Genomic DNA, 55747 nt, shown 5'->3' with positions numbered 1-55747 from the left:
AGTGGCCTCAAGCAAATTGAACAAGGTTGCCTTCTCCGTGTGGTCCGGGCACGCCGGGTAGCCGGGTGCCGGACGTATTCCGCGGTACCTTTCCTTGATCAGGTCATCGTTGGCCAGCTTTTCATCAGCGGCATAGCCCCAGAACTCCTGGCGAACCCGCTCGTGCATCCGCTCGGCGAAAGCTTCTGCCAGGCGGTCGGCCAACGCCTTCACCATAATCGCGTTATAGTCGTCGTTGGCATCTTTGAACTCTACCGAGAATTCTTCTGCACCAATGCCGGTGGTGACCGCGAAACCGCCCACGTAGTCCACCGTCCCGGAGCCTTCAGGCGCGACAAAATCCGACAGCGCCATCATGGGTTTGCCCGGTGCCTTTTCATCCTGCTGACGGAGGTGGTGCAGAGTAGTCAGCTCCTCGGTGCAGGATTCGTCCGTGTAAAGCACAACATCGTCACCGCGGCGGTTGGCTGGCCAGAAACCGATGACGCCACGGGCAGAGACCCGCTTTTCATCAATCATCCGGTGCAGAATCTTCTGGGCATCGTCAAAGAGGTGGCGGGCAGCCTCGCCACGCTTCGGGTCATCAAAAATGGCCGGGTACTTGCCAGAAATATCCCAGGACATGAAGAACGGCGTCCAGTCGATGTAGTCCACCAGCTCGTTGAGGTCATATTCCTCGAACACCCGGATGCCGGTGAAAGCCGGCTTTGGAGGCTGGTAGCCTTCGAAGGAGATGTCGGGGGCGCGATCACGAGCTTCCTTCAGGGAAACCAGCTTGGTGCGGTCACCCCGGTTCTTGCGGCGCTCGCGGATTTCGTCATATTCAGTTCGGGCGGCTTCCACAAACTCGGGCTTCGCATTCTTGCTCAGAAGCTGGGATGCGACGTTCACGCAGCGGGATGCGTCCGACACGTACAGCGCGATGTCGTTCTTGTACTGGGGCTCGATTTTTACCGCGGTATGCGCCTTGGAAGTTGTTGCGCCACCGATCATCAGCGGAATGTTGAAATCGAGTCGTTGCATCTCGCGAGCCACGTGGACCATTTCGTCCAGAGACGGTGTAATCAGACCGCTCAGACCAATAAGGTCGACATCGTGTTCTTTTGCAGCAGCGAGGATCTTGTCGCAGGGCACCATCACACCCAGGTCAATCACCTCATAGTTGTTGCATTGCAGGACCACTCCCACGATGTTCTTGCCGATATCATGGACATCGCCCTTTACCGTGGCCATCAGGATCTTGCCCTTGGCTTTCTGGTCTTCCGTTTTCTCCGCTTCGATGTAGGGAATCAGGTGTGCAACAGCCTGTTTCATGACGCGGGCGCTTTTGACCACCTGGGGCAGGAACATCTTGCCATCGCCGAAGAGGTCTCCGACCACGTTCATGCCATCCATCAATGGGCCTTCAATGACCTCAATGGGATGTGTGGCTCTCTGGCGGCAGGCTTCGGTATCGTCCACGATATAGGTGGTAATGCCTTTGACCAGTGCATGTTCCAGGCGCTTCTCCACCGGCCATTCACGCCAGGCCAGGTCTTCCTCCTGGGTTTTGCCGCCTTTGCCTTTGTAGCGTTCGGCGATCTCAAGGAGCCGGTCGGTGGAATCATCACGGCGGTTCAGGACAACATCTTCCACCAGCTCTTTGAGCTCCGGATCGATTTCATCGTAGATCACCAGTTGGCCGGGGTTCACGATGCCCATGTTCATCCCCGCCTTGATGGCGTGGTAGAGGAACACCGAGTGGATGGCTTCACGGACTACATCATTGCCGCGGAACGAGAAGGACACGTTGCTCACGCCGCCGGAAATTGAGGCGTGGGGCAGGTTTTCCCGAATCCAGCGGGTGGCGTTGATGAAATCCACCGCGTAGTTGTTGTGTTCCTCGATGCCTGTGGCAATGGCAAAGATGTTCGGATCAAAAATGATATCCGCCGGGTTGAAGCCGATGCCGGTCAACACGTCGTAAGAGCGCTTGCAGATCTCGGTCTTGCGCTCGTAGGTGTCTGCCTGGCCCTGTTCGTCAAAGGCCATTACCACCACGGCGGCGCCATAGCGCATGCAATCTCTGGCGCGCTTGACGAACTCCTCTTCGCCTTCCTTGAGACTGATGGAGTTCACAACCGCCTTGCCCTGGATGCAGCGCAATCCTGCTTCGATCACATCCCACTTGGAGGAGTCGATCATGATCGGCACCCGGGAGATATCCGGCTCGGAGGCGACGAGGTTCAGGAAGGTGACCATCACCTCTTTCGACTCCAGCATGCCCTCATCCATGTTGATGTCGATGATCTGGGCACCGTTTTCCACCTGATCACGGGCGACGCTGAGGGCCTCTTCGTATTGCTCTTCCTTGATCAGACGCAGGAAGCGCTTGGAGCCGGTGACGTTGGTCCGCTCACCCACGTTGATAAACAGAACATTGTCGTCGCCTGTGAACGGCTCAAGGCCAGAAAGACGCAACGCTTTCGGGCGTTCGGGAATCTTCCGGGGCGGGTACTTGGACACCGCCTGGGCGATGGCTTCGATGTGATCCGGCCGGGAGCCACAGCAGCCACCGATGATGTTCAGAAAACCGTCACGGGCGAAGCCTTCGATGATCTCGGCCATTTCCTCGGGTGTCTGATCGTATTCACCAAACTCGTTGGGAAGGCCGGCATTCGGGTGGGCGCTGACATAGGTTTCCGCCTTTGCAGACAGCTCTTCCACATAAGGTCGCAGGGCGTCGGCCCCCAGTGCGCAGTTCAGGCCAACGGATATGGGTTTGGCGTGGGCCACCGAATTCCAGAAAGCCTCGGTGGTCTGACCGGAAAGGGTTCGGCCGGAGGCATCGGTAATGGTGCCGGAAATCATGATCGGCAGGGTGATGCCGCTGTCCTCAAAATACTGCTGAGTGGCGTAGATCGCCGCTTTCGCGTTCAGCGTATCGAAAATGGTTTCAATCAGGATCAGGTCGCAGCCGCCTTCGACCAGGCCTCCTACCGCTTCGTAGTAGTTATCGACCAGGGTCTGGAAATCGACATTGCGGTAGCCCGGGTTATTGACATCCGGTGAGATGGAGGCGGTCCGCGATGTCGGCCCGACGGCACCGGCAACAAATCGCGGCTTTTCCGGGTTTTTCGCGGTGTACTCATCCGCGATCTGCCGGGCCAGTTCGGCTGCGGCCACGTTCAGTTCCCTGGCAATCGCTTCCAGCCCATAGTCCGCCTGGGAAAGCTGGGTGGAGTTAAAGGTGTTGGTCTCGATAATGTCTGCGCCGGCGTCCAGGTAGTCCGCGTGGATGTTGCGGAGCAGGGCGGGCTGGGTCAGGTTCAGCAGGTCATTATTGCCCTGAACTTCCCGCTCGTAGTCGGCAAACCGATCGCCACGGAACGCCTTCTCGTCCAGCTTGAGATTCTGGATCATGGTGCCCATGCCGCCATCAAGGATCACGATGCGTTCCTGCAGGGCCTTGTGGAGCTGGTCGAGACGGGTGGTGCGATCGGTCATAGGTTTACTTCCGGATGTCGTTAAAAACGCGGTATTAAAATCAATGGCGCGGGATCATAGCAAAATTGCCCGAGCCCGTCTTAGTACGAATGACGATTATCAATTGCCTACTGCAAATACCTGCCAATACGGGAAATTCATTACCTTCGTAAAGCCCGACTATTTTACTTGGTCTTTCATGTTCCCGCGAACTCCCTTAAAATGAATCCAAACTTTCAAACGGGTTGAAAACATGGCTCAGGTTACTGTGACAGATCCCGCTCGGGATTATCTTGCACAACTTATCGAAAAACAGGACGTGGAAGGCATGGGCGTACGTATCTTCGTGACCCAGCCCGGCACCAAAAACGCCGAAACCTGTCTGGCCTACTGCCCGCCTAACGAAGTAGTACCGACGGACGAGCAGGTAGATCTGGACAAGTTCATCCTGTATCTGGACCACAATTCCGTGCCCTTCCTCGAAGAGGCCTACGTGGATTACTCCAAGGACCAGATGGGTGGGCAGCTCACCATCAAGGCACCAAACGCAAAAGTGCCCAAGATTGATGACGACGCACCTCTGCCGGATCGGGTGAACTACATACTCGCTTCCGAGATCAATCCGAATCTGGCCGCCCATGGCGGCGAGGTGTCCCTTGTGGAGATCGTCGACGAATCCGTGGCCGTGCTGCGTTTCGGTGGCGGTTGCCAGGGTTGCTCGGCAGTCAGCCTGACCCTGAAGCAGGGCGTGGAATCAACCTTGAAAGAGCGGGTTCCGGAAATCACTGCAGTGCGTGATGTGACCGACCACTCCTACACCGAAAACGCCTACTACCAGTAAGTCCTTCCTGCCCGGTTTGCCGCGCCCTGCGGGGCGCGGCATCTATTCGGCCTGCCGCATTACCGCTTTCGCCATGGCTGCTCGGCCAATGTTGTGACATTTCAATTACTTCATCATTTGTCGCATACACAGCAACTGCAGGCAGGTACTATCCTGTCTGTCCGTTAACGGCATTATCACCGCCTAAAAACGGATTACACTCTTCTACCGGGGTCAAACTTGTTCGACGTTGCGCTTCTGTCAGTGCCTCTTATGGCGGCTGTTGTTGGTTGGCTGACCAACTGGCTGGCCATCCAGATGTCCTTCTATCCGGTGCAGTTCATCGGGGTGGGGCTGATAGGGTGGCAGGGCGTTATTCCCCGCAAAGCGGAAAAGATGGCGCATATCTGCATCGACAGGACGCTTCGGCAGTTCGGCGACCTCAACGCTGTCTACCAGAAGCTTGAACCGCAGCGCATCGTTGAGCAGGTGATTTCCCAGGTGACCCCGCGGATGGATGAGTACATCGATGAGGTTATGTACGAAATCCAGCCGGTCCTTTGGGACAACCTTCCGTTATTTGTCAGAAACCGGATTTATCAGTGGGCCCGTGAACAGCTGCCCTCCAGGGTAGAGGAGCTGGTGGAGGACTTTGGTGACGATCTGGACGAGTTGGTCGACCTCAAGGCTCTGCTCAGCCGCGAACTCGAAAAACATCCGGACATGATGAACCGGATTTTCCAGCAAGCCGGTGCGGTGGAGCTTCAGTCTGTGATCAACCGAGGTGCGGTTATCGGAGGCATTCTTGGCGCTCTCCTTGTGCCCTTATGGACCCGCTATCCGGAGCCCTGGCTGCTGCCGCTGGGCGGCTTCGTGGTCGGTTTCGTGACCAACTGGATTGCCATCAACCTGATTTTCGCGCCGCTCAAGCCCCGACGAATCCTGTTTTGGAAGGTTCAGGGTTTGTTTTTGCGCAGGCAGCCAGAAATCAGTGATGTCTGGGCCAGGCTGGTGGCGGAGGAACTGATTACTGTAGAGAAGGTTGCCGACGCCATGATCAACGGCAGCCACGGTGACAGAACCCGTGCGATTATCCAGAAACACCTTCGCCCCTTACTGGACAACTCTGTCATCATGAAGCTGACGGCGCAGGTCACCGTTGGTATGACGGGTTACACCGAGCTCAAGAAAGCCATGAACCAGAAGGCGGTACTGGCTACGCGTGACGTGTTCAGTGACCCGGCTTTTAACCGTGAGCGGGCACCTGTGGTAGCCGAAGTTCTGTCCGGCCAGATGAAAGCGCTGAAACCCGATGAATTCCAGGACATCCTGCGCCCTGCGTTCCGGGAAGAAGAGGTCCAGTTGATGATTGTGGGCGGTATTTTTGGTGCCCTGGCAGGGTTACTCCAGTTCGTTTCCCTGAACTATCTGAATTTCTAGCCGGAATGAATCCCGTTATCGGGAGTACAAGGAGGAAGGCCATGCCTTTTTGGCTAACACTGACAATCCAGATTCTTGCAACCGTTGGCGCCGTGCTTGTCACTCTCTGGGGGTTCTGGCGTTTCGTGGTCCGTCCATACCTCGATGCCAGGGTGGCGGAACTGATTGAGGCCGGCCGGGAAATCGAACCGGCGGTGACTCGCGGTGTAAAAAAGGGTGTGGCAGATACCATCCGGGAACTGCCAGAAAGCGCCCTTGACGGCACCGTTAAAGAATCGACCCGCCAGTTCCTGAAATTTGGCTCTGGCCTGTTTGAGAACGGCCTGAGCAGCTTCCTTGGCAGTGCAGCGGACCTGGAACGCAACAGGCAGAAGGACGGCGCTGCCTCAAAGGACTCTAAAGACAGTTAGTTGGCCTTGGCAGCCCCGCAATCCTGCAGGCGGTCTTTGCAGGGGTGCCGGGAAACAGCTGCATCAGGTAGATGCTGTTCCCCTTATCCTCGCCGAGCGCTTCTTTGACCGCCTTCACAAACAGGCGATTAGAGGGTGGCGACATTTCATGCTCTTTATAAAAAGATCTAAGAAACTTTATGATTTCCCAGTGTTTTTCTGTGAGATCCACGTCGTCCTCGGCAGCGATGGCCGTCGCGACACCTTCGGTCCACGTCTGGGCGTCTTCAAGAAAGCCTTCGTTGTTTCGTTGTGGCATTGCATTACTGACCATGGTTTACCAACTGATTACCCGTTGTGCCTGCAATGAAAGCGTTACCATCTCCGCAAAGTCCACAGAACTGACGTTGCCGCTCAGATCTCCCAGTCCGCGCGCCTCGACGTCCGGAATGAGCGCAAAGACCTTGCTGGCGCCCGGCAGAAGGTTCCCGCGTGCCAGCAACAGCACGCCGTTGCCGGTCAGAAGAAGGCCGTCTTCTGCAGACATCATTTCAACGCACCGCGCGGCCCGGGGATGATCGGGGGATTTGTTCAATATGTGCAATGTCTGGATGTCAGTCATCTGAGCTAACCTGCAAATGCGGTGTGGTCATAGTCAGTGAGGAGATCGGCATCAGCATCTACCAGGGTGACGCCTTCAATCAGCGAATGCTCATCGAGGCCGTAGGCAATACAGGCAGCCCGATCAGCCAGGATCGCGTCCATGCCGAATATCGGTGCTGCAGCGAGATTCTTCTCCACAGACTTCTGTTCAATGCCTCCGGCGTGCTGAGTCTGTCTCAGCCAGTTAACGCCAGGCCCGGTGAATAGCAGGGATGCCGACTGGTCGAAGGCTGCCAGCGAAAACGCCATATCCAGTGCTTCCCGTCCGGTCCACGCGCCGTAGGGAGGCTGGTCAATCATGATCAGTGTGGTCATGGTCAGTCTCCAGCGTGGAAATAAAGCGTGCGCGTGGATTTGATTCGCCCCTCGACCCATTCTCCGAGGCCAGCGATTTCAAACGGGGCCCGAAGATTGGCCGAAGGCAATTCATAGCGTTTCTGTTCGGTTTCGTTGACGAGGCCACGACGCAGCGCGGAGGCAATGCATGCCACACCGGGAATCTTGTGCTGAGTCAGAAACCGGGACCATTCGTCTGGCCAGTGGGTTTCGTCAGACGGCGGCGCGCAGAGCGCAGAGGCCAAATGGACCCCGTCACCGTAGAGGAACACCCGGTCAATCTGATGGCCAGCATCTACCGCTGCCTTCGCAAAGCCGAGAGCAGTCTGGGGCGCCTGAGACGAGTAGGGCGCGCCAGTAATTACCAGGGTAAAGGTTTCGGACATGGTTCCTGTTCGTTATAAGTCTGCAAGACAATGACTTTCAGTTTACCGAAAGCAAAAACCCCGGCAACTGCCGGGGTTTCGAAGCGGCTGATTCAGCCTGGTATCAATCTTCGCCACTGAACGCAGACAGCAGGTGCAGCAGGCTGACGAACAGGTTGTAGATGGATACATACAGACCAACAGTGGCGATGACGTAGTTACGCTCACCACCCTTGATGATCTGGCTGGTCTCGAACAGGATCATGATCGAAGCAAAGATCGTGAAGCCGGCGGACACTGCCAGATGCAGAACAGAGCTCTCCATCAGGAAGGCCAGAAGCATGGCACCGATCAGTACAAACGCACCAGCGGTCAGGAAGCTGGACATGAAGCTGAAGTCTTTCTTGGTGATGATGGCCGTGGCAGACAGACCAACAAACGCAACTGCGGTCAGTGTCAGCGCCTGGGCGACAATCGAGGAAGCGCCGGCAGCTACGAAGGCGCCAATGATCGGACCCAGGGTGTATCCCATGAACCCGGTCAGGGCGAAGGTAGTCACGATGCCCCAGGGGCTGTTTTTCAACTTATAGGTTGCGAACAGCAGCCCAATGTATCCCACGATGGTGATCAGGAAGCCCGGGTGGGTTCCGTTCATGTTCAGGAATGCTGTCAGCGCCGAAAAGGCGAGTGTCATGCCAAGCAGCATATAGGTGTTGCGCAACACCTTCATCGCATCATCGCTGATGCCTGTGGTCGCGCGCTCCGTCTGGGGAGTCGAATAGGCTCCCTGAGAGTTCTGAACGCCGAATCGTCTGTCTTCCATTGTCATCTCCGTTTATAACGACTGGATACTGGTTCCCATAATAGTGTCAGATACGCAACTTTCAATCATTTACGACAGGAAAACGTCTTCCGGATTCCATTAAAAACCGTTAATGTTGAAAAATGCGGCGGGTTTTATGCAGAGCGTTGACAGCACAGGCAATTCCGGTATCATGCTCACCGCTGTCGCAATGACGGCGAATGGAAAAACCGGTGGGCTGGCAGAGTGGCTGAATGCAGCGGTCTTGAAAACCGCCGAAGGTTAGTAGCCTTCCCGGGGTTCGAATCCCTGGCCCACCGCCATTTTTCCTCTTACCTTTCTTTCTTCCGAATCTCCTGTTCCCCACGTGATATTTCCCGTCATAACGACGTGGTTATCCCTACTTGGTTTGAAGCCAGTTAACCCTCATTATCCTTGCACAGAGACTATGAGAGGGTGTTATGGGCGAATTTCAGAATCATCAAACATCTGATACCGGTTCGGCCGAACGCCGGAACCGCAAGTTTTCCGTGTCCGCAAATCGGGGCAGGGCGAGCCATAAGGTGCGTTATGTGGAGGCTGGCGGCGCCGCCGTTGATACGGGCGAATGCACGTTCTGTCAGTCTGTACCGGATCTTTCAGAGGGCTTTGAAGGCAAGGAGGGAAACCGGGGCAGCTGACGCAGCCCCGGCTATAACTCGGGGGCGGATCAGAGATCCCGGCCCGGATAGATTGCTTCTTTCTGCTCGGCTGCCCGCTGCTGGCGAGCTGCCAGAGCCTCTGGCTCGTTCTTTGGCACCTGCCAGCCTTCCAGATTTTCCTCGATCAGTTTTACCAGGGCTTCGATGTGCCCGGGTGTGGCGTTCAGCGCTGTGATGTAGCTGAACCCTTCACCGCCGGCCTCCATGAAGTACTCACGGTTTTCTTCGTCGATTTCCTCAATGGTTTCGAGGCAATCGGATGAAAAGCCGGGGCAGAATACGTCGATGGATTTGACGCCTTTGCCTGGCAGGGACTTCAGGGTTTCATCCGTGTAGGGCTTGAGCCACTCTTCCTTGCCAAAGCGGGATTGGAACGTGGTCATGTAGTCCTCTTTGCTCAGGCCCAGCCGCTCAGCCAGCAGGCGAGACGTTTTGTGGCACTCGCAGTGATAAGGATCGCCCTTGGTCAGGTACTTGAGCGGCACGCCATGGTAGGAAAATACCAGCTTCTGGTTGCGTCCATGGTTGGCCCAGTGCGCCTCGATATGGCGCGCCATGGCTTCAATGTACGGAGGATAATCCGGGTAGTGAGAAATGAAACGGAAATCGGGCAGCCAGCGCCGTTTCGAGAAATCCTTGGCAATGGCATCGAAGGTGGAGGCCGAGGTCGACGCGGAGTATTGGGGGTAAAGTGGCAGAACCAGCAGTTTCCGTACGCCCTGTTCCTGCATCTCATCAAGAACCCGGGAAATTGAGGGGTTGCCGTAGCGCATCGCAAAGCCGACGACCACGTTAGGGCCGTACTTGCGCTTGAGTGCCTCTCGGATACCCTCAGCCTGCTTTGCAGTGTGCAGCAGCAGGGGAGAGCCCTCCGGCTGCCAGACGCTGGAGTAAGCCTCTGCGCTTCGCTTGGGACGAATTCTCAGGATCACACCGTGAAGGATCAGCCACCAGAGCGGCCGCGGCAATTCGACCACCCGGGGGTCCGAGAGAAATTCAGCCAGGTAGCGACGGAGGGCCGAGGTTGTTGGCGCATCCGGTGTCCCCAGGTTGGTAACCAGCACTCCCAATCGGTCAGACTGGTTGTGGCTGAAATTCTCTGAACCTTTGTATTGCATGCGGTAGATCCTGAACGTTGGTTAGGCGGTGGCAGTGTCAGCCTTTGTCGGCGGCCTGCTGCGCCATTCTTGGTGCAAGGCCGGAAATGTCGTAACCGGCGTTGCGTGCTTTGGTAAAAATCTCATCGGCTGATGTGTTTCTGGCCGCGCTCAGAGCCCAGAGCACGGTGCAGCGGGTCCCGGAACGACAGAATGCCAGTACGGGTTTTTCGGCGTCCCGGATCATCGGCGCGAAGCGGTTTACGTCGTCGTCAGTGATGTTTCCCGACTCCACCGGCATGTATACCCACTCAAGGCCCTGTTCCCTGGCGGCGGCTTCAATATCCGCCATGGCAGGCTGGCCCGGCTCTTCGTGGTCAGGGCGATTTGCTACGAGAGTCTTGAACCCCAGCTTCGCGGCTTCTGCCACGTCTTCAATGGAAATCTGCGGGGCTACCGAAATGTTGTCGTCGATTTTTCTGATATCCATGGATGTCGTTCTCCGAATCGGGTGGTGGAGCTGCCGCCATGATCGCACAGCCCCCGGGCTGTGTCAGAATGGCGGCGGGTAAATTTACAGAAAATACTTACACTTTCGCACGGTTGCGCTCAATTACTTCGAAAATGCCCATGCCCGCAACCATGGCCGCAACAAACACCGCCGCCTTGGTTTCACCGGCACCGAGCGCGACCAGTCCCGGCCCGGGGCAGAAGCCGGCGATACCCCAGCCAACGCCGAACATAAGACCCCCGAGTACCAATCGTTTATCGATATGGGCACTGGTGGGCATTTTCATGTGGAACCCGAGGAAGGAAAGGGTGCGCTTGCGGGCAACAGCAAACGCGACCACACCCACCATGATGGCGCCGCCCATCACAAACGCCAGTGAAGGATCCCAAAGGCCTGCGATATCAAGGAAGCCGAGCACCTTTTCAGGATTGGCCATGCCGGAAACGATAAGCCCCATTCCGAAGACAAGGCCAGCAAACAGAGAAGCAAGAGAAAATTTCATGGCGTCACACCCCCATCAGGTGACGAATCACGTACACGGTGACAAATCCGGCAGCCATGAAGCTCATCGTGACTGCCAGCGAGCGCAGCGATAGGCGGGACAGACCGCAAACCCCGTGTCCACTGGTACAGCCGGAACCATATCGGGTGCCGATCCCCACCAACAGCCCCGCAACAATGAGCGCGGGATAGCCGGCCTCGATTTCGATAGGGGGAAGCTCTGTAGCCAGTACCCAGACTGCCGGTGCACCAATCAGTCCGGCAAGGAACGCCACGCGCCAGGCAATATCGCCTTTTGCCGGTGAAAGAAGTCCGCCAAGAATGCCACTGATGCCTGCAATCCGCCCGTTGAGAAGCAGAAAGCTGGCGGCAGCTATGCCCACCAGTATGCCACCCGCCAACGCTGACCAGGGGGTGAAGTTACTCCACGCAATTTCAATCATCTGATACTCCGAATTTTATAGACTTTCATTTTGGAATAAGCATATATCTTGGGGCAATAATAACAAAAAAAAGCCCGGCAAAGGATGCCGGGCAGAGGCGTGCGAGTAGTATCCATGAAAGACTTCCAGACAAACCGGCATCAGCAGGGACGCCGGTATTGGGAAGTATTGACTATATTTTGAACACTTCAAGCGAGACTCACTTTCGTTTGAAAACATTTTTTCATATCGGATGCGTCTTTATACTGCCGCCTTTCGTTGCGCGGGTTCCAGGCCGACTGAAATCCGGGCCAAGCTGTAATACAATGGCGGTTAGAAAGAACTATCCGCACTCCCGAGGTTGTACATGTCTGACGAGAACGACAATAAGCCGGAGAATGATCCGCAACTGGCGGCAAAAATCAAGGGTTCAGCCCGCCAGATCTGGCTGGCCGGGTTGGGCGCCTATACCAAAGCCGAGGAAGATACTGGCCGTTTCTTCGAGCGTCTTGTGCAGGAAGGTGAGCAGCTCGAGAACAAAACCCGGGGCGTCGTCGAAAAGCAGATCAAGTCCGTGGAAGATCGGGTTGAAGGGGTTCGGGAGCGAGCCACTGGCACCTGGGATCGGCTTGAGCACATGTTTGATGAACGGGTGTCCGGTGCCCTGAGACGTCTGGGCATACATCGCCGTGAAGAAATCGAATCTATGGAGCGGCGTATTGAAGCCCTTGAATCAGAACTTGCCCGCCTGCGGAAACGTGCCGGTGACGACGAAGAATAACGTTACGGCTCAGAGATAATCCCGGCTCATCAGCCGGGCTTCCTCCCGGTCGGCCGGCGCAAGGTAGGGCAGCACCAGGTGCATCATCTGGTAAACACCCCGCCCCGGATCCACTGCCTCCCGGTCATCCAGGTGAGAGAGCGTATCGAAAGCACTCCAATAACAGGCGGTTAGCGTCAACTGCTCACAAAGAGAATCAAGCTCTTCCTGCTCAATCGCCATAATGCCCTGGCGTCGAAAGCTCTCGCAAATCGTCTTGAAAGCCAGTCTTTTCTTTTTCTGGATGCGCTTGAATCGTACCTGCAGCTGATCGTACCGGGACAACACGTTCACCAGATCCTGATAGAGGAACCGGTAGCGGGCTACGGTCTCGAACAGCAGGTGCAGAAAGAACCCCTGCTGGTCGAGGCTGATGTCGGCGTCTTCCGGAACCGCCAACAAGTCGACCATGTCGTGTTCGTACTGGTCGAAGATTTCCTCGACAATATCGCCTTTGCTCTTGAAGTGGTAATAGAGGTTACCCGGGCTGATATCCATCTCATCAGAGATCAGCAGGGTGGTGACATTGGGTTCGCCGACGGTGTTAAACAGCGCCAGGCTGGTCTGGAGTATACGGTCGCGGGTTTTGATTTTTTTCATATCGCGCCGGGCCAGCCCCTAGAGCTCGAAGCTCGCCCAGACCGGACAGTGGTCGGACGGCCTTTCCATGGCTCGAATGTCGTAGGAAACACCCGCTTTCCGGGCTTTGGGCAGCAGGCTGTCACTGGCCATGATCAGATCAATCCGCAGACCACGCTTGGGGTCTCGCTCGAAACCCTTGCTGCGGTAGTCAAACCAGCTGAAAGTGTCCGCTTCATCAGGATGAAGGTGCCGGAACACATCGGTATAACCGCGAGACTCGACCTGGCCCAGCCATTCCCGTTCCTCCGGGAGGAAAGAGCATTTACCGGTTCGTAGCCAGCGTTTGGCGTTGTCGGCGCCAATGCCAATGTCTTTATCGGTTGGAGAGATGTTCATATCCCCCATCACCACCACGTAGCCGCCCGCTTTCTTGAGCTCGTCCAGGTAACGCATCAGATCCCCGTAGAACTTCTCCTTGGCAGGAAACTTCACCGGATGGTCACGGCTTTCACCCTGGGGAAAATAGCCGTTGATCACCGTCAGCTTTTCGCCATTGACCGTGAAATGGCCGGTAATCAGCCTGCGCTGGGAATCCTCACCATCCCACGGGTAGCCTTTGACAACCTCCTCCGGCTCCGCTTTTGAGAGCAGGGCAACGCCATAGTGGGTTTTTTGCCCGTGGAAATGCACGTGGTAGCCAAGGTCCCGGATTGCTTCTACCGGAAAGTCGTCGTCCTGAACCTTGGTTTCCTGAAGGCCGATAAAATCCGGTGCGAGGGCGTCTATTACGGCTTCAAGCTGGTGCAGGCGGGTGCGGATACTGTTGACGTTGAAAGAGACGAACATCATTTCAAAATACTCTCCGGCGTTGATTCCCGTCGGAGTTTACCATACTGACCCCCGGGGTCTGCCTTGGCAGGGGCGACAGTTTCAGGGGGTCAGTTCACAATCCGGGGTGGTATTCACTTTATAGCGGATATGGGCGGTGTAGTTTTCATCCTGGTTTTTCCGGATATTGGTGAGGCCCAGATAGTCGGAAAGGGCACCCGAGTTGCTGTAACCCAGCACGATGGGGTCGACCAGGAAACGCAGCACCATGCCGGTAGGGCGTATCTGTACGACATGGTCAGCATTCACCCGGTCGTTCTCGACCCGTTCCAGAACGAAACCATAATGCTCGCCCCGGGTAGGTCCAAGAAACCGGAATTCAACCGGCTCGCCAGCCACAACACTCTGCCAATTCTGACGTACGAAGTTATCGAACCCGGCATCCACAACGGTAGTTTCCGGGTATGTCACCTCGAATTGCTCTGAATCGCCGCCTGGCGTCTGCCAGTCGATCACCAAAGTGTCGGGTGCAGGGTAGGTGATCTGCATTTCTTCACTGAATGTCGGCTGAACGAAGTCTACGGACGGACGCAGTACTGAAACCTCGTATTCAAGGTCTTTGCGGGCGAATGACTCGTCCGCGTCCGGTTTGAAGTAGGTCACCTCGTGTTGCCGGGGCCGGAATACGCCTTCCTCACAGGTACCATCAACGGAATGGCGCTCTTCGTAAATGACGTTGCCGTCTCCCGTGCTTGCGGTACCGATGAAACTGAAATCTGCGGCCGCGGCCGGCCCTGCGACTGCCAACAGCGCCACGTAAACTGACCAGGTAGCGCGTTTCATCGAACCAGCTCCGGGTAAAGCGTTTTGCGGGCGAAAAGCAGCAGCGGGAAGACAACCAGCCAGCCAAACCCGAGTGCAATCAGCGATGGCAGCAAGTCTGGCAGCTGCACTGCACCGAGCTGGCTCGCCGACCAATAGGCGAAGGGGCCGGCAAAGGGCGCAAGTACGAAGGGCAGCCAGGCTTTCTTGCTGATCCAGTCGAGGGAATGGCTCAGAGTCGTCATGAAGATGGCCCAGATGGCGACAAGCCAAGGGGGAGTGAGCATCACTTGTCCGGAGCCGTCGTCCAGAATGCCGGTCCGGAACCAGATGCCGTCCAGAACTGAGCCGACGACGGTTCCCAGGCCGATGAACTGAAGCTCGGTCATCCGGTTCTGGCTGACCAGGACAAAATGCAGCACCAGAAATATCACCACGATCCCGGCGCCGATCAGCCCGGGATAAAACACGCAGGCAAACCAGCCTGCCTGGAACAGCAGGAAATTAAGAACGTTACGGGCAGTTTCGGAGGCGATCATACGCTCAAGATGTTCTCGCGTTTGTTGCCGGGCTTGGCGAACACCAGCTGCGCAACGCCAATGGCCCGCTCGCTGAAGCCCGCTTCACAATAGGCAAAGTAAAAGTGCCACAGGCGCCGGAATCCTTCGTCGTAACCCATCGACTCCAGCTTGTCCCGCTGGGCCATGAACCGGTCGCACCAGTCGTGAAGGGTCCTGGCATAGTGGAAGCCGGTATCCTCGGCATGGGTGAGTACCAGCTTGCTTTCTTTTCGAACCGATTCGAGGATGGCTCCGAAAGAGGGAATAAAGCTCCCCGGGAAGATAAATCGCTGGATAAAATCAACGTTTTTCAAAGCTCTCTGGTACCGCTGCTCCGGCATGTTAATGGCCTGCACCAGAGCCAACCCGTCGGGCTTCAACAGGGCGTTAATTTGGGAGAAATAGCTGTTGAGAAACTGAGGGCCAACGGCTTCAATCATCTCGATGGAAACAAGTTTGTCGAATTGCCCCTCGAGGTCCCGGTAATCGTCAAACAGTAGGGTAATCTGGTCCTCCAGCCCCACTTTCTGGACCCGTTCTTTCGCGAGCTCCAGCTGCTCTCTGGAAATGGTCGTCGTGGTGACATGACAGCCATAGTGTTTGGCGGCATGGATCGCAAAGCCGCCCCAGCCGGTGCCGATTTCAATCACCTTGTCCCCGGGCTGGAGGTCCAGCTTCCGGCAGATGGTGTCCAGTTTGTGCACAGCCGCTTCTTCAAGGCTCGATTCGGCGCTGGGATAGATCGCCGACGAGTACATCATGGTTGGGTCGAGGAAGGTCTCGAACAGGTCGTTACCCAGATCGTAATGGGCGCTGATGTTTTTCCGGGAGCCTTCTTTCGTATTACGGTTCAGCCAGTGCAGGCCTTTCAGGGCAGGTTTGGTAACCCAGCTGAACCGGTCTTCAAACTCATTCATACGGTCGACGTTGCGGGTAAAGAAGCGGAGCAGGGCAACCAGATCGGGCGTCGACCAGTCCCCGGCAACGTACGCTTCTGCTGCGCCAACGCTTCCGCCCGTCAGCAGGTCCCGCCAGGTGCTGTGATCGTGGATAATCAGCTCTGCCGGCTGGTACTGGCTATTGCCGTCTCCGAATACAAGGTCTTCAAACCCGGATTCCTTCACCGTCAACTGGCCTTCGCCCAGTAAGCGGAGCTGCTGAATCACCAGGGTCCTCGCAAACCGGCTGAGCGCCGGAAGGCTGCCAGAGTCGGATGACGTGTTTTCAACCGAAGTATTCAGGTTCTCCATGAGCTTACCCTTCCACGAATCTTGTCATTGGTCTCGGAGCTGGTGACATCCAGCCCGGAATCATCATGCCCACGGCGGTAGGCGGTATCGTCTTCGGAAAGCTTGTCCGGGTGGGTATAGAACGGCGCACCTTTGAGCTTGAGGCGCAGGGCGTGCCAGTAAATACCTGCCACAACCTTGAATGCCTCGAGCGGAAACTTTCGAAGACTTCTGTGCACATCTTTACGAGTGAGAGGGGTACGTTGGACTACCAGAGTGGCATCAAAATGCTTGCGGCCCTCTTCCAGAACATTCATGTGAATTCTCAGATCAGGGCCCCGGAAACTGAATGTCCACTCGTAGTGCTGGTTCATGCCGTTGAACGGCGACACGTGAAAGCGTTTGCTAAAACCAAACTGTTCGGTGCGCCAGCCCGCCTGGTTCGGCTCTGCGCCGGTCGTCTCCAGGCAATAGGCATGACGGTCATGCCACGGGGTGTTGGTAATCTGGGCAACGATGACCTTTGGAACCACGCCATCCGCCGGGCACTCGCCGGCGCGGTAGCAGAAATAGAAGCTGACCGGATTGAACACGTAACCAAAGTAGCGCGGATGAGTAATCAGCTCGACTTCTCCATCCGGACGCCAGCCGGTGGCCCGTTCCACGTGGTCACGCACAGCCCCGGACAGGTCGCCTGTCTCCGGACGGAAGTAGTCCCTGCGCTTCAGAGACATCCAGTTGAAACGTTCCAGGGAAAATAGCGGGCTGATATCGGAAACCTGGTTCCACTCGTCGGTGTCCAGGGCCAGCATGCCGGTGCTGTAGCTGAATTCGTGTTGCACCGGGTACTTCCGCCTGTGCCGGACAGTACCCTCCAGCCATTGGCTGTTCACGGTCAAAGCTCCACCCCGAACGCTTCGGTGACCCGCAACGCGCTGCGAACGCCATCTTCGTGGAATCCGTTGAACCAGTAAGCACCACAGAAATGGGTTCGATTTTGGTTACCGATTTCGTCGTAGCGTTCCTGGGCTGCCACCGCGTCCAGTGTGAATACCGGATGGGCGTATTCGAAGCGCTTGATCACCTTTTCGGGGTCGATATCTCGGCTGCGATTGAGGGTCACACAGAAGGTTTCCGGGGCATCATGGAAGTTCTGTAGTATGTTCATGTTGTAGGTGACAGAAACCGGTTCAGTACTGTGGGTCGGAATAAAGTAGTTCCAGGCAGCCCATGCCCGGCGATTGTCCGGCAACACGCTGCTGTCTGTATGGAGCACGACATCGTTGTTCTGATAGGCCATGGCTCCGAGTATGTCCCGTTCCTTGTCGGTCGCGTCAGCGAGCATGGCAAGGGCCTGGTCGCTGTGGCAGCCAAAAATCACCTGGTCAAAGTGGTGTTCTTCGCCCCTGACAGTCACGGTTACACCGTCCTCATGGCGGACAACCCTGTCGACAGGGCTGTTCAGGTGCATGCCATCACCCAGCCGTTCCATCATCTTCTTCACGTACTGGGCAGACCCACCGGAAATCACCCGCCAGGTCGGGCGGTCATCCACAGACAGCATGCCGTGATTGTTGAAAAACTGCAGGAAGAACCGGATTGGAAACTGTTCCAGCACGATTTCCGGTGCTGACCAGATCGCCGCACCCATCGGAACAATGTAGTAGTTCCTGAAATAGCGGGAGTACCCGTTCCGGTTCAGGTATTCCCCCAGTGTTTCTTCGTTATTGATATTGCCGGCTTCAAGGTCTGCACGGGTTTCCTTGTTAAAGCGCAGAATCTCCCTCACCATTTTCAGGAACGGCAGGTTGAAAAGATTCTTTCGCTGGGCAAACAGGGTATTCAGGCTGGTGCCGTTATACTGCAGGCCGGTGCTGCTGCAGTCCACGCTGAAGCTCATGTCGCTGACTTCCGATGGAACTCCCAGCCGCTCCATCAGTTTGATGAAATTCGGGTAGGTCCAGTCGTTGAATACGATGAAGCCGGTATTCACCGGCCAGGTCCGGCCACCGGCTTCGACCTGTTCGGTGTTTGTGTGACCGCCGGCATAGTCACCTGCTTCAAAAACCTGAACATCGTGTTTCTCGGCCAAAAGCCAGGCAGCCGTGAGGCCGGAAACGCCGGCCCCAATGACAGCAATCCGCTGACGCTCACTACTCATCCATTATTTTCCTGTTCGGTGTTGCTTTTACGGGCCATAGAGGCCGACATACGGTCGATCAAGGGCTGGGGAAGGGCGCCCAGCGCTTTCAACATCCAGGTGAAGCGCTTGGGGAATGCAATCTCGTTCTTGCCACGCGCAAGACCACTGACAATGCGCTCCGCCGCATCCTCTGCAGAAACCAGAAAAGGCATTGGAAAATCGTTCCGATCGGTCAATGGTGTCTTGACGAATCCGGGGGAAACCACCACTACGTCGATCCCTTCGGCGTCAAGGTCTGCCCGGAGTGCATGGGCAAAATAGGTCAGCGCCGCCTTGGAAGCGCCGTAGCCTTCAGCCCGGCCGAAAGGGAACCACCAGGCGGAAGAGCTGACGATCACGAGGGTCGCCGGCTGGCCTTTAGCCCGGCTGCGCCTGAGGGCAGGCAGAGCAATATCGAGACATCGCGCCGTGCCAATCACATTGGTGTGAATGTTCTTCTCGATAACGTCACTGTTGTAGTGCGCTGTCTCCAGATATTCACAGGTGCCAGCGTTCAGTATCACCATGTTCAGGTCGCCGTGATTTTCCAGCGTACCTGCGATGGTCTGGAGATCTTCTTTGCTGGTGGTGTCTGCGGCCGCCGGTATAATCCGGTCTGGCGCTGCGGAGGCCAGTTCTTCGAGAGCCCCCTGTCGGCGGCCGGTAATCACAAGCCGGTGACCACCGCGTGCCAGTGCACGGGTAACGGATTCGCCAATGCCTGAACTGGCGCCGGTAATCCAGATATTCGAGGTTTCCTGAAGTCGATCACTCATCCTGCCTGATCCTTGATCCAGCGAATGGCCCTGCCAATCAGCGGCAGGTTTTCGTAGAGCATTTCCCCGGCGTCAAAGTAATCACGGTGGTAGCACACCATCCCGTCCCGGATTTCGAGGTGGCTGATGCCCTGCACCTGGACTTCACGCCCCTTGCGAAGGCGCTTGTGACGAAGGTGCATAACCCAAGGCAAGGCGGCAAACTCACCGTGAACCACGGCTTCACCGAATTCAAAGCGACAGGAGATGACGTTCGCATAAGCCCCGGCGAAATAGTGGGTCAGCTCATCCAGGCCCGATACGGTGCTCAGTGGGTCCTGGAACCGGATATCCTCGCTGTAGACCCGGGAGAGCTTGTTCAGATTACCCTTGTCGAGTTCGTTGAACAGCGCTCTGAAATTATCGAGCGTTGCCGGCACCGCCGAATTACGCGTACCTACTTCGATCTTTGAGGCGGTTGTCATTGCCTGCTCCTCCTCATTTTATCCAGTTCGCGTGTTTCTTCCTGAATGTGCTTGGGTATCGGGTTGAGCTCCCAGATGATGCCAAGCTTCGACATCAGCCATAGCCCATACCAGGTGATGTCAATTTCATACCACCGGAACCCCTGACGAACAGATTGCGGCCAGCGGTGGTGATTGTTGTGCCATCCCTCGCCCAGGGTAAGTAGGGCGAGCCAGAAGTTGTTCCGGCTGTCGTCCGACGTTTCAAATCGGCGCTTGCCCCACACATGGGACAAAGAGTTGATGGATACCGTGGCGTGAAACAGCACGACGGTCGAAATGAAGAATCCCCAGACAAGCATCTGCAGACCGTTGGTCCCCAACCCCGGAGCCCACGCGGCCAACGCCTCGCCCAGCCCGTAAATACCAACGGCGGCGAGAGCCGGTACCAGAGCGTCAAACCGGTTAATCAGCCTGAGTTCCGGGAATTTCAGCCAGTCCCGAATCCGACGTTCGTCGGTCGCAAAGCCGGCGTCACAGGTGAACCACCCCATGTGGGACCACCAGAATCCGCCCTGATGGGGCGAGTGCAGGTCCTGAACATCATCGGAGTGCTGATGATGATGGCGGTGGTGGGCAGCCCACCAGAGCGGGCCGCGTTGGGCCGCACTGGCGCCGAGCACCGCGAATACAAACTGGGCAGGCCGGCTGGTCTTGAACGTCTTGTGGGCAAAATAACGATGGTAGAATCCGGTAATCGCAAACATCCGCACGAGGAAGAAAGCAATCGCGAATCCGATGGCGAATGCGCTTACGCCGGTGTAAAACGCCAGAAGGCAAGCCAGATGGAGCGCAATGAACGGAATAACGCGTAAAAAATTGAATGATCGGGACGTGGTGTCTATGTGATCCGAACCTGCTTCGGAATCGAACCACCTCAGAATGTTTGTAAGCCAATGTTGCATTCGGGTCATACCCTGATTGCCCTTTCTCTTTAATGGAATCTTGATCGCACACTCAGTCTTGATGCCGCTGGTGTTTCATGGAGAGTAGTACGATCTCACTACTGTAATTGGATGCACGATAAATCATGTTTAATCAAACCTTTGATTCGTCACTTATACGCCGTATCGCCATTGTCGGTTCAGGCCTCTCCGGGCTGACCGCCGCTATCCAGCTGCGCGGTCTCGGCCATGACGTTACGGTCTTCGAAAAAAGCCGGGGACCGGGTGGCAGGCTCGCTGCGAAGCGGGTAACCGGCGGGTCAGCAGATATGGGCGCGCAATACTTCACCTCCCGGAACCCGGATTTCCTGCCGTTTCTCCATAAATTTGCCGGCCCTGAAAGCTTCGGACCGTGGGAAGGACGGTTTGGTTTCCAGACGAATGCTGATAAATGGGAGTCCTTCCCTGAGGAGACCCGTTACGTCGGTATTCCCCGCATGACAGCGATTACCCGGGCCCTGTCCGGACACGCTCACGTTGTTACCGAGACACGCGTTGCCAGATTGGCCCGAAACGACCAGTCCTGGTCGCTCTTTTCCACCGCCGGCTCGCACCTCGGCGATTTTGATGCAGTTATCGTTACCGCGCCTCCGGCACAAGCCCGGGAGTTGCTGGCGGACAGTGGCCTCGACGCTCTGGCCTCCCACCTGGACGAGCCGGTGAGCCGGGTTCTGCCATGCTGGGCCGTTGCCGCCCACTTCCCGGTATCGCCCTGGCCGCATCACGAAGGCATGCGCTGCAAGCACCCGGCGCTGTTCTGGGTGGCCAACAACTCCAGCAAGCCCGGTCGAGACGACGAGGGCCAGTGGTGGGTTTTGCACGCCAGCCCAGCCTGGACCGAAGACAATGTGGATACACCAGCCGAGGAAGTGGCCGAAAAACTGTTGGCTGCGTTTCGTGAAACGACCGGCTTCGATACCGGTCCGGACGAAGTGGTTACCCATCGCTGGCTCTACGCGCGTTCTGAAGGCGGAGAACACCCTGGCCATCTATGGTTCCCGGATTACAAGATCGGGCTCGCAGGCGACTGGCTCAGTGGCGGCCGGGTAGAAGGCGCGTTCGACAGTGCCTGCGGACTGGTTGCCGAACTGACGACCGCTCCCACTACTCAGTGAGAGACTCCTGGTTACCGGTGGTCACATCGGGCCGGGTATAGAAATGCGTGATGGTGCCGTCACTGAACTTGCTGAAGAAGGCGCTGACGTCGGTGATCTTCTTCAACGACCGGGTGCGGAGGATAGGTTCGCGCACGAGCACCTTGATGCCGTTAAAGTTGTCCTGAATGTTCGAGAAGCGCGCCCGCATCGAACAGGTCACTACCTGGGCAGGGCTGAGAGAAAGCTCTTCGGCCAACCATGCGCTATGACGTTCGATCCCCCTGGCTGAGAGGTCTTCCCGGGTATCCAGATGGTTCAGTTTCACCCGGTTTACAATGCAGAACGAGAAACTCTTCGGGTGCTTGCGGGCCACTTTCCGAAACGCCTCCCAGAAGAAGTTGTCGGTCAGTTCTGCAAAGTAGGCCATGTCGCTCAGGCAGGTATCCACCCATTCAAAGTTCTCCGGGTCATCGAGCACTTCGTTGATCGCTTCCCGAAGCAGCCAGTCAAAGCCCAGCGCGGTCTTGTGGGCGTAAACCTTGCGGTACATCTGGTGGCGACTGTAGACAAAGTCCTCGAGCGCCCCCAACCCTTTCTGGGTTATGGCCAGCCCCAGCCAGGGTTCGGACACATCCCATCCAAAACGCAGGTTGCTCAGAAGGTGGTCCAGATTGAAACCGCCAATGGTTACCGAAGAGTGAAAGCCGTCCCGCAGCATGTAATCGGCCCGGTCAGCGTCGATTTCGCCGGATACAATCGATGACAGCAGATCCATCACCAGCCCGGGTATGTTTTCGCTGAGCGGTGATCCCGCCGCGGCATCCCCTCCCGCAATAAAGGCCCAGAATGTGCGGGCATGACGACAGAACGTCTCGCTGGGTTTTACGTCCGTCGTTTCCATAATGCCGATAACGTCCCGGGCGAAAAGCCCGGCACTTTCGAGATCCACCGCCATGAGCACATCGTGGGCGACACGCACGGAATAATGTTCGTGTTCCAGCTCATCGGGTTCTTCCGGGTGGTAGGCGGAATAATCCACGCCGCGCCACAGAGCCCGGAAGCGGCCGGGACGGGACATCAGTTCCCGAATGCGCCGGGCCTGGGTGAACTGATGGGAAAAACTTGAATGCCCGCTGTCATGCAGAAGACAGCCCAACCGGATGGTTTTGGCCAGATAGTCGATGGCGTCGAGCTGGCTCAGGCTCAGGTCGGTTTGCTCGCTGAGCTGGCGCTCCCTGAGGTAGGCGTCGATCATCGAGCGGAACATGCGCGTGCCCACATGCATCACACCAATACTGTGCAGAAAGCGGGAATGGGTTGCGCCGGGAAAGACCAGGCTCAGGATGTCGTTCTGGCAGATGTTTCGCAGTCGCTGGAACAGTGGGTGATCAATAACCTGGATCTCGTGCCGGTAAAGCGGAATGCCTCCGTGAACCGGATCCATGATCAGCTTGTCATAGGCTCCGAGTAGATCGTTTACGGCACGTCGCATCAGATGGAATCCTCCGATTTCATGAACTTGGCCTTGTTATATCACAGGGGCGTGCCAGAATAGGCTTAATCAAGCCAATTTATCGTTTATCGCTGGTAGTTTAGGGCAGTCGCCATGACCTCGCGCACCGAGCGCATACTTATAATAGACGCCGATGAAAAGGCCCGTACGGATCTCGCCCGTTACCTTGAAGCGAGGGGGTTCTACGTAACCGGCTACCGGGATCTCGCCAGCGCCAAGGCGCTTTTTGACGATAACATTCCCGATGTCATCTTTGCAGACCTGCCTCCGGAGTCCATCCGGGATCTCGCCAATCGCCTGGAAGAAGCCGAAACATTCACGTCGATCGTCGCCTGTTCGTCCAGCGAGTCCAGCGCCGATGTGGTCAGCGCCCTCAGGGCCGGGGCGGCGGATTTTGTCCTCAAACCCTGCAACGACGACAAGGGCGCACTGGACGACGTTATCGGGAAATTGTTCGACCGGGTCCGGGTCAACCGGCTGAATCAGCTTTACCGGCAGGAGCTTGAAGAGGCAAATCGTGACCTGCGGGACGGCATCGCCGAGCTGCGGGCAGACCAGCGTGCCGGCCGAAAGGTCCAGTTACGGATGCTTCCGGAGCACGAACAGGTGATGAGTGGCCTGCACGTGGACCACATGATCAAGCCATCGCTCTACCTGAGCGGTGATTTTCTGGATTACTTCCGTATTTCCGACGACAAGGTTCTGGTGTACATCGCCGATGTCTCCGGCCATGGCGCCAGTTCCGCGTTTGTAACCGTATTGCTGAAGAACCTGACCAACCGCTTGCAGCGAAACCTTCGCCGGGGGTCCAGTGAAGATATCCTGTACCCGGACCGATTCCTGGAACGCATCAATTCCGAGTTGCTGGATACCGGCCTCGGTAAACACGTAACCGTATTCGTTGGCATTATTTCCCTGAGCGAACGTAAATTGAATTATGCAGTCGGCGCCCATTTCCCGATGCCTATCCTGTCCTTTGAGGGTGGGGAGGCTGCGTTTCTCGAGGGAAGCGGGCTTCCGGTAGGGCTGTTTGAGACGCCGGAATGGGAAGTGTATGAGGTTCCCCTGAACAAACCGTTTCATCTGACCCTGTTTTCGGATGGAATTCTGGAAGTTATCCGGGAAAAGGGACTGGATGAAAAGGAGCGGACACTACTTGAACTCGTATCGGGAGGTCGTCACACTATCGCCTCTCTGAACGAGGCTCTGCATCTGGAACAGATCACAGAGCTGCCGGACGATATCGCTATCGTATCGGTAACTGATACCATGAACGGATCAGATAACACCCCGTCGAATTAGTGGCAGTGTGAAACATGGCTGGTTACAAGATCCTGCAAGCTGAAAAACAGGGCATCTATGTCCTGAAGTTTATTGGGGAAATCCGGCTGAACCTGTGTTCGACGCTGGACAATCTGGTTGAGTCCATCACCCAGGACCCGGAGTTCAAGACCGTGGTGATCGACCTGACCGAGACCGAGATTATCGACAGCACCACACTCGGACTGCTTGCCAAGATCGCGATGGCGGCCCAGAAACAGAGCAACTTCCTGCCCACACTTATTTCGACCAATCCCGATATTACCCGCATTATCACTTCCATGGGTTTCGACAAGATCTTTATTATTGTGCGAGAACCCGCGTCCCGAATTGAAGAGCTTGAAGAGATTCCCTTACTCAGGGCCAGCGAACAACAGGTTCGAGACAAGGTTCTTGATGCCCATAAAGTGCTGATGGGCCTGAACAGCCGAAACAGGGAAGAATTCAAGAATCTGGTGCGCGCTCTGGAATGTGAAGAGCCCGGTTAACTGCGCCGCCCTGGTGCGACATTGCCGGTATCACACCTGATCTGACAGAACGGAAGAACTATGTCTGAACAATCGACGCCCCGGAACACTGAGGCAGCCGCGCCAGTACATGATGTGGCGGTTCTGGGCGGTGGCAGTTTTGGTACTGCCATGGCCAAGGTGCTGGGTGAAAACGGTCACCGTGTTCATTTCTGGATGCGTGGCAAAGCCCAGGCCGAAGAGATCCGCAGCACCCGAATCAATAGCCGCTACATGCCAGGCATTGAGCTGACCGGTGACATTCAGCCCACCACAGACCTGGCGGACGCTGTCAGCAAGGCCGAGATCGTCTTTGTTGCCATTCCGAGCAAAGCCTTTCGGGCCGTTATCCGCGAGAACAGCGACAAATTCCGCGACGAGCAAATTGTCATCAGCCTCACCAAGGGGATTGAAGAGCACGGCTTCAAACTGATGAGCGAGATTCTGCAGGAAGAGATCCCTCGTTGTCGTACTGGCGTGCTCAGTGGCCCCAACCTGGCTGGTGAAATCGTAAACCGGGATCTGACCGCCACTGTTATTGCCGCCAAGGATCCGGATGTACGCCGCTCGGTTCAGGACCTCCTTGGGTGCGAGTATTTTCGCGTTTACGCGAACGTGGATGTGTATGGCGTGGAACTCGCCGGGGCACTGAAGAACATCTATGCGATTGTTGCGGGTCTTGCCTCCGCCCTGGAAATGGGTGAGAACGCCAAGGCCATGCTGATTACCCGCGGTCTTGCAGAGATGAGCCGGTTTGCCGTCAGCCTCGGCGCCAACCCAATGACATTCATGGGGCTGGCGGGTGTCGGTGATCTGATCGTGACCTGCACCTCATCCAAGAGCCGGAACTTTCGAGTGGGTTATGCCGTTGGCCAGGGCCAGAAACTGGACGATGCCGTGGCGGAGCTCGGGCAGGTGGCCGAAGGTATCTATACCCTGAAGCTCGTCAAGCAGAAAGCCGAGGCCATCGGGATCTACATGCCACTGGTTCGTGGGCTTTACGAGATCCTCTATGACAACGCTTCAATCAAGGCGGTCATCAATAGCCTCATGATGTCGGTCCAGAATTCCGACGTAGAATTTATACTGCCGCGGACCATCAGCCAGTAACAGGCCCGCTGAACCGGGACCAGGCCGGAAAGGAGAGAGCCCTTGCAACTGCTCATCATGCGCCATGGGGAAGCTGGCTGGCATACGCTGGATCAGGAACGTGAACTGACAGAGGCCGGCCGGCTTGGCGTGGCTGAGGTTGCCGCTCGCATCGCGGAGTCGCCCTGGCGACCGAAGCTGGTCTGGAGCAGCCCCTATGTGCGGGCCAGGCAAACGGCGGCGATCGTTTCCGAAATTCTCAATTGTCCCGTTGAAGAAAAGATGTTTATCACTCCGGACGACGACCCGGCAGCCTGCCTTGATGCATTGATTGAGCATCACGAATCACCCCTGTTGATCGTTTCCCACATGCCCCTGGTGGGAGGGCTTGCCACGCTTCTGGTTGACGCACACCGCCGGGGCATTCCGTTCATGACCTCCCAGGCCGTCATGCTGGATATGCCAGTAGTCGGTCCCGGTTGCGCTGACTTGAAAGCCCAGTTTCTGCCCTGATATCGCCAGTAAGTAATTTCTGAATCCTCAAATCCGAGCCCGACTATGTACAGCTTTCCAATCGACTACGTGGAGCCGGTCTTCCGGCCTCCCAGTGAAGCCAAGTCACTGATCCTGCCGGTCACCAACGGCTGCTCCTGGAACAAGTGCACGTTTTGCGAGATGTATACGCAGCCGCAAAAGAAATTCCGGGCCCGCAAGCCTGAAGATGTGCTCCAGGACATCCGTAATGCGGCTCGCAGCCTGGGTGGCGTGCGCCGAGTTTTTCTTGCAGACGGTGATGCCATGGTATTGCCGACCCGTCGCCTGTTGGAAATACTGGGTCAGCTCAGGGAGGCTTTTCCGGATCTTCAGCGGGTTTCCAGCTACTGTCTGCCCCGCAACCTCGCGAAAAAGACCGTGGAAGAACTGGCTCAACTGAAGGATGCAGGCCTTGAAATTCTCTATGTCGGTATGGAATCCGGCGATGATGAAATCCTGCGCCGGGTCAACAAGGGCGAAACCTGGGAATCCACCCGCTCGGCACTGCTGAAAATCCGTGAAGCGGGCCTGACGAGCTCTGTCATGGTGCTGAATGGGCTGGGCGGAGAAAACCTTTCGCGCCAGCACGCTATCAATACCGCAACGCTCTGCAACGAGACACAGCCGGATTATCTTTCCACCCTCGTGGTCAGTTTCCCTCAGGGAGAAGAACGTTTCCGGGAGGGCTTCGGAGACGATTTCGTGCCGCTGTCCCAAAAAGGGCTCTTTGAAGAGATACGCCTCTTCCTGAAGCATCTTGAGCTGGATAAGACCATCTTCCGCAGTGATCACGCTTCAAATTACCTCGTGCTGAAAGGCACGCTGGGCCGTGACAAGCAGAAAATGCTGGACCAGGTAAACCTCGCCATTACCAACCCCGGTGCAGCACCGTTGCGCGCGGAGTGGATGCGCGGGTTGTAATTCAGATGGCCGGGAGCCACCGTTATGAGCATGAATCCGGATAATCTTGCAAAGCAGGTGGAGGAAACCGTGAAGAAGGTCGGGAATCCACCCATTGATCAGTGGGACCCCGAGCTTTCCGGGGATATGGATCTTCGCATCAGCCGCGATGGTCAGTGGATCTTCAAAGGCGAGCCGCTGGCCCGAGAAGCAATTGTACGTCTGTTTTCCACCATTCTCCGCCGGGAAAGCGACGGCGAATACTACCTGGTGACGCCCGTTGAAAAGTGGCGCATCCAAGTCGAGGATGCGCCGTTGCTCGCCCATTCCCTGACCGTGACTGGAGAGAGCGACCGTCAGGTCATTTCCCTGACCACCAATGTCGGCGAAACCCTTGAGATCGGCCAGGACCATCCACTGGAAGTGACCACCTATCCGGGCTCCGATGAGCCAAGACCCGTGGTAAAGGTTCGCCATGGGGTCGAAGCGCGACTGGTAACCGCAGCCTATTACGACCTGGCGGAGCATGTTGTGGAACGGAATGAAGACGGACACCCGGTTCTCGGGGTATTCAGCCACGGAATTTTCTACAAAATCGGGCAGGGTGGTTGAAAACCCGTACCGCGGCCCCAGAATTACGGTAGAAAACGCATTAGCTCAGTTGTTAAACTGTGTTTTCATACTTGTTATGAGCCTGGCTCTCTAACGAGGCCCGGTGGTCGTTAGTCCCTCTGTTCAGTCTGGCTGTTCACGATCACTTTCGATTGCCTAAATCAATTAAACAGTCATTGCGGACACGCAAGGAGATCACATGGCCCAACCTCGTGTTGTCACCATCCATTACACGCTCACCAACGATCAGGGAGAGCAGCTTGATTCCTCCCGTGTAGAAGGTCGTGAGCCTCTGTCTTATCTGGAAGGTGCACAGAACATTATCGGTGGACTGGAAAGTGCACTGAACGAAAAGAACGCAGGCGATCAGGTTAAGGTTTCTGTAGAACCTGCTGAAGGCTACGGCGAAGTTAACGAAGAGCTGATCCAGCCGGTTCCGCGTTCTGCATTTGAAGGCGTCGATACCATCGAGCCGGGCATGCAGTTCCAGGCGCAGACCCCGGGCGGCCCCCAGGTCGTTCGTGTGGTAGAAGTTGGCGACGAAACCGTCACCATCGACGCCAACCATCCGCTCGCTGGCCAGACTCTGCACTTCGACGTAGAAGTGGTAGAAGCTCGCGACGCGACTGACGAAGAGCAAGAGCACGGCCACGCTCACTAAGCTTTTCTGAAGCGCAACGAAAAACGGTTCCCTCGGGAGCCGTTTTTTTATGCCAAAAAAAAACGGCCCGCGAGGGGCCGTTTTCTACCGGAATCCGGACTTACATGTTCGGATAATTCGGGCCACCGCCCCCTTCCGGAGTTACCCAGTTAATGTTCTGTGCAGGATCCTTGATGTCGCAGGTCTTGCAGTGAACACAGTTCTGGGCGTTGATCTGGAAGCGCTTTCCGCCGCCATCGTCTTTCTCGACAACTTCATAAACACCAGCCGGGCAGTAGCGCTGCGCAGGCTCATCGTATTTAGGCAGGTTGTCGCGGATCGGAAGTTCCGGATCGGTCAGTTTAAGGTGAACCGGCTGATCTTCCTCGTGGTTGGTGTTTGAAATGAACACCGAGGACAGACGATCGAAGGTCAGGGTGTTATCCGGCTTGGGATAGGTCACCTTCTTGCACTCGGCTGCCGGCTTCATGGTGGCATAATCCGGAGTGGTATCGTGGAAGGTAATCGGCAGGCTGCCGCGCAGGATGTTCTGCTCAAAGTAGGCGATGGCGCCACCGACTATATTGCCGAACTTGTGCATCGCCGGGCCGAAGTTACGCTCTGCGTATAGCTCCTTGAACAGCCAGCTGTCTTCAAATTTCTTCTGGAAGCTGCTGATCTCTTCGCCGCTCTTGCCGTCCTTCAGCGCTTCGAAAACTGCCTCGGCGCCCAACATGCCGGACTTCATGGCGGTGTGGGAGCCCTTGATCTTGGAACCGTTCAGCGTGCCCGCATCACAGCCCAGCAGGAGACCACCCGGGAAGCTCATCTTGGGCAGAGCGTTGTAGCCACCCTTGGTAATTGCACGGGCGCCGTAGGAAACGCGCTTGCCGCCTTCCAGGTGTTTCTTGATTTCCGGATGCAGCTTCAGCCGCTGAAATTCCTCAAACGGGCTCAGATGCGGGTTGCTGTAAGACAGATCGGTGATCAAGCCCACATATACCTGGCCATTCTCGAGGTGATACAGGAAAGAGCCACCGGTGGAGCCAGTTTCTTTCAGGGGCCAGCCGGTGGTATGAACTACGAGGCCCGGCTCGTGTTTGGCCGGATCAATATCCCACAGTTCCTTGATACCGATACCGTAGTGCTGCGGGTCTTTGCCTTCATCAAGCTTGAACTCGTTGACCAGGCGCTTGCCCAGGTGACCACGGCAGCCTTCGGTAAACAGGGTGTACTTGGCGCGCAGTTCCATGCCCGGCATGTAGCCGTCTTTTTCGGAACCGTCACGGGCAACGCCCATATCACCGGTGATAATGCCTTTAACCTGACCGTCTTCAACGATGGTCTCGGCGGCGGCAAAACCGGGATAGACCTCAACGCCCAGGCCTTCCGCCTGCTCGGCGAGCCAGCGGCACAGGTTACCCAGGCTGATAATGTAGTTGCCATGGTTGTGCATGTTCTTGGGCACAAACGCATTGGGGATCTTGGTGGCGCTTTCCTGATTTTTCAGCAGGAAAATGTCGTCACGGGTAACCGGCGTGTTCAGCGGAGCGCCTTTCTCTTTCCAGTCCGGGAAGAGTTCGTTGAGGGCAGTGGGCTCGAATACGGTACCGGCCAGAATGTGCGCGCCGATCTCAGAACCTTTCTCTACCACGCATACGGTGAGTTCCTCGCCAGCTTCCTGTGCCAACTGCATGACACGGCACGCTGCCGACAGGCCCGCCGGGCCGCCGCCGACGATCAGAACATCAAATTCCATCGATTCGCGTTCCACGTTGGTCTCCTCAAACATCTTTAATGGATATTATGTGCCCGCAGGCGAGTTTTTCTGGGCCGCCATCATACCGGTAAAAGTGCCTATAGACGACTGCCTCAAGCCGGTTTACCCGACTTGCATAACCAAAAGGATACCGTATTTGAAGAATCAAACAAACGTTTGTTTGAAATTCGGCCCTTCCTTTGGCATTGTAAGAGCACACTGAAACATGGTGTGTTTTGAGTCGAAATCTAGTATCGTCTCATTGCCTTTCCCGGTCAATACCGGGGAATTGGCTGAAAGTTCAGTCCTGGCGCGTCGTTTGAGGCTATTGATTCTGCTGAGTGTTGCCTCCATTATTAGTGCGCATTGAATTTCGGCAGGCTCTACGCGAGGACTGCAAGTCATAAACCCATCGTAGAAGAACGAGGAATCTATGAAGGTTCTGGTCGCTGTAAAACGAGTAATCGACTACAACGTAAAGGTGCGCGTCAAGCCGGACAACACCGGTGTTGACCTCGCCAACGTCAAGATGGCAATGAACCCGTTCTGCGAAATCGCGGTTGAAGAAGCCGTTCGCCTGAAAGAGAAGGGTGTTGCCAGTGAAATCGTGGTGGTATCCATTGGCCCGAAAGCCTCCCAGGAGCAGATCCGTACTGCACTGGCGCTGGGTGCGGACCGTGGTATCCACGTCGAAACCGACGAGGAGGTTCAGTCTCTCGAAGCGGCCAAGCTGCTCAAGGCTGTTGTTGAGAAAGAAGAGCCGAAGCTGGTCATTCTTGGCAAGCAGTCCATCGATTCCGATAACAACCAGACCGGCCAGATGCTGGCCGCGCTGACCGGCATGGGTCAGGGCACTTTCGCTTCCGAAGTGGTTGTTGAGGGCGATAAGGTTAACGTAACCCGTGAGGTAGACGGTGGTCTGATGACCGTTGCCCTGAACCTGCCTGCGGTTGTCACTACCGACCTGCGTCTGAACGAGCCGCGCTACGCTTCTCTGCCGAACATCATGAAGGCCAAGAAGAAGCCGCTGGACAACATGAGCCCGGCCGATCTGGGTGTCGACATCGCTCCGCGCCTTTCCACCCTGAAGGTTGAAGCGCCTGCTTCCCGTCAGGCGGGTGTGAAAGTGGCCGACGTTGCCGAGCTGGTCGATAAACTGAAGAACGAAGCGAAGGTGATCTAAATGAGCATCCTTGTAATTGCTGAACATGACAACAGCAGCCTGAAACAGGCTACCCTGAATGTTGTAGCGGCTGCCAAGGCCATCGGCGGAGACATCGACGTACTGGTTGCCGGTGAGAACTGTGGTGCCGTTGCTGAAGCAGCTGCCAAGGCCGAAGGCGTTAACAAGGTACTGGTTGCCGATAACGCTGCTTATGGTCACTTCCTGGGCGAGAACCTGGGTGAGCTGGTTGCCGAAGTAGGCAAGGGCTACAGCCACATCCTGGCCGCCGCTGGCACCGTGGGCAAAGACTTCATGCCGCGCGTTGCTGCACTGCTGGACGTTGCCCAGGTTTCCGACATTATGCGTGTTGAGTCCGAAGACACCTTCGTTCGCCCGATCTACGCGGGTAACGCCATTGCCACTGTGAAATCCAGTGACAGCATCAAGGTGGTTACGGTTCGTCCCACGGCCTTTGATCCGGTTGCTGGTGAAGGTGGCTCCGCTGCCGTCGAACAGCTGGACGTTGTTAAAGACGCCGGTTTGTCCCAGTTCGTAAACGAAGAGCTGGCCAAATCCGATCGTCCTGATCTGGCAAGCGCCGGTATCGTTGTTTCCGGTGGTCGCGGCATGCAGAACGGCGACAACTTCAAGATGCTGGAGCAGGTAGCGGATCTGATGGGTGCCGCTGTTGGCGCATCCCGTGCTGCTGTTGACGCCGGTTTCGTACCGAACGACATGCAGGTTGGCCAGACCGGTAAGATTGTTGCTCCGCAGCTGTACATCGCCGTGGGCATTTCCGGTGCCATCCAGCACCTAGCCGGTATGTCTGACTCCAAGGTGATCGTTGCGATCAACAAGGACGAAGAAGCGCCGATCTTCCAGGTTGCCGATTACGGCCTGGTAGCGGACCTGTTCGAAGCAGTTCCGCAACTTGAGGAAGAGCTGAAGAAAGTTATGTAACTTTCTGTCATGCTTGAAAAAAGGCACCGCGAGGGAGTATATAGTGAATTTTGTGTACTTCTGTCGGTGAGTGAGTGAATGCCCCATGAGCAAAGGCTTTTGGGGCATTTTTCATTTTTACACGGTGTGTAATTTGGTGTGTAAAAATAGGAGCGCTTGCTCCAAGGGCTCTGCCCTCTCGCCGCAAGCGGCGATTCACCCGAGGTATTTCACGACCAGCGATGTGATCGAGTGAGAGCACAGATACAGATAACTTCCTCGGGGATGCTTAAAAGTGAGTAATGGTCGTACCACCATACTCATACTGTAGCTGGAGATTGCCACAATAAATTGGCCGCCCGTAGCTCTGATCGCAAAGCGGACATTCTGTTTTGGCAATAATGCAGACAGTATGCGCGGTTTTGGAATGGAGGCGAAGCCGCAACGTAAAGCCGTCGCCGTGCCTGCGATGGTTATGGGACATGCCTATTTTAGCTGGAAATTACAGTCGAAATTCGTAGACCGCGCCTTTACTCCGCTTCTTGGCGCTCCATAGCCGCCGTATGCGTTGACTTGAGACCCAACAACTTTCTGCATTCCAATATGTATTGCATACGTCCAAACCCCCGCGGCATTTCCATTATTTCCGGGGGCTTCTACAACAATTACTAATCCAGGATTTTGCGCAAGGACATAACCCATTTTTTCATCAATACGGATTTGGTCAGGAGGAGTAAACGTGAATTTCCACGTAGACCCAAACTTTTCCGCTGTCGTCCAAACTCCGCCCGATTGGTCTTCACGAAAATCTGTTGCGTCGCGATATCCATGCGTATTCACATCTTTGCATATCGCCTCGAATGCCGGATTTTGGCCTTGCCCGAAAGCAAATGTCCCGGTGGCCGTGAGAACCAGTCCAACGATCAATGTTCTCATACCTATTTCCTCGGCATTGGCCTGTCGTAATCAAATAACGCAAACAGCAGGGGCGCGACGAAAGGAGCGTCCCTTGCCCGTATCTGTTATGCCTAGCTCTCAGGCAGCTCCCGGATAGCTCGCCGAATGTCTGATTCCGCATCATCCAATTCACGGATAGCTCGATCGATATCTGAGCTTCCTTCACCTGACCGGTTCCTCGCGCTCTGAAGAGCAGAAATTGCGTCTTCAACTGCACTCAGGGCTCTTTTCATCCGTCCTTTCGTGTCCATTTACCTCCCCCCTCGTAACAATATGAACTACTTACCGAACTGACAAGGTGTGTTAGGCGACTCCGTAGGCCAAGCTCACCACCAGAAGCGCTGCCTGAATTACTAGCAGAACTAAGCAGCTGTTCTCTGACAAATTCGACAGCCGGTACTGCAACAGAGAATGTTTTATGTCCTTTTCTCGCTGCTCATCAGTGAGCTTTTCCGGATCCCCAGACATTACATTGCCGATACGGAAATACATCTTCTTCATTGCAAGATAGTTATATGTCAACAACGCAATTGATAGTAGAGCAAGCACGACCACAATGACCTTGATCTTCGAAAGATCATCGGCAGAAACCAAGGTGGCCGCTGCGAGAATCAATCCATTCACAGTAAGAAGGGCGTTCCACAAACCATAGCTTGCCTGGAGGTAGCGTTCGATTACTTGTTCTCGTCGAGCTTCGTGCTGATCCTGCATACACGCTTGCCTAACAGCTTGTTTTGTCTGAATTCGCACTAAACCCAGTCGGCTCCTTTATTCTAGATCTGAATCGCAGTGCAAATTTTCAGTCCAGTTCAAAGGGATACTAGCTGCCTTTCCACTATTCTGCGAACCCGGGCTCTGTCAAAAGATTGCACGCGGCTTATCTGTGCACATTTCTGCAATTAAAATCCAGGGGGCTGAAAAAGCTCTTCGCTAAAACAATGAGCCACAAGGATTCCTTGTGAAAAGTGCACAGCACCGTGCAAATTAAACCGCGAGCATTTTGCGGATTTGAGGTGCTTTCATTATATGCCCATAAATTCTACAGGCACCTATGCCGACCAAAAGCCCTCACAGAAACTCAGCTTTAGACCAATTGGTTTGCTCCAGACAGGATGGATTTCTTAGGTTTGAGCCAGGAGAACGGGCGTGAATTGAGAGCAAGGCGAATGTTCGCTTTTGTTTAAGGTATTGCCTGGGATGCGGGACGGTCGCAAAGCGAATGAACTGGACATACTCTTAGCAATTAAGTATGAAGCAGTGGCCAACTCGGCCTCACTTTGCGTAAGGTTATCGTGGAGATTAAATTCATAGAAATGCAGTAGGATCAAAAATGAGAAAAACATTAAGCATGGTAAGCGCACTTTGTCTGGCATCCATTTCAGGGTTGGTCACAGCAGAAGAGATGGGTCAGAAGGCATATGTCGGAGCAAATTATAATTTCGTCACCTATGACGAAGACACTCTGGATGACGAACTGGATTTGGGTGCTCTGTCCGGAAAAGTCGGCGCTAAGATCAATCCGTATGTTTCAGCGGAGCTGCGCGCGGGTTTTGGTGTTGCCGACGAAACAGCCAGTAACGGATCCATATCTGCGAAGCTTGAGCTGGACTACATCGTCGGGGGATATGCCCTGTTTGGTATCCCCAACGAAACTCAAATCTACCCCTACGTGGCACTGGGCTTCACGAAGGGTGAACTGACTGCGACGATCTCCGGCCCTGGTGGCAGCGTCTCGGCATCGGAATCCGAATCAGACCTATCTTACGGCGTCGGTGCCAATGTGGCTTTGACTGACAACGTCGTTTTGAACGCAGAATACATGCAATACATCGATAAAGATGAGTATGAAGTTTCTGGAATATCCATTGGTGGATCATACCTATTCTGATTACTCAGCCCCGGGGGCTCTATCTCCGGGGCTCCGATCTTCTCGCCAGATTTGATTAGAATTACTCACCTAGACGGTCTGCTCGACACTTGGAATCTCAATACGAATGCTCACAATCGCTTTAGAGATCGATTCATTGCAGAACCCCGGCTTGCCCTAAATCCCCTCAGCCGCTCCGGTCACACCAACTGTATAGACCACTTTTTACCTTACTTGTGCGATGGCAACGAAAAGATCTTCTCGTATAGTAAATCGCGGATTTGGTTAAAGTGCCACTGTGACCTGCTCCCCTTAGAACTAACCGTTATTCACTGAGTAATTTTCATCATTAACCCTTATTCCCCGCACTGGGTGCGCCCGTAGTTGCAAAAATCGGGCTTCGGCGGAAAGTAAGTTTGTTTGATTTTCTGGGGCTGGTGCGGGTCGACGCGAATGTTCACTTTTGTTTAACTAAACAACTGAGCTGAACCTGAGGTATTTGACGACCAGCGATGATCGTTTAAGATAAAGTTGCGGTACAGGGAGAGGTCCCGATGGCCGCGACCGGCGATGCGGGGGCGTGCCATTAATGGCTAACCCCCGAATCCCTCTCTTCCAGCAACTCCCTCAAGAAGCTCGCCCGCCTGGTGGCATTGCTTACCGATTTTACGATGGACGCAAAATCACTAGCCTGCCCGACAATGTGTATCTCTGCCTCGGCACGGGTAATCGCCGTGTAGAGCCACGCACGGTCTGAGATTCGCCCCTTCTGGACTGCCACGATGATTCTCGGGAACTGGCTTCCTTGAGCCTTATGGAGCGTGATTCCGTAGCCAAGCTCCATGCAATCGAAGACTTCATCCGTAATTGAAATGTCTTCGCCGGTATCCAGGGTCACGACACCAAAGGTTTCCTGGCCATCCTGAGTGTCGCGCTCTGTTGAGGATAAGGTGCCAAGAGACCCATTCTGAATGCCGATGGTGTAGTTGTTCCTGGTGAAGAGGATCGGGTCGCCCACTCTCATATCGAGGAAGAATTCATCGCCATGCAGTCTAAACTGCAAGCGCTCCCCATCCGGATTGATCAGCCTTTGGCACTGACGGTTCACCTCCCCAACGAGAACCTTGGTGGCTCCGATGATCTGGGTGTTATAGGGTGACTCCGCGTACAAGGATTTGCACTTATCGACCACCTGCTGCGGAGGCGTCTCGTGGAACGTGATTGCGCCAACCGATAGCGATGGAGGCACCTCGCCCCGATTGATGGTCGCCGAGTATTCCGGGATGCCCGTTGAGCCTTCTTGGCGTTTGACGATGTTCAACTCAACTGTAGCGATTGCGCCGGATTCAACGATGTCTGAGAGCACTTTGCCACAGCCGATGGCTGGTAGCTGGTTCGGATCGCCGGTCAGGATGATGCGTACCGAAGGATCGAGGTGCGTTACGATCCGATACATGGTCGGCAGGTCGATCATACTGGCTTCGTCGATGACCAGGAGATGCTGCGCCTGTTCTAGTGACGGCGAGATCGGCTCTTCCCGCAACAGGCGAGCAATTGTCATGGTGAAGAATCCGATGCTTTCGTGCAGTCGCATGGCTGCTCGCCCCGACAGAGCGACGGCATGAACCTTATAGCCTAGTGCGGCATAGGCTTTGAGCACGGTACGAAGGACCGTGGTTTTACCCGTACCGGCACCACCCGTGATGCAGGACACCGAATTTGTCAGGCTCGACTCGATCGCTCGGAGCTGCTGCTCAGTCAGGTCGTAGGGCAACTCCTGAACGGCTTCGGTGAGCGCCTTGAAGACGGATCCATCTTCATCCTTGATGGCGGCCAAGGCCTTGAGCCGCTTGGCAACGACCGACTCCATCATGATTTGTGCGGTAGGATGGTAGGTGCCGGTTTCTGGCCTGAGAATGAACTGGCCGTTGCGATAACCGCTGGCGAACGCCTCTGCGACCAGGGCTTTATCGCCCAGAAGCTTGATCACCTCGGGCCTGAGCGCCTGATGGGAGGCGTAGGTGTGCCCCTTTTCTACCTCTTTTCGTATCGCGCTTTCTAAAGCAGCGGTGAGCCGCACCGGTGCCGATTTCTCCATGCCCATCTGTTCAGCGATGGCATCGATATCGGGAAAAGACATCCCGAATCCGAGCAATGCGTAAGGATTGCTCTTGAGTATCTCAACGGTGCGATTATCGTGGTATTTCAGGATGCGTTGCTGAATGCTCAGCGGCACTCCCAGAGAAGCCAGCCAGTTCGCATGCGCAAGGTTTTTGTACTTGGCGTAGCCCTTGTATAGCGCGGCTACCGAAACCTCGCTGAGAACCTCGCTGAGACGGCCTCTGTGCTCGGAGGTGTCGGACTGGAGCATGGGGTGCAGATCGCTGCCAAAAGCGTCCCAGAGGGCTCGTGCTTTGGCCTCACCGATACCGGTGAACTCCTTTTCATTGGCAATAAAGCGGATCAGCGTCTCACCCGTTTCCGGCAGCGTGCACTCCATCTCAGCTGGGGCGTCATACAAATGCTGCTGAAGCTCATAATCGCCTGCCTGAACGTTCTCCAGCGTCCTCACACCACGCACCCGCCATTGCTGGCCAACGGACGGCTTGATAGGCAGGGACTGGTCTTCGCATCGGATGCTGACGATGTATTTGCCCGAATTGATTTTGTAACTGTCGGCTTTAAGGGGAATGCCCGTGAAGATCGTGTATTTATAGCCGCTATGCTGGCAGCTGGTGACACGGAAATACTCTTCACGCATCGGGCGCGACTCCGAACTCTGTGAGGACTTCGGACAGTTCACCGTAACGTTTTAGCTTGGCTTCGAGGGTTGCCACCCGGGCCTTTAGCTCAATGTTCTCCTGCTCCAGCACTGAGAGCCTTCTCGATTCCCTGGCTCTTTGGTTAACGCTGGGATCATAGCGCTTCGGTTCTGATCGCTGGGCCTGGGCAGTTTCGGTCAGTTCTGGCAGAACACCCCGATCACGCAAGCTCTGCTCCAGATTCTCCAGTGCCGTTTTAATGGCCGGGTTCTGGCGCAACGCGCTCTTTCCGACGCCTATGGCTTTGGCCATTTCGCCACGGTTTAACTGGCCCCGAAAGATGATCTGCTTAAAATCATCATCCGTCTGGGTGGCCGCCCAGCTCTGGAAGGCACTCAGGTTCTGACGTGCTCTTTCCTGACCATTACTCATCCATTTCCCCCAGGATCTTCTTGAGCCCGGTCAGGAAGCCGCGAGGCAGGATTTCCGTACCCAGCTCATCTTTCACTTGGCCCAGTGCGTTCGCTCTAAATCCGAGTTTCTCCAACCATTCCTCGGTGCAGACGGTTTGCAACGCCTTGATCTCGTTTTCCGAACAGATCCCCTTTAACGAGGGCAGCAGCTCCACGCTGGCTTCAGACTGGGGCTCCACATAGGTCGTGGGACGCTTATCAATCACGATCTCGGTTGTGCTCTTGAGCATGTTCGCTTCGCTTCTGTAGCGATCCCGCTCCCGAATGATCTGTCCGAACAGCGCACGCACCGCCGCGTCATCAATGCGCTCCAGCAGTTGGTGGTCCTGGCTCATTCTCTTGGGTGGCCCCACCGGTGGCTTCTTCGTGGTGGTCTTTGCCTTGGCGGCCCACGCTTCGACCAGATCCCGATAATGCTTATTCGCGGTGGCACGAATCGACTGATAGCCCACACCGCCATCTTCCTCGGATACGCGCCCAATGGTGGTGATGGAAAAGTCCCGAGCACCGGAGTCGAAGTAGGCGCTCAACGTTTCGTGGAGCTTATCCAGAGATGCCTTCGTCTTCGCGGTCTTGCGGTCTTTTAGGGTGTCCAGAATCGCATCAACATCGATGTTCATTCGGACACCTCCAAGGCCGGAATCCGCTTCAGAGCGCCTGACGACAGCGTGATCGGGGTGATTTGTTTGACTGCCTCAAATCCGGATTTCAGCAGCCCATCGTTCTCCAGGTACTCTTGCGCTTCGATGTAATTTGTTGCGATTCGGTAGCCTTCCATCCTGTCGTCTGGGTCCGCGATCTTAGCCATCTTTCGAACGAGCGCATTACCCACGATCAACTGTGTGTTTTCGTCCATTTCCAGAAAGACGGGCTTGTACCCGGAGCGGGCCATCATTCGGCTCAAGGCATTGGTGCGCTTGGCAATCGCAGGCGTCTTGCGCAGGTCGTCCTGAAGGTCGGGGTAGAATTCAGCGTCCTCGCAGAGCAAGGACAGGTGAAGCAATTCCGAGTCGGTTTCGATGAATTTCATGCTGACATTGAGGTCTTCCGCAGATCCCACGGCAATCAGCTTTTGACTGTCATCCCCCTCAGTTCGCCCATTCTCGATCTGTACCACTTTGTTGATCAGATTGAAGATGGCGATGTAGTCTTTGGCGTACGCATCTGCCTCCACGCGCTGCTTCTCGTACCGACGCTCCAGCGCCTGAAGTTCGCTGTGCTTGAGAAACGGTTTATCTTCTTCTTCGGCGATGAACATCTCATCCTTCAGAGCCTCTAATTGGCCTTCAATCTCGACGGCCAGTTCAGCCGCCTGGTGCGCTTTGTAGCTGACTTGATTGAACTTGGAATTCAGAGCTGGCAGGTAGGTCGCATCGGTGATGTGCCAGCGACAGCGGGGGCAGTTTTCAGGGCCATGGGGTACCGGGCCATAAACCCTTGAGTGTGCCGACGCAGCATCTTTAATGAGGGGGCCGCCGTTCCAGCAGCCGCCAACGGTGGACAGTTCATCCGAACGCACGGAGTTGCCGCCGACCAGGCATAGACCGGTGGCCCGCTCTTCCCAGCCAATCGGATTCCGGTTCGCCAGCACGGCTTCGACAGAGTTGTATGTATCACCGAGCGACGCAGTGCGAAGCTGGATCTGCCTCATCTCTGCGTCCTCAAGAAAGTTCTTCAGGGACGTTTCCCCGCGTTCAACTAGGGCGGAGTCGGCCTCGCTCATTTTTTCGGCCATCACCGAGGGCGTGATCTTGTTGTAATAGATCGTCATCAACAGCCGGGTATGACCGGCCAGTAGCTTGGAGATCACCGGCAACGGCAGATCGGTGTCCATGGTGTAGCAAGTAATCAACGACACTCGAAGGCTGTGAAGCGGGTATTCCGTTGCCACCTTGGATGATTCTTGACCCTCGTAGTCCTCGTCGTAGTCTTTCACAAACCGGAGACGGTCACCATCCTTCATCCTCAGGCCTGACTGGAACAGTTCTTCTTCCAGTTTCGACAACAGTCGATACCAAGGATTAGCAAAAGAAACGTGGCCAATCGGGAACGCAGAATTTCGGTCCCGAAACAAAAGGGCAAACTCGCCCATTTCTGCTAATTGCTTCTTGGATTTGGTTGCGCCAAGATCGCGACGCGAAAGCTCTGTACCACCGATCAACCGGTTAATCGGGTTGTATTTCTCTTGCCAGTTGCGGAGTTTTTCCAGCCAATACAGCAGTTCTTCGTGCTGCCAGGGGATGGTGTAGCCGCGCTGAGGCTCGTCTTTGTTTTGGTCGGCGGTTTTGTTGGTCGAGACATACAGCCCGGTGGCATAACTCTCCGTCATCGAGTCATAAATGCGCCGGAAGACGCCTTTCTGATAGGGGCGTTTCGGGGTTCCGTACCTGAATGGATGCTTGATGTTCTCGACCCAATGACCGCGCTCGTAGCGCCAGGTATCGCCTTCACCGGAGTCTAGAAGCCGCACCTGGTAAGAACGAAGGGGCAGATGGAGCTTAGTAAATAGAAACATCGCCATCACAGGCGACCAGACCTCATGGATCTCAACTTTCTTATTGTTCCTGTTCACAATCCGTTTACGGGCAATGCAATCCGGATCATCGGGATCAATGACCTCCGGATGTACTTCCATCCACGCCTTATTGCCATCCTGAAGATGATCGATAGCCCACCGCCAGTCCCGGAAATGAAACCCGACCCATGGCGTTTTATTGCCGGGGTCATCGGTTGGATAGGGGCAAAGAATGTGCCTGGCTTGCTGGATATAGCGATACGGTAACGGGCTGTGGGCGGTTTCGGTGTTTGATATATCTCTCTTGATTTTATCGAACGGATTAGAGAACAGGGGCCGCTCGACGCCGTTATCGTCCTCGGCGATCAGATGGTGGTTGAGGATGTAGTCGCAGAATTCGACCGTGCACGAAATGAACTTATAGACCTCTGTATTCACTCCACCGCTAGTCAGAAAGGCCTCAAACTCTTCACTGGATACTTTGTGGCCGCTCGGATGGCCCTTGAACATTGTGGCCACGTCAGCGGCATACGGGGCCTTCGCGTTCAGGTAAAGAAGAAACTTTCTGATACCATCCAAATACACTCTTACGGCTTTGTCTTGCGTTTTTAGCCATTCAACGGCGTACTGCTGCCATTGCAGCCAGTCTTGCCCCAGTTCCTCAGTCACCCACCCCAGCGTCAGATCCGTGGTGTAGCCTTTCCTTCCTGATTTCTTGCTCATGTTATCGTTTCCCTAACCGTGGATTCTTGCCGGTGAAGTGGCCGTTTGGATCGAGGTCTTCAAAGCCGTGTTCTGCCAACGTCTTCCAGTCGAAAGAAGCGGGGGTCTTTTCTTTATCCGATCCCAACTGAAGTTGTTGTGTTGCTTGGGACAGCGCTTCTGAGACTTTCACGCTGGAGGGCATGGTGTAAGGAACCTGAGACTCCAGGCTTGCGTGGTGCAGGCACTTTTTGCGAATTAGCGGATCGACCCCAGCATCCGTCAATCGACGGCCATAGTTGTGGCGATGGCCATGAGGGTCTAACCCTACGGTCTTGTCGGGTTCGAGACCAATTCGTCTTAACCCAGCCGCATAGTTTTGGTTGAAGGAATTGTAGGTATAGGGGTTGCCCAGATACCGAGAATCGAAGTTGATAAACGCATAGGGGTGATGGCACTCCACCGATGCTCGGAAAACCAAATACTGTCGCCACAGCGACATGAATACCCGGGCAAACTCTTGCGGGAAGAAATACGCCTCCAGGTAACCATCCTTGTGGTCTAGGGTTTTGGATTTCCAGCCGAGAACCTGGGTGTTTTGCATCTCCTGGCGCGGTATGCGTGAGTACTTTTCTTGTAGGTACGCCTTGCGGGTTTGTATCCCTTTTCGGGACTTCCATCCTTCAGGTGCCATACCTTCTATCTCGTTGTAGATCCTCACGATTGCCCGATCCGGATCGGAGGGGTCTTCAAAGACATCTGTGACCCAAAGCAACAGTGCTTCGCTACGCCTCAATCCGGCCGCGTGCATCAGGAGCACGATAAGCTTGTCCCGCAGCGCAACTCCCGGGTCTTTGGCTCCTCCCAAGCCTTTCATGTAGAAGTCTTCAAACTTTCCCGTAGGGAAGGCGATGGCATCGTCATTGGTTTTTGCCAGAGGTGTTCTGCCCTTGATGCTGCGGGCTCTCTTTACCGTGGTATTAACCGAGGTGTCTTTAATGTGTCCGAGGAAATCGTTCTGGTTGCGCCTAAACCAAGCGGCATACTGGATGCGCTCCTCATGTCGAGTGGCCGTGCGCAAGGTATTAAGAGGCTTGGCCAGACCTTTGTCTGAGAGCCAATTGGTGAAGTTCGTCAGATTGCCGATGTGACGATTTATCGTGCCAGTGCTGGCCGGTATCCAATAAAGACCAGAGGGGTCTAATCCATCTTCACCGATGGTGCCGCTGTAGAGCCGACGGACAAAGCCCGCGAACAACTCTTCGGGTTCATGGAACATGCCTTCGTTGGCATCCATGAACTCGATGAGGAGTCTAATCGACTGAATATGGTTGGTGATGGTTGAAAGCGAGGTGCCATTTAGGTGAAGGCTAAGCACATAATCTGTGACTGACCCCAGAACCCCTTGGTCGGTCAGAATGACCGGGATCTCTGTGGCCACTCCACTTTTGTCCTGAACTACCTTGGCTGTAACCTTCGTTGCAAACATTCTTGAATCCTACACATATTACACATTATTTACTATACATATAGTGCAGTCTTCAGGAAAAAGAAACCCCCAGTTAAGGGGGTTTTTATCAAAATTACACAGTTCTATGTACTATACAGAACTTCGGGTGCCTTTTTCTTTTGGGTGAAACCAAAATACCTGCCATGATACCCGGCCCCGACTGTTGAAGCGGATACACGAACCATGACCACGATGCCTTTTGACGCGTTAGCCTGCCCACTGGACGGCTGCCCGCTCGCGCCCAGCGAAAAAACCTGGCGGTGCGAGAATGGCCACAGCTTCGATGTTGCCCGGCAGGGCTACGTGCATCTGCTGCCGGTCCAGAAGAAACGCACCCTGGACCCGGGCGACAGCAAGGAAATGGTCGCGGCCAGACAACGGTTCCTGAACGCAGGCTTCTACACACAGATCGCCGAGGCCGTGAGCGATCTTGCGCTGAAGGCGCTGCCGGGTGGGGGGATTGGCTCAGTACTGGATGCCGGTTCCGGAGAGGGCTATTACCTTCGCCACCTTTCGGCCGTGGCCGGCGACACAGGCCTTGCCCTGATTGGCGTTGATATTTCCAAATGGGCGGTCCTGGCAGCGGCGAAACAGGATAAGCAGACTCGATGGGTGGTTGGCAGCAACGCTAACCTGCCAGTACTGCCGGAATCGCTGGATCTGGTGCTTTGCCTGTTTGGTTTTCCGGTTTACAGCGAGTTCGCCCGGGTGCTCAAGCCCGGCGGCCAGGTTATCCAGGTGGATGCCGGTGCGGACCATCTGCGGGAGCTGCGAGAAGTCATCTACCCGGAAGTGAAGCCACCCGGAGATTTCGAGAGCGCGGCCCCGGAAGGCTTCCGGCAACTGGATTCAACCGTGGTACGGTTCCCGCTGACCCTCCCGGACCAGGCCAGCATTGCCGATCTGCTGGCCATGACCCCACACCTTTACCGCGCCAGTGCCGAGGGCCTGGAGAGGGCCGCGGCCCTTGAGTCACTGGAGGTGACTGTCGACGCGACTCTGAAACGCTTCGAAAAGCTCTGACCCGGGAACTCACTGACCGTCGTCTGAGCCGGGGGGCTTTTGTCCTTTGCGTGAAGCGAGCCGTTTTTCGGCCTTGCCGATGATCAGGGTGTCCGCGAGGATGTGGAGCGCCTTGTTGGTGGTGCGCACGGTTCGATAAATCTGCTGACTGGTCTGGTCATGGGTGGCCCGTGCTTTACGGGCCGTCTGCCGGAATTCTTCATCCTTCGAGAACAGATCAATCAGCCCGAATGTGGTGTTGGAGATCGCCTTGTGAAGCTTCTCCACCGCACTGGCACCGCCGGAAACGGAGTCCTCCAGCAGCCGGGCCCGGTTCCGAACCTCAAGAAGGTCCATTCTGCTCTTCTGGATGGCGCTGTGTGCCGCCACCCGATGGGAATTGAGAATCCGGGCTTCACGGCGGCAGAGCAGCAGCTGCCAGTAGGCAATGCAGAACCCGCTGAAGGCCAGAAGCAGTAACAAGATTACGATTACGCTGGTGATCATGACAATGCGCTTCCATCAAGCATCTTGAATATCCCAAACGTCGTGATCATCGATACTCGATCTGCATGTCCACATCGATTTCACGCTCCGACATCTCTTCTTCGAGCTCTTTCATCACTTCCTGATACACCATCTTGCGCACCATGACGGGGAGTTTATCGGCCAGCACCCTGGCAGAGCGTGATTCCCGCTTCGCCAGGGCAATCGGATTCAGCACCCGCAGCGTAATAACCAGCTCCGGTTCCTGCTCGGAATCTGCGATATCGTCGTTCTCCATCATTCGGGCGATCACTTTACGCTGTTCAAAAACCTGCCAGCAGACAAAGCCACTGAACAGGACAAGCAGGATGCTCAATGCCATCAAAAAGGTGATCAATTCGAACCTCCGGAAATCGTTTTGTGCACTGCCTTGCAGTGTGCACCATCATTTATGACAAACGATTGGCCGTGACGACGGATTCCCGTGTGCGGCCAGGAAAGTAGAACGAGCGCTCAAAACTGTTAATATCGGTTGCAGTTGTGTAATGAGCTACGCAGAATCAACGAGTTAAGGCCAACTATTTATACCAACAGAGGATTGTTCATGGTCTGGTTCAAAGCGTTTGCAAGTGGTTTTCTCGCGACCCTGGTGTTTCATCAGGGCCTTTTCGCACTGTTCTGGCTGGGCGGAATTGTACCCTCAGCACCGTTTAACCTGTCACCGGTACCGCCGTTCGGCGTTCCCCAGGTTGTGTCACTGGCGTTCTTCGGTGGCCTGTGGGGCATGTTGCTCTGGCTGATTCTCGGCCGCCTGGCAGGGGTGAAGTTCTGGCTGGGGCATGTCATTGTAGGGGCAGTAGGTCCCACGGCAGTCGCCATGCTGGTGGTCTTTCCCCTGAAAGGGCTCGATGTTTCTGCCCAGACCTGGGTAGGCGGACTTCTTCTCAACGGTTTCTGGGGCTTGGGCGTGGCTGTATTCATGCGCCTGATGGGTGCGAAAGCGCCTGTCGGAGTTCGCTAAACTCCGAACCATTACCTAATCAACTCTCTATCAACTTGTTTGCAATGCAGCTGACTAAGGAAGAGCAATGACCAAATCCGCTGAAACGGCCCATGATCTGGTGGTGTTCGGTGCCACCAGTTTCGTCGGCCAGATTCTTACCCGTTACTTGCTCGAAACCTATGGCGTGGGCAAATCGGTAAAATGGGCGATTGCCGGGCGCTCCGAGAGTAAGCTCAACGCGCTCAAGAGCGAGCTTGGCGACAACGGCAAAGACCTGCCCGTGATTCTGGCCGACGCATCGGATGAAGCGGCGCTGAAATCCATGTGTGAGCAGACCCGGGTAATCATTTCCACCGTCGGCCCCTATGCCCTTTATGGCGAGCCGCTGGTCCAGGCCTGCGTGCGCAGCGGCACCGACTACTGCGATCTGACCGGTGAAGTACAGTGGATTGGCAAGATGGTGCAGCGCTACGAGGAGGAAGCGAAAGCGTCCGGTGCGCGCATTGTTCACTGCTGTGGATTTGACTCGATTCCGTCTGATATGGGCGTCTGGTTCCTGCAGAACCAGGCAGAGCAGACCTTCGGCGAACCATGTCGGGATGTCCGCATGCGGGTTAAAACCGCCAAAGGCGAATTCTCAGGCGGCACCGTTGCCTCCCTGATGAACGCGGTGAAGGAAGCGTCGGCCGATCCAAAACTTCGGAAACAAATGGCCAATCCGTTCTCCATCTGCCCGCCGGAACATCGCTCCAAGACCCGGCAGCCCAGCCTCAAGGGCGCCGAGTTTGATAAGACGTTCAACGCCTGGCTTGCTCCCTTCGTGATGGGTGCCATCAATACACGGGTGGTGCATCGCTCCAATGCCATGCAGAACGCGCGGTACGGCAAGGAATTCACCTACGATGAAGCCATGATGACCGGTCGTGGCACCAAGGGCCGGCTGGCTGCTTATGCGATCACCGGCGGCCTGGCGGCGTTCTTTACCGCCTCGGCGATCAAACCGACTCGCTGGCTGGTGGAGAAGTTTGTCCCTCAGCCGGGCGAAGGCCCAAGCCCCGAAGCCCAGAAAGCGGGGTTTTATGATCTGCGCTTTGTTGGTCGCACCGAGGACGGCAAGACCATCATCACCAAAGTGACCGGCGATCAGGATCCGGGCTACGGTTCCACCGGCAAGATGTTGGGCGAAGCGGGCATGTGCCTGGCGTTCGATATTCCGGCGGATCAGCCAGGTGGGTTCTGGACACCGTCTTCTCTGCTGGATGGCAAGCTGATGGACAGGCTTACCAGCAAGGCGGGGCTGACGTTTGAGGTTCTCGAAACCCGCTAACCACTCAGGTAGATCACACGGTCGGTGCCCGGAAGGGCATCCGACCCGTGGGCGAGACTGACCACGGTTTTCCCTTCCAGAAGCGATTCCATCCGTTTTGCTATCCTCGACCGGGTCTCAGCATCCAGGCCAGTGAACGGCTCATCCAGTATGACCAGGGGAGCTGGATTCAGTAACACCCGCGCCAGTGCCACTCTTCTTGCCTCGCCGCCTGAGAGTCTGCTTCCGGCGCTGCCCAGCCAGGTATCGAGTTGATCAGGTTCGGTAGCGAAGCGCTCAGCCAGTTCCATCTGCTCCAGCATGCTCCAGAGTTCCGTCTCCGAAGCCTCCGGAGAGCCCAGTAACAAGTTGGCCCGCAACGTGTCTTCAAACAGCACGGTTTTCTGGGTCAGGTAAACGCAATCCCTCCGCGCCAGGCTTCCCTGAGCAACCGGCAAAAGGCCTGCGAGCACATCGGCGAGTGAAGACTTTCCACTGCCGGAGTGGCCCAGAATACCGATGCGCTTGCCATCCTCAATCTCAAGATTGAAGCGCGTGAAAAGCGGCGCGTAACCGGCGTGCTTCACCGTAACATTGTCTGCAAGAAGGGCGGTTTCCGGCGGTAATTCGTGCTTTTCGTTGACAGCCTGCCGTTCCTCTTCGCGGCAATCGCGGTTCAGGCGAGCCGCGGAGGCGATGGTGGCTCCGAGCTTGCCAAAGGCATCAGGCAGCATGGCATAGACCTCAGCCAGTCCGAGCAGAGCAATGGGCAGTAAAACCAGCACAGGCCCGGATAGCGTGCCCGCCTGGAACAGGGCAAAGCCCGCCCAGAGCGCCAGGACCGCAGAGAGATTTACCAGCAGATGGGTTCCCGCCAGGTGCCAGCCCACACGGGTGTCCGTTTTTGCCTGCTCTGAGGTTACCTGATGGGCCTGGCGCATAAGCCAGGCAGCATGTTTGCCAGTGCGACCGGCAGCAGTAAGTTCCGAGAAACCTTCAATATGTTCGATGACCGCCGTTCGCAATTCTTCCTGCCGGTCGCTTTGCCGGGCCGCGAGTTGCCAGGCCCTGAGGTAAACACCAACTGTTGCGACCGCCAGAGCAATCACAAGCAGCAGTCCCACTAGTACAGCGGTTCCAACATCAAACAGAATGGCTGCCAGCACCAACACCAGGACGGTTACCAGGCCAGCCAGAGCCGTAGGTGCGATCAAGCGAAGGTATAGGGTATCAAGGGCATCGACATCGCTGGTCAGGCGCGAGAGCCACTGGGCGCCACTCAGCTCTCCACGGCGGACGCGCGTGGCGCGGGACAGCCGAGAGAACAGGTTCACGCGGATGTCTGTAAGCAGTCTCAGAACCGTATCGTGGTTATACACCCGTTCCAGATACCGGAACACTGTTCGGGAAACAGCGAAAAACCGGATAGCGCCACCGGGCACGTAAAGGTTGATAGTGGCCGCCACCCCGGCAGCCAGGAGCAATCCCACCAGCGCCGTTTTGGTAAGGAACCAGCCAGACACAGCCAACAGCGCAATGCCGGAGAGCAGGGTAGCGAGAATCAGAAAACCACCTACCACCAGGCGTCCGGGCCGCTTTAAGATCAGCTCCAGCCACGGTTTCAGCTCACGCATCGCGAACCTCCCCGCCGGAGACCAGCAGAACCCGGTTTGCCAGTGTGAGCAACGCCTGGTGATGGGTAGAGAAGATCAGGGTCTTGCCGGCTACCGCCAGTTTGTGCAGGGCCTCCAGCACAAACACTTCACTGTCGCTGTCGAGGCCCGCGGTAGGTTCATCCAGCAGAATCAGGTCATAATCTGCCAGGAAAATACGCGCCAGGCTCAGCCGCCGGGCCTGTCCGCCGGAGAGGCCCTGGCCCTCCTCAGATACCGGGCTGTAGATGCCCTGTTGCCGGCTGTCCAGCAGGGAACCAAGGCCGACATTGCGCAGGGCGGTTTCAATGGCAATATCGGAGGCATCTGGCGTAGTCAGTCTGAGGTTATCGGCCCAGGTACCCTGAACCAGGAAGCCTTTCTGCCCCAGCCAGCCGAACCGGAAACTTCCCGCTGATTCGCCAAACAGGTGGAGCTCACCGGTATCCGGTGCCATAAAACCGGCCAGCAGATGCAGCAGGGTAGACTTGCCGCCGCCCGAGGGGCCGGTGAGGGCAATCACTTCGCCTTTTTGGATGGTCAGCGCCAGATCCTGAATCACGGGCTGATCCGACCGAAAGCGTTTGCTGGCGGACCGAAACTCAATGCGATCATCCGCACCTGCTACCGGGTTGCCATCTGTAGACGTGTCGAAGTGCGCTGGCGAACCAAGCCGTTCAAGAATTTCTGTGCCCGCGCCCATGGCCGCTGCGCGATCATGATAATGCTGTGACAGCGTCCGTAAGGGCTGGAAGAACTCCGGGGCCAGCAACAGAATCAGAAGCCCGGAAAACAGCGTGAGATCTTCGGACGGGCCATAGGTGATGTAGCCCAGCAAACCAAAACCGATGTAAATGGCGATAACGGCAATGGCCACTGAGGCAAAGAACTCCAGGACCGCGGACGAGAGAAACGCAATCCGCAGTGTTTTCATGGTAACGCGCCGATAGTGATCGGACCGTTTGCGAATGAGTTCTGCAGCGCCCGTCGTCTGGCCAAACAACTGGAGGGTGGTTAGCCCGCGCACCTTGTCCAGAAACTGCCCGGAGAGCCGGCTGATGGTCTCGAAGTGCTGCTGGTTTAGCTTTTCCGCGCCCATGCCCACCAGCGCCATGAACAGCGGAATCAGCGGTGCAGACAACAGCAGGAAAATACCGGCCAGCCAGTCCAGCCAGAACACGAGAACGAGGATCAGCAGGGGCACGATAATCGACAGCGTCATTTGCGGCAGAAAACGGGCGAAATAACCGTGCAGTGCTTCCACGTGGTCAATCCATTCCCGGGCAAGGGTGCCTGCGGAGAATTGGCCCAGCTCTACCGGGCCGTTGGCCTGCCAGTGTTTGTGGAGCTGGCGCCTGGCATCCCGCCGTACCTGTTCGCTGCAACGGGCAGCAAAACGCGTCTGAAAGCCCTGGCCAAGTGCCCGAACCGCCAGTGCGAGAATGAGCCCAAGGAAGAGGGGAGTGAGGTCCGCAATAGGGACCTCGTCAATCACGCCCAGATGAATTATCCGGGCCAACAAAACCATCTGGATGATGGTCGCTATGCCGGCCACTGTGCCCGCTGCAACAGCACTGCGGATCCAGAGGCGATTGCCGAGGGCAAGCTGCGCGAGCCAGCCTTTGACGGCTTTCTGGTCAGTGGCGGGGGAATCTCCCCCGCCATCATTGGCCAGTGACTCCGCCACTCAGTGGTATCCCTCTCCGGCGCGCACCTTGCCGCGGAAGACCCAGTAGGTCCAGGCGGTGTACACCAGCACGATCGGGATCACGAACAACAGGCCCAACAGCAGGAACAGCTGGGATTCGTAGGCGGACGCGGCTTCCCAGAGCGTGTATTCCGGTGGAACCACATAAGGCCAGCGGCTGACTACCAGACCCAGATAGGTGGTGATGAACAGCCCCATGGTAGCCACAAACGGCATGCCGTCCCGGCGATCACGTACTGAACGGTAGATCTGAATAGCACAAAGCAGGGTCAGGACTGGCAGAACCCAGATGATACTCAGGTTAGAGAACCAGCGCTCACGGACCATTTCGTCCACGAACGGCGTCCAGACCCCAATGATGCCAAAGACAACCAACACCGCCAGCAGCAACGGCAGGGTGATCTTGTAGGCCCACTGCTGCAGGTAACCCTCGGTTTTCATAATCAGCCAGGTGGAACCCAGCAGGGAGTAGCCGGCCAGCATTCCGAGGCCGGTGAGAACGGTGAATGGCGTAAGCCAGTCCAGCGCGCCGCCCACATAAACGCCGTTGGCGGTTTCGAAACCCTGGATATAGGCGCCGACGACAGCACCCTGTGCGAAGGACGCAACGGTTGAACCGCCCGCGAAAGCCCAGTTCCACAGATAGCGGGAGGTACGGGCCTTGAATCGGAACTCAAACGCCACGCCCCGGAAGATCAGCCCGGCCAGCAGCAGGAACACACCGATGTACAGTGCCGGCAGGAAGATGGAATACACCATCGGGAACGCGGCAAGGAGCCCGGCACCACCCAGCACCAGCCAGGTTTCGTTGCCGTCCCACACCGGCGCCACTGAGTTCATCATGGTGTCCCGGGCTTCCTCGTTCGGGGCGAAGGGGAAGAGTATCCCCACGCCCAGATCGAAGCCGTCCATCAGCACATACATGATGATGCCGAAGCCGATAATAAATGCCCAGATAAGAGGCAGATCAAACAGTTCCATAATCAGTGACCTCCCTGGTTTACTGGCTTGGCAGTACCAACAGTATCGCCGGAGTCGTGATCGATTTCGAAAGGCACGTGTGCGGCGGAGAACGGACGTTTCGGCCGTTCGGCCTCGTGCTCGTCTTCATCGTGGTCTTCGAGACCCACATAAAGCACGCGCATCAGGTAGTACACGCCGGCAGAGAACACCAGAGCGTACACAACGATATAGCCGATGAGTGTGAACAATGCCATGCCGCCGGTCAGAGAGGGAGTCAATGCCTGTGCCTGTGTCATCTGGCCGTACACCAGCCAGGGCGCGCGACCCACCTCGGTCACAAACCAGCCGGTCAGCACTGCAAAGAAAGGTGCAATGCTCATAAAGCGCATACCCTGAAGGAACCAGTTGGTGCGCCAGTATCTACCGCCCGCACGCAGAACCAGGCCGGTAACCGCGAAGGCGATCATCAGAAGGCCAATGCCCACCATGATACGGAACGACCAGAACACGATTGCGACGGGTGGTTGCTCGTCAACAGGAACCGCGCTTACACCCGGCACTTCACCGTCCCATTCGTGGGTGAGAATGAAACTGGCCAGGCTGGGAATGCCAATCTCAAACAGGTTGCGCTGGTTTTCCTGATCGGGAATGGCAAATAGCAGCAACGGCACGTTACGGGAGGTTTCCCAGTTACCTTCCATAGCCGCGACTTTGGTCGGCTGGTGCTCAAGAGTGTTCAGGCCGTGGAAATCCCCCAGGACTGCCTGGGCAGGCGCAATGAACAGCAACAGCCAAAGGCACATGGACAGTGCCTTTTTGTTGGCTTCAACCTCGCGACCGCGCAGCAGGTACCAGGCGCTCACCCCGGCCACCACAAAGCCGCCGGTAAGGAAAGAAGCCAGTGCCATATGGGCGAATCGATAGGGGAATGAGGGATTGAAGATCGCCTCGCTCCAGGAAGTGACGTAGAACACGCCGTCGCGAAGTTCGGTGCCAGCCGGAGTCTGCATCCAGCTATTCGCCGAGAGAATCCAGAACGACGAAATGAAGGTGCCGGTGGCAACCATGATAGCGGCAAACAGGTGAACACCAGCGGGCACCTTGTCGCGACCAAACAGGAGCACGCCGAGGAACGCCGCCTCAAGGAAGAACGCCGTGACCACCTCATAACTCAGGATTGGCCCAAGGAAATTGGCAGAGGCCTGGGCGAAATTACTCCAGTTGGTCCCGAACTGGAACGACATCACGATGCCTGATACCACCCCCATGCCAAACACCACGGCAAACACCTTGGTCCAGAAGGCAGAGAGCTTCACCCACAACGGATTCTCGGTTTTGAAGGCCAGGCCCTCGAGTACCGCGATGTAGGAAGCGAGGCCGATGGTAAACACCGGAAAAATGGCGTGAAATGACACCACGAACGCGAACTGGATTCGCGATAGGATGAGAGGATCAAGTTCCATGGGAACCCTCCGGTAACGATCACATCATAACAAACGGGCCCAGCGAACCCATTCAGCCGCTGCCTTAGCTCTGATTGTTATATTGTTATTACCGGCAGATGGTTACTATGCTACTAAATAAGCTAGCAGTTTCGATAGGGCCGATTGTCGCACCCTTGATTTAAAACAATTATGGTGATGCCGATGAGCTTTTACGAAGACAGAATACTGCCTCACATCATAGACCGGGCTTGCTCAATGGGCCAGGTGATGAAACTTCGTAGCCAGGTGGTTCCCCATGCCAAAGGTGTCGTCCTGGAAGTGGGCATGGGCTCCGCCATCAATATGGAATTCTACAACGCCAACAACGTCGATATGGTGTACGGCCTGGAGCCATCAGAAGGCATGCGTAGAAAGGCCCTGCCAAACCTTGCCAAAACTCCAATAAAGGTGGAATGGCTGGATCTGCCCGGGGAGAAAATCCCTCTGGACGACAACTCCGTGGACACCGTTCTGCTGACCTTCACGCTGTGTACTATCCCTGACTGGAACGCCGCTCTTCAACAGATGCGCCGAGTGCTCAAACCCGGCGGTGAACTCCTGTTCCTCGAACACGGCGAATCGCCCCACGATGACACGAGAAAATGGCAAAACCGCATCACCCCCGGCTGGAAAAAGCTGGCCGGCGGCTGCCACCTGAACCGACACATCGCAGACCTGATCCGTCACGCCGGCTTTGAAATCCAGGAACTTGAAAACCTCTACATCCCGAAGGCACCGAAAATCGCGGGATACATTTATAAGGGCAGGGCGATCAACCCGCTAAAGACCAGCCCGGCAGCCTGATAGTGCGGGCAGAATCCGAATTGCGTTACCCCACGCAGACTTATACAATTCTGCCCGTCAAAACCTCCCCCGAATGCTCCGGTGGTGAAATTGGTAGACACAAGAGACTTAAAATCTCTCGACCGTTAGGTCGTGCCGGTTCGATTCCGGCCCGGAGCACCACCTTTGTTATCAATGTCCCTCAAGTGTTTTCTTGTGATCTTTGTCAACCTGCAGATCTCGGCAGCAAATGAGCAGTGATCGACGTTTCTCCGGCAGGCGTAAGGTTTAACTCAATGTTTTCCGCATGAGGAGACAGAACGACATGGCCGAAGTTGAAACTATCGGTAAGCAAATCGCAGATTATGTGAACGATCCCATCGAGAAAGCCAAGCGGCTGATCGTGACGCCAGTAGGGCAGGCGAGAATGATTGTCTGTACGCCATCACCCGGCCAGGGTGCCTCCTCGGCGATTGAAGCGGCAAACAGTCTGCTTGCGGAAGATGATCAGATAGCGCTGGTCGAAGATGTCAGTGAACTGACAGATCCTGCGCAGGTGGTTTCCATCATCAATGATGGTGGTATCGAGACCGAAAAGGGGTTTCATGTGGCTTTCAGTCTTTCTGACGAGACGATTGCAAGGCAAGTGGAGAAAGAGCTCGACCTCAAGGTCTTTACGGGGCAATAGCCCCGTCTGATGGATAGGCGGCCATTTGGCCGCTGCCACTATTTTTTCGACATTGCTTCCAGCATTTTGTTAACCGCTTCCAGGTGCTCAGGCTCGTTGTGGCACATGCCCTGGAAGTCGGCACACACATCCAGAAAATCCTTCAGTTCCATTCTTGGCGCCATTTTCATCAGGCGTTTGGTGAGGCGAGTGGCTTTCGGTGGCTGGCTGGCCATGCGGCTTGCCATGGTTTGAGCAGCGTTCATCAGTTCGTCCGCTGGCACCACCTCCAGAACAATGCCCAGCTCCTTTGCCTCTGTAGCGTCGATCACCCGCCCGGTAAGCGTTAGCTCGAAGGCGCGCTGGTAGCCGATCAGGCGCTGCATGAACCAGGCGCCGCCGTCACCCGGAATGATTCCCAGGTTAAGAAAGGTTTCGCCGAACTTTGCGTTGTCCGAGGCAATGCGGATATCCGCCATGTTGGCCAAATCGAAGCCGGCTCCGATGGCGGGACCGTTGACCGCGGCGATGATGGGCACTTCCACATTCTGCAGGGCCAGGGGAATGCGCTGAATGCCTTTGCGGTAACGGTCGGCGCATTCGGCCACGTCACCTGCAAAATCGCCGCTGCGGTTGGCCATGTCCCGAATGTTGCCGCCGGCGCTGAACGCAGAGCCCGCTCCGGTGATCACCAGTACCGACACGTCTTCGCACTGGTTAACCCATTCCGCGGTGGTCACGATGTCGTCGATCAGGTTTGAGCCGGTCAGTGCATTGCGCAGGTCGTGACGGTTCAGAGTAAGCGTGGCGACACGGTTCTCGAGGGTCAACAGGGCATCGGTGAGCTTGGGTACGGTGGTCATTGTTGCGGTTCCTTGTTTTTGATCAGCGCGTATCTTCGCGCGCGGGAACCGGGTTAATCAACTGCCACCCGCGCTTTTCGGTACCGGCTTACTTCCGTCCAGCCGTGCACCGCCAGGGCGGAGAATACGATAACACCGCCTACCAGGCTGAGCTTTGGCGGTACTTCGCCGAGGAATAGCCAAACAAGGAAAGACCCGAACACGGTTTCCAG

Annotated in this window: 58 protein-coding genes and 2 tRNA genes (2 of these 60 only partly in view); 23 read left to right on the top strand and 37 right to left on the bottom strand. The window is 55.9% G+C overall.

The features are described 5' to 3' along the window. A protein-coding gene (gene metH, locus ACP86_RS21360) for a methionine synthase (protein WP_008171685.1) crosses the window boundary here: on the bottom strand, positions 1-3486 show its 5' portion. Its footprint begins 213 nt before the window's first position; 3486 of the gene's 3699 nt are visible here — the first part of the coding sequence; its start codon is at positions 3484-3486; its stop codon lies beyond the left edge, outside the window. Positions 3487-3718: 232 nt separating this feature from the next. Here metH and nfuA point away from each other — a divergent pair, with 232 nt between their 5' ends. From nfuA to ACP86_RS21345, 3 genes are all read left to right on the top strand, one after another. Then, a complete protein-coding gene (gene nfuA, locus ACP86_RS21355) occupies positions 3719-4306 on the top strand; it encodes a Fe-S biogenesis protein NfuA (RefSeq protein ID WP_008171684.1) in 588 nt (195 codons plus the stop codon). A gap of 219 nt (positions 4307-4525) precedes the next feature. Then, positions 4526-5725, top strand: coding sequence for a hypothetical protein (locus ACP86_RS21350; protein WP_008171683.1), 1200 nt, complete (start codon positions 4526-4528; stop codon positions 5723-5725). A 41-nt stretch (positions 5726-5766) separates the two neighbouring features. Further along, positions 5767-6135, top strand: coding sequence for a hypothetical protein (locus tag ACP86_RS21345; protein WP_008171682.1), 369 nt, complete (start codon positions 5767-5769; stop codon positions 6133-6135). Here the strand turns inward: ACP86_RS21345 and ACP86_RS21340 are convergent. The 5 genes from ACP86_RS21340 to ACP86_RS21320 all read right to left on the bottom strand — a co-directional run bounded on the left by ACP86_RS21340 (position 6122) and on the right by ACP86_RS21320 (position 8301). Then, the gene (locus tag ACP86_RS21340; protein WP_008171680.1) at positions 6122-6448 is read right to left on the bottom strand and encodes a TusE/DsrC/DsvC family sulfur relay protein; all 327 of its coding nucleotides are present in this window, start codon (positions 6446-6448) and stop codon (positions 6122-6124) included. The genes ACP86_RS21345 and ACP86_RS21340 overlap by 14 nt on opposite strands. A gap of 3 nt (positions 6449-6451) precedes the next feature. Then, positions 6452-6736 carry a sulfurtransferase complex subunit TusB gene (gene tusB, locus ACP86_RS21335; RefSeq protein ID WP_008171678.1) on the bottom strand — a complete coding sequence of 95 codons (285 nt, stop codon included), beginning with the start codon at positions 6734-6736 and terminating at the stop codon, positions 6452-6454. A 5-nt stretch (positions 6737-6741) separates the two neighbouring features. Next, entirely contained in the window at positions 6742-7092 is a 351-nt protein-coding gene (locus tag ACP86_RS21330) for a DsrE family protein (RefSeq protein WP_008171676.1), read from the bottom strand. Between the two features lie 2 nt (positions 7093-7094). Further along, on the bottom strand, positions 7095-7499 hold the full coding sequence (gene tusD, locus ACP86_RS21325; protein WP_008171675.1) for a sulfurtransferase complex subunit TusD: 405 nt from the start codon (positions 7497-7499) through the stop codon (positions 7095-7097). A gap of 103 nt (positions 7500-7602) precedes the next feature. Beyond that, positions 7603-8301, bottom strand: a complete 699-nt coding sequence (locus ACP86_RS21320; protein WP_014577154.1) for a Bax inhibitor-1/YccA family protein — start codon at positions 8299-8301, stop codon at positions 7603-7605. A gap of 211 nt (positions 8302-8512) precedes the next feature. On the opposite strand from ACP86_RS21320, the gene ACP86_RS21315 reads away from it, so the two are divergent. Both ACP86_RS21315 and ACP86_RS21310 read left to right on the top strand, forming a co-directional pair. Further along, positions 8513-8603, top strand: a tRNA-Ser gene (locus tag ACP86_RS21315). Between the two features lie 138 nt (positions 8604-8741). Next, positions 8742-8960: a hypothetical protein gene (locus ACP86_RS21310; RefSeq protein WP_008171673.1), complete on the top strand. Its 219-nt coding sequence runs from the start codon at positions 8742-8744 to the stop codon at positions 8958-8960. Positions 8961-8989: 29 nt separating this feature from the next. Here the strand turns inward: ACP86_RS21310 and hemH are convergent, their stop codons facing one another. From hemH to ACP86_RS21290, 4 genes are all read right to left on the bottom strand, one after another. After that, positions 8990-10099: a ferrochelatase gene (gene hemH, locus ACP86_RS21305; protein WP_008171672.1), complete on the bottom strand. Its 1110-nt coding sequence runs from the start codon at positions 10097-10099 to the stop codon at positions 8990-8992. Positions 10100-10136: 37 nt separating this feature from the next. After that, positions 10137-10568, bottom strand: a complete 432-nt coding sequence (locus tag ACP86_RS21300; protein ID WP_008171670.1) for a TIGR01244 family sulfur transferase — start codon at positions 10566-10568, stop codon at positions 10137-10139. A 97-nt stretch (positions 10569-10665) separates the two neighbouring features. Next, positions 10666-11091, bottom strand: a complete 426-nt coding sequence (locus tag ACP86_RS21295) for a YeeE/YedE family protein (protein ID WP_008171667.1) — start codon at positions 11089-11091, stop codon at positions 10666-10668. Positions 11092-11095: 4 nt separating this feature from the next. Next, positions 11096-11533: a YeeE/YedE family protein gene (locus ACP86_RS21290; RefSeq protein ID WP_008171666.1), complete on the bottom strand. Its 438-nt coding sequence runs from the start codon at positions 11531-11533 to the stop codon at positions 11096-11098. A 346-nt stretch (positions 11534-11879) separates the two neighbouring features. Between ACP86_RS21290 and ACP86_RS21285 the strand changes: the two genes are divergently transcribed. Next, complete coding sequence (locus tag ACP86_RS21285) at positions 11880-12293, top strand: phasin family protein (protein WP_008171665.1); 414 nt, start codon at positions 11880-11882, stop codon at positions 12291-12293. 9 nt (positions 12294-12302) lie between these two features. Here ACP86_RS21285 and ACP86_RS21280 read toward each other — a convergent pair whose 3' ends face one another. The 10 genes from ACP86_RS21280 to ACP86_RS21235 all read right to left on the bottom strand — a co-directional run bounded on the left by ACP86_RS21280 (position 12303) and on the right by ACP86_RS21235 (position 20728). Continuing rightward, positions 12303-12932 (bottom strand): TetR/AcrR family transcriptional regulator, encoded by a 630-nt coding sequence (locus ACP86_RS21280; protein ID WP_008171664.1) that lies wholly within the window; start codon positions 12930-12932, stop codon positions 12303-12305. A gap of 18 nt (positions 12933-12950) precedes the next feature. Next, positions 12951-13763 (bottom strand): exodeoxyribonuclease III, encoded by an 813-nt coding sequence (xthA, locus tag ACP86_RS21275; RefSeq protein ID WP_008171663.1) that lies wholly within the window; start codon positions 13761-13763, stop codon positions 12951-12953. Positions 13764-13844: 81 nt separating this feature from the next. After that, positions 13845-14585: a hypothetical protein gene (locus ACP86_RS21270; RefSeq protein ID WP_008171662.1), complete on the bottom strand. Its 741-nt coding sequence runs from the start codon at positions 14583-14585 to the stop codon at positions 13845-13847. Further along, the gene (locus tag ACP86_RS21265) at positions 14582-15103 is read right to left on the bottom strand and encodes a DUF2878 domain-containing protein (RefSeq protein WP_053115357.1); all 522 of its coding nucleotides are present in this window, start codon (positions 15101-15103) and stop codon (positions 14582-14584) included. Before ACP86_RS21265 ends, ACP86_RS21270 begins: the two co-directional genes overlap by 4 nt. Beyond that, on the bottom strand, positions 15100-16374 hold the full coding sequence (locus tag ACP86_RS21260; RefSeq protein WP_053115356.1) for an SAM-dependent methyltransferase: 1275 nt from the start codon (positions 16372-16374) through the stop codon (positions 15100-15102). The genes ACP86_RS21265 and ACP86_RS21260 overlap by 4 nt, the downstream gene beginning before the upstream one ends. Next, on the bottom strand, positions 16362-17246 hold the full coding sequence (locus ACP86_RS21255; RefSeq protein ID WP_053115355.1) for a DUF1365 domain-containing protein: 885 nt from the start codon (positions 17244-17246) through the stop codon (positions 16362-16364). Before ACP86_RS21255 ends, ACP86_RS21260 begins: the two co-directional genes overlap by 13 nt. Positions 17247-17248: 2 nt before the next feature. After that, positions 17249-18514, bottom strand: coding sequence for an NAD(P)/FAD-dependent oxidoreductase (locus ACP86_RS21250; protein WP_053115354.1), 1266 nt, complete (start codon positions 18512-18514; stop codon positions 17249-17251). Beyond that, complete coding sequence (locus ACP86_RS21245) at positions 18511-19311, bottom strand: SDR family NAD(P)-dependent oxidoreductase (RefSeq protein ID WP_053115353.1); 801 nt, start codon at positions 19309-19311, stop codon at positions 18511-18513. The genes ACP86_RS21250 and ACP86_RS21245 overlap by 4 nt, the downstream gene beginning before the upstream one ends. Further along, a complete protein-coding gene (locus ACP86_RS21240; RefSeq protein WP_053115352.1) occupies positions 19308-19775 on the bottom strand; it encodes a nuclear transport factor 2 family protein in 468 nt (155 codons plus the stop codon). The genes ACP86_RS21245 and ACP86_RS21240 overlap by 4 nt, the downstream gene beginning before the upstream one ends. Then, positions 19772-20728, bottom strand: a complete 957-nt coding sequence (locus ACP86_RS21235) for an acyl-CoA desaturase (RefSeq protein WP_053115351.1) — start codon at positions 20726-20728, stop codon at positions 19772-19774. The genes ACP86_RS21240 and ACP86_RS21235 overlap by 4 nt, the downstream gene beginning before the upstream one ends. A 116-nt stretch (positions 20729-20844) precedes the next feature. Between ACP86_RS21235 and ACP86_RS21230 the strand changes: the two genes are divergently transcribed. Continuing rightward, positions 20845-21873 carry an NAD(P)/FAD-dependent oxidoreductase gene (locus ACP86_RS21230; protein WP_053115350.1) on the top strand — a complete coding sequence of 343 codons (1029 nt, stop codon included), beginning with the start codon at positions 20845-20847 and terminating at the stop codon, positions 21871-21873. On the opposite strand, the gene ACP86_RS21225 is transcribed toward ACP86_RS21230, so the two are convergent. Continuing rightward, complete coding sequence (locus ACP86_RS21225; RefSeq protein ID WP_053115349.1) at positions 21863-23347, bottom strand: HD domain-containing protein; 1485 nt, start codon at positions 23345-23347, stop codon at positions 21863-21865. The genes ACP86_RS21230 and ACP86_RS21225 overlap by 11 nt on opposite strands. A 114-nt stretch (positions 23348-23461) precedes the next feature. Between ACP86_RS21225 and ACP86_RS21220 the strand changes: the two genes are divergently transcribed. From ACP86_RS21220 to ACP86_RS21190, 7 genes are all read left to right on the top strand, one after another. Continuing rightward, a complete protein-coding gene (locus ACP86_RS21220; protein ID WP_053115348.1) occupies positions 23462-24670 on the top strand; it encodes a PP2C family protein-serine/threonine phosphatase in 1209 nt (402 codons plus the stop codon). Between the two features lie 14 nt (positions 24671-24684). Further along, on the top strand, positions 24685-25176 hold the full coding sequence (locus ACP86_RS21215; protein ID WP_053115347.1) for an STAS domain-containing protein: 492 nt from the start codon (positions 24685-24687) through the stop codon (positions 25174-25176). 60 nt (positions 25177-25236) lie between these two features. Continuing rightward, positions 25237-26304 carry an NAD(P)H-dependent glycerol-3-phosphate dehydrogenase gene (locus ACP86_RS21210; RefSeq protein ID WP_008171642.1) on the top strand — a complete coding sequence of 356 codons (1068 nt, stop codon included), beginning with the start codon at positions 25237-25239 and terminating at the stop codon, positions 26302-26304. A 42-nt stretch (positions 26305-26346) separates the two neighbouring features. Next, positions 26347-26796 (top strand): SixA phosphatase family protein, encoded by a 450-nt coding sequence (locus ACP86_RS21205; RefSeq protein WP_053115346.1) that lies wholly within the window; start codon positions 26347-26349, stop codon positions 26794-26796. Positions 26797-26841: 45 nt separating this feature from the next. Then, positions 26842-27738: a radical SAM protein gene (locus ACP86_RS21200; protein ID WP_053115345.1), complete on the top strand. Its 897-nt coding sequence runs from the start codon at positions 26842-26844 to the stop codon at positions 27736-27738. Between the two features lie 24 nt (positions 27739-27762). Continuing rightward, entirely contained in the window at positions 27763-28329 is a 567-nt protein-coding gene (locus tag ACP86_RS21195; protein ID WP_008171634.1) for a DUF1285 domain-containing protein, read from the top strand. A 199-nt stretch (positions 28330-28528) separates the two neighbouring features. Next, positions 28529-28990: an FKBP-type peptidyl-prolyl cis-trans isomerase gene (locus ACP86_RS21190; protein ID WP_008171631.1), complete on the top strand. Its 462-nt coding sequence runs from the start codon at positions 28529-28531 to the stop codon at positions 28988-28990. 100 nt (positions 28991-29090) lie between these two features. Here the strand turns inward: ACP86_RS21190 and ACP86_RS21185 are convergent, their stop codons facing one another. Beyond that, the gene (locus ACP86_RS21185) at positions 29091-30743 is read right to left on the bottom strand and encodes an electron transfer flavoprotein-ubiquinone oxidoreductase (RefSeq protein WP_053115588.1); all 1653 of its coding nucleotides are present in this window, start codon (positions 30741-30743) and stop codon (positions 29091-29093) included. Positions 30744-31161: 418 nt separating this feature from the next. Here ACP86_RS21185 and ACP86_RS21180 point away from each other — a divergent pair, with 418 nt between their 5' ends. Further along, positions 31162-31911, top strand: coding sequence for an electron transfer flavoprotein subunit beta/FixA family protein (locus ACP86_RS21180; RefSeq protein WP_008171627.1), 750 nt, complete (start codon positions 31162-31164; stop codon positions 31909-31911). Continuing rightward, a complete protein-coding gene (locus ACP86_RS21175; RefSeq protein ID WP_053115344.1) occupies positions 31912-32853 on the top strand; it encodes an electron transfer flavoprotein subunit alpha/FixB family protein in 942 nt (313 codons plus the stop codon). 465 nt (positions 32854-33318) lie between these two features. On the opposite strand, the gene ACP86_RS21170 is transcribed toward ACP86_RS21175, so the two are convergent. Then, positions 33319-33768 (bottom strand): hypothetical protein, encoded by a 450-nt coding sequence (locus ACP86_RS21170; RefSeq protein WP_053114178.1) that lies wholly within the window; start codon positions 33766-33768, stop codon positions 33319-33321. A 324-nt stretch (positions 33769-34092) separates the two neighbouring features. Continuing rightward, positions 34093-34500 carry a hypothetical protein gene (locus ACP86_RS21165; protein WP_144422722.1) on the bottom strand — a complete coding sequence of 136 codons (408 nt, stop codon included), beginning with the start codon at positions 34498-34500 and terminating at the stop codon, positions 34093-34095. 619 nt (positions 34501-35119) lie between these two features. Between ACP86_RS21165 and ACP86_RS21160 the strand changes: the two genes are divergently transcribed. Next, positions 35120-35677 carry a porin family protein gene (locus ACP86_RS21160; RefSeq protein WP_082220562.1) on the top strand — a complete coding sequence of 186 codons (558 nt, stop codon included), beginning with the start codon at positions 35120-35122 and terminating at the stop codon, positions 35675-35677. A gap of 565 nt (positions 35678-36242) precedes the next feature. Here the strand turns inward: ACP86_RS21160 and ACP86_RS21155 are convergent. The 5 genes from ACP86_RS21155 to gmtY are packed head-to-tail and all read right to left on the bottom strand — an operon-like array spanning position 36243 to position 43597. Beyond that, a complete protein-coding gene (locus ACP86_RS21155; protein WP_053115343.1) occupies positions 36243-38417 on the bottom strand; it encodes an AAA family ATPase in 2175 nt (724 codons plus the stop codon). After that, positions 38410-38850, bottom strand: a complete 441-nt coding sequence (locus ACP86_RS21150; RefSeq protein WP_053114184.1) for a VPA1267 family protein — start codon at positions 38848-38850, stop codon at positions 38410-38412. The genes ACP86_RS21155 and ACP86_RS21150 overlap by 8 nt, the downstream gene beginning before the upstream one ends. After that, entirely contained in the window at positions 38843-39511 is a 669-nt protein-coding gene (gene gmtX, locus ACP86_RS21145; RefSeq protein ID WP_053114187.1) for a gamma-mobile-trio protein GmtX, read from the bottom strand. Before gmtX ends, ACP86_RS21150 begins: the two co-directional genes overlap by 8 nt. Then, a complete protein-coding gene (locus ACP86_RS21140) occupies positions 39508-42129 on the bottom strand; it encodes a VPA1269 family protein (RefSeq protein WP_053114189.1) in 2622 nt (873 codons plus the stop codon). Before ACP86_RS21140 ends, gmtX begins: the two co-directional genes overlap by 4 nt. A gap of 1 nt (position 42130) precedes the next feature. Next, positions 42131-43597 carry a gamma-mobile-trio recombinase GmtY gene (gene gmtY / locus ACP86_RS21135; RefSeq protein WP_053114191.1) on the bottom strand — a complete coding sequence of 489 codons (1467 nt, stop codon included), beginning with the start codon at positions 43595-43597 and terminating at the stop codon, positions 42131-42133. A 204-nt stretch (positions 43598-43801) separates the two neighbouring features. On the opposite strand from gmtY, the gene ACP86_RS21130 reads away from it, so the two are divergent. After that, positions 43802-44641: a putative RNA methyltransferase gene (locus tag ACP86_RS21130; RefSeq protein ID WP_053115342.1), complete on the top strand. Its 840-nt coding sequence runs from the start codon at positions 43802-43804 to the stop codon at positions 44639-44641. Positions 44642-44650: 9 nt separating this feature from the next. Here the strand turns inward: ACP86_RS21130 and ACP86_RS21125 are convergent, their stop codons facing one another. Together ACP86_RS21125 and ACP86_RS21120 are read right to left on the bottom strand one after the other, a co-directional pair. Beyond that, the gene (locus tag ACP86_RS21125; RefSeq protein ID WP_008171621.1) at positions 44651-45127 is read right to left on the bottom strand and encodes a hypothetical protein; all 477 of its coding nucleotides are present in this window, start codon (positions 45125-45127) and stop codon (positions 44651-44653) included. Positions 45128-45173: 46 nt separating this feature from the next. Continuing rightward, complete coding sequence (locus ACP86_RS21120) at positions 45174-45503, bottom strand: hypothetical protein (RefSeq protein ID WP_008171619.1); 330 nt, start codon at positions 45501-45503, stop codon at positions 45174-45176. Positions 45504-45710: 207 nt separating this feature from the next. On the opposite strand from ACP86_RS21120, the gene ACP86_RS21115 reads away from it, so the two are divergent. Together ACP86_RS21115 and ACP86_RS21110 are read left to right on the top strand one after the other, a co-directional pair. Then, positions 45711-46127, top strand: a complete 417-nt coding sequence (locus ACP86_RS21115; protein WP_053115341.1) for a hypothetical protein — start codon at positions 45711-45713, stop codon at positions 46125-46127. A gap of 67 nt (positions 46128-46194) precedes the next feature. Further along, a complete protein-coding gene (locus ACP86_RS21110; protein ID WP_053115340.1) occupies positions 46195-47436 on the top strand; it encodes a saccharopine dehydrogenase family protein in 1242 nt (413 codons plus the stop codon). On the opposite strand, the gene cydC is transcribed toward ACP86_RS21110, so the two are convergent. Genes cydC through ACP86_RS21090 form a run of 4 tightly spaced genes read right to left on the bottom strand, consistent with a single transcriptional unit; the run spans position 47433 to position 53201 of the window. Further along, entirely contained in the window at positions 47433-49049 is a 1617-nt protein-coding gene (cydC, locus tag ACP86_RS21105; protein WP_053115339.1) for a thiol reductant ABC exporter subunit CydC, read from the bottom strand. The two genes, ACP86_RS21110 and cydC, sit on opposite strands and share 4 nt — an antisense overlap. Further along, the gene (gene cydD, locus ACP86_RS21100; RefSeq protein ID WP_053115338.1) at positions 49042-50754 is read right to left on the bottom strand and encodes a thiol reductant ABC exporter subunit CydD; all 1713 of its coding nucleotides are present in this window, start codon (positions 50752-50754) and stop codon (positions 49042-49044) included. The genes cydC and cydD overlap by 8 nt, the downstream gene beginning before the upstream one ends. Then, the gene (cydB, locus tag ACP86_RS21095) at positions 50755-51756 is read right to left on the bottom strand and encodes a cytochrome d ubiquinol oxidase subunit II (RefSeq protein ID WP_014577124.1); all 1002 of its coding nucleotides are present in this window, start codon (positions 51754-51756) and stop codon (positions 50755-50757) included. Positions 51757-51758: 2 nt separating this feature from the next. Then, on the bottom strand, positions 51759-53201 hold the full coding sequence (locus ACP86_RS21090; protein WP_053115337.1) for a cytochrome ubiquinol oxidase subunit I: 1443 nt from the start codon (positions 53199-53201) through the stop codon (positions 51759-51761). 183 nt (positions 53202-53384) lie between these two features. Between ACP86_RS21090 and ACP86_RS21085 the strand changes: the two genes are divergently transcribed. The 3 genes from ACP86_RS21085 to ACP86_RS21075 all read left to right on the top strand — a co-directional run bounded on the left by ACP86_RS21085 (position 53385) and on the right by ACP86_RS21075 (position 54693). Further along, positions 53385-54026, top strand: coding sequence for a class I SAM-dependent methyltransferase (locus tag ACP86_RS21085; protein ID WP_039881891.1), 642 nt, complete (start codon positions 53385-53387; stop codon positions 54024-54026). 75 nt (positions 54027-54101) lie between these two features. Further along, positions 54102-54188, top strand: a tRNA-Leu gene (locus ACP86_RS21080). Positions 54189-54330: 142 nt separating this feature from the next. Next, positions 54331-54693, top strand: a complete 363-nt coding sequence (locus tag ACP86_RS21075) for a hypothetical protein (RefSeq protein WP_053115336.1) — start codon at positions 54331-54333, stop codon at positions 54691-54693. A 38-nt stretch (positions 54694-54731) separates the two neighbouring features. On the opposite strand, the gene ACP86_RS21070 is transcribed toward ACP86_RS21075, so the two are convergent. Together ACP86_RS21070 and ACP86_RS21065 are read right to left on the bottom strand one after the other, a co-directional pair. Then, positions 54732-55535, bottom strand: coding sequence for an enoyl-CoA hydratase-related protein (locus tag ACP86_RS21070; RefSeq protein WP_053115335.1), 804 nt, complete (start codon positions 55533-55535; stop codon positions 54732-54734). Between the two features lie 53 nt (positions 55536-55588). Beyond that, a protein-coding gene (locus tag ACP86_RS21065; protein WP_053115334.1) for a DMT family transporter crosses the window boundary here: on the bottom strand, positions 55589-55747 show its 3' portion. 720 nt of this gene lie beyond the right edge of the window; 159 of the gene's 879 nt are visible here — the last part of the coding sequence; its start codon lies beyond the right edge, outside the window; the stop codon is at positions 55589-55591.

This window comes from Marinobacter sp. CP1 (genome assembly GCF_001266795.1).
Taxonomy (GTDB): domain Bacteria; phylum Pseudomonadota; class Gammaproteobacteria; order Pseudomonadales; family Oleiphilaceae; genus Marinobacter; species Marinobacter flavimaris.
The sequence above is the reverse complement of the archived record's forward strand: the minus strand, read 5'-3'. Positions and strand labels throughout refer to the sequence as shown.

Bases quoted from the DNA above. Each gene is read 5' to 3' on its own strand.
- ACP86_RS21070 (WP_053115335.1), bottom strand. From the start codon at position 55,535: ATGACCACCGTACCCAAGCTCACCGATGCCCTGTTGACCCTCGAGAAC.
- ACP86_RS21250 (WP_053115354.1), bottom strand. From the start codon at position 18,514: ATGAGTAGTGAGCGTCAGCGGATTGCTGTCATTGGGGCCGGCGTTTCC.
- ACP86_RS21140 (WP_053114189.1), bottom strand. From the start codon at position 42,129: ATGAGCAAGAAATCAGGAAGGAAAGGCTACACCACGGATCTGACGCTG.
- ACP86_RS21130 (WP_053115342.1), top strand. From the start codon at position 43,802: ATGACCACGATGCCTTTTGACGCGTTAGCCTGCCCACTGGACGGCTGC.
- ACP86_RS21235 (WP_053115351.1), bottom strand. From the start codon at position 20,728: ATGACCCGAATGCAACATTGGCTTACAAACATTCTGAGGTGGTTCGAT.
- ACP86_RS21165 (WP_144422722.1), bottom strand. From the start codon at position 34,500: ATGCAGGATCAGCACGAAGCTCGACGAGAACAAGTAATCGAACGCTAC.
- tusB (WP_008171678.1), bottom strand. From the start codon at position 6,736: ATGACTGACATCCAGACATTGCACATATTGAACAAATCCCCCGATCAT.
- ACP86_RS21180 (WP_008171627.1), top strand. From the start codon at position 31,162: ATGAAGGTTCTGGTCGCTGTAAAACGAGTAATCGACTACAACGTAAAG.
- ACP86_RS21220 (WP_053115348.1), top strand. From the start codon at position 23,462: ATGACCTCGCGCACCGAGCGCATACTTATAATAGACGCCGATGAAAAG.
- ACP86_RS21225 (WP_053115349.1), bottom strand. From the start codon at position 23,347: ATGCGACGTGCCGTAAACGATCTACTCGGAGCCTATGACAAGCTGATC.
- ACP86_RS21265 (WP_053115357.1), bottom strand. From the start codon at position 15,103: ATGATCGCCTCCGAAACTGCCCGTAACGTTCTTAATTTCCTGCTGTTC.
- cydC (WP_053115339.1), bottom strand. From the start codon at position 49,049: ATGCGTGAGCTGAAACCGTGGCTGGAGCTGATCTTAAAGCGGCCCGGA.
- ACP86_RS21345 (WP_008171682.1), top strand. From the start codon at position 5,767: ATGCCTTTTTGGCTAACACTGACAATCCAGATTCTTGCAACCGTTGGC.
- nfuA (WP_008171684.1), top strand. From the start codon at position 3,719: ATGGCTCAGGTTACTGTGACAGATCCCGCTCGGGATTATCTTGCACAA.
- xthA (WP_008171663.1), bottom strand. From the start codon at position 13,763: ATGATGTTCGTCTCTTTCAACGTCAACAGTATCCGCACCCGCCTGCAC.
- ACP86_RS21300 (WP_008171670.1), bottom strand. From the start codon at position 10,568: ATGGATATCAGAAAAATCGACGACAACATTTCGGTAGCCCCGCAGATT.
- ACP86_RS21330 (WP_008171676.1), bottom strand. From the start codon at position 7,092: ATGACCACACTGATCATGATTGACCAGCCTCCCTACGGCGCGTGGACC.
- ACP86_RS21090 (WP_053115337.1), bottom strand. From the start codon at position 53,201: ATGGAACTTGATCCTCTCATCCTATCGCGAATCCAGTTCGCGTTCGTG.
- ACP86_RS21310 (WP_008171673.1), top strand. From the start codon at position 8,742: ATGGGCGAATTTCAGAATCATCAAACATCTGATACCGGTTCGGCCGAA.
- ACP86_RS21125 (WP_008171621.1), bottom strand. From the start codon at position 45,127: ATGATCACCAGCGTAATCGTAATCTTGTTACTGCTTCTGGCCTTCAGC.
- ACP86_RS21160 (WP_082220562.1), top strand. From the start codon at position 35,120: ATGAGAAAAACATTAAGCATGGTAAGCGCACTTTGTCTGGCATCCATT.
- hemH (WP_008171672.1), bottom strand. From the start codon at position 10,099: ATGCAATACAAAGGTTCAGAGAATTTCAGCCACAACCAGTCTGACCGA.
- ACP86_RS21260 (WP_053115356.1), bottom strand. From the start codon at position 16,374: ATGGAGAACCTGAATACTTCGGTTGAAAACACGTCATCCGACTCTGGC.
- ACP86_RS21270 (WP_008171662.1), bottom strand. From the start codon at position 14,585: ATGAAACGCGCTACCTGGTCAGTTTACGTGGCGCTGTTGGCAGTCGCA.
- ACP86_RS21295 (WP_008171667.1), bottom strand. From the start codon at position 11,091: ATGAAATTTTCTCTTGCTTCTCTGTTTGCTGGCCTTGTCTTCGGAATG.
- ACP86_RS21170 (WP_053114178.1), bottom strand. From the start codon at position 33,768: ATGAGAACATTGATCGTTGGACTGGTTCTCACGGCCACCGGGACATTT.
- ACP86_RS21230 (WP_053115350.1), top strand. From the start codon at position 20,845: ATGTTTAATCAAACCTTTGATTCGTCACTTATACGCCGTATCGCCATT.
- ACP86_RS21150 (WP_053114184.1), bottom strand. From the start codon at position 38,850: ATGAGTAATGGTCAGGAAAGAGCACGTCAGAACCTGAGTGCCTTCCAG.
- ACP86_RS21240 (WP_053115352.1), bottom strand. From the start codon at position 19,775: ATGACAACCGCCTCAAAGATCGAAGTAGGTACGCGTAATTCGGCGGTG.
- ACP86_RS21210 (WP_008171642.1), top strand. From the start codon at position 25,237: ATGTCTGAACAATCGACGCCCCGGAACACTGAGGCAGCCGCGCCAGTA.
- gmtX (WP_053114187.1), bottom strand. From the start codon at position 39,511: ATGAACATCGATGTTGATGCGATTCTGGACACCCTAAAAGACCGCAAG.
- ACP86_RS21155 (WP_053115343.1), bottom strand. From the start codon at position 38,417: ATGCGTGAAGAGTATTTCCGTGTCACCAGCTGCCAGCATAGCGGCTAT.
- ACP86_RS21340 (WP_008171680.1), bottom strand. From the start codon at position 6,448: ATGGTCAGTAATGCAATGCCACAACGAAACAACGAAGGCTTTCTTGAA.
- ACP86_RS21200 (WP_053115345.1), top strand. From the start codon at position 26,842: ATGTACAGCTTTCCAATCGACTACGTGGAGCCGGTCTTCCGGCCTCCC.
- ACP86_RS21245 (WP_053115353.1), bottom strand. From the start codon at position 19,311: ATGAGTGATCGACTTCAGGAAACCTCGAATATCTGGATTACCGGCGCC.
- gmtY (WP_053114191.1), bottom strand. From the start codon at position 43,597: ATGTTTGCAACGAAGGTTACAGCCAAGGTAGTTCAGGACAAAAGTGGA.
- cydB (WP_014577124.1), bottom strand. From the start codon at position 51,756: ATGGAACTGTTTGATCTGCCTCTTATCTGGGCATTTATTATCGGCTTC.
- ACP86_RS21085 (WP_039881891.1), top strand. From the start codon at position 53,385: ATGAGCTTTTACGAAGACAGAATACTGCCTCACATCATAGACCGGGCT.
- ACP86_RS21175 (WP_053115344.1), top strand. From the start codon at position 31,912: ATGAGCATCCTTGTAATTGCTGAACATGACAACAGCAGCCTGAAACAG.
- ACP86_RS21280 (WP_008171664.1), bottom strand. From the start codon at position 12,932: ATGAAAAAAATCAAAACCCGCGACCGTATACTCCAGACCAGCCTGGCG.
- ACP86_RS21195 (WP_008171634.1), top strand. From the start codon at position 27,763: ATGAGCATGAATCCGGATAATCTTGCAAAGCAGGTGGAGGAAACCGTG.
- ACP86_RS21110 (WP_053115340.1), top strand. From the start codon at position 46,195: ATGACCAAATCCGCTGAAACGGCCCATGATCTGGTGGTGTTCGGTGCC.
- ACP86_RS21320 (WP_014577154.1), bottom strand. From the start codon at position 8,301: ATGGAAGACAGACGATTCGGCGTTCAGAACTCTCAGGGAGCCTATTCG.
- ACP86_RS21190 (WP_008171631.1), top strand. From the start codon at position 28,529: ATGGCCCAACCTCGTGTTGTCACCATCCATTACACGCTCACCAACGAT.
- ACP86_RS21115 (WP_053115341.1), top strand. From the start codon at position 45,711: ATGGTCTGGTTCAAAGCGTTTGCAAGTGGTTTTCTCGCGACCCTGGTG.
- ACP86_RS21075 (WP_053115336.1), top strand. From the start codon at position 54,331: ATGGCCGAAGTTGAAACTATCGGTAAGCAAATCGCAGATTATGTGAAC.
- tusD (WP_008171675.1), bottom strand. From the start codon at position 7,499: ATGTCCGAAACCTTTACCCTGGTAATTACTGGCGCGCCCTACTCGTCT.
- ACP86_RS21215 (WP_053115347.1), top strand. From the start codon at position 24,685: ATGGCTGGTTACAAGATCCTGCAAGCTGAAAAACAGGGCATCTATGTC.
- ACP86_RS21285 (WP_008171665.1), top strand. From the start codon at position 11,880: ATGTCTGACGAGAACGACAATAAGCCGGAGAATGATCCGCAACTGGCG.
- ACP86_RS21290 (WP_008171666.1), bottom strand. From the start codon at position 11,533: ATGATTGAAATTGCGTGGAGTAACTTCACCCCCTGGTCAGCGTTGGCG.